The organism is Enterobacter cloacae complex sp. IR5403, assembly GCF_049238705.1.
GTDB classification, from domain to species: Bacteria; Pseudomonadota; Gammaproteobacteria; order Enterobacterales; family Enterobacteriaceae; genus Enterobacter; species Enterobacter hormaechei_C.
This window is the reverse complement of record NZ_JBMKHP010000023.1, coordinates 1-47,750: the sequence shown is the minus strand read 5'-3', so window position 1 is coordinate 47,750 and position 47,750 is coordinate 1. Positions and strand designations below refer to the sequence as shown.

Annotated in this window: 35 protein-coding genes; 13 read left to right on the top strand and 22 right to left on the bottom strand. The window is 54.6% G+C overall.

The features are described from left to right. Positions 1 to 183: 183 nt before the first annotated feature. Positions 184 to 1,833, bottom strand: a complete 1,650-nt coding sequence (gene mqo / locus ACOTW6_RS20860) for a malate dehydrogenase (quinone) (RefSeq protein ID WP_047729304.1) — start codon at positions 1,831 to 1,833, stop codon at positions 184 to 186. Between the two features lie 187 nt (positions 1,834 to 2,020). Between mqo and ACOTW6_RS20855 the strand changes: the two genes are divergently transcribed. Beyond that, positions 2,021 to 3,316, top strand: a complete 1,296-nt coding sequence (locus ACOTW6_RS20855; protein ID WP_213789352.1) for a SulP family inorganic anion transporter — start codon at positions 2,021 to 2,023, stop codon at positions 3,314 to 3,316. On the opposite strand, the gene mgtE is transcribed toward ACOTW6_RS20855, so the two are convergent. From mgtE to ACOTW6_RS20825, 6 genes are all read right to left on the bottom strand, one after another. After that, the gene (gene mgtE, locus ACOTW6_RS20850) at positions 3,279 to 4,715 is read right to left on the bottom strand and encodes a magnesium transporter (protein WP_006811337.1); all 1,437 of its coding nucleotides are present in this window, start codon (positions 4,713 to 4,715) and stop codon (positions 3,279 to 3,281) included. The genes ACOTW6_RS20855 and mgtE overlap by 38 nt on opposite strands. A gap of 140 nt (positions 4,716 to 4,855) precedes the next feature. After that, complete coding sequence (locus ACOTW6_RS20845; protein WP_017383408.1) at positions 4,856 to 6,499, bottom strand: multidrug ABC transporter permease/ATP-binding protein; 1,644 nt, start codon at positions 6,497 to 6,499, stop codon at positions 4,856 to 4,858. A gap of 76 nt (positions 6,500 to 6,575) precedes the next feature. Further along, positions 6,576 to 7,226: a DNA oxidative demethylase AlkB gene (alkB, locus tag ACOTW6_RS20840; protein WP_121478759.1), complete on the bottom strand. Its 651-nt coding sequence runs from the start codon at positions 7,224 to 7,226 to the stop codon at positions 6,576 to 6,578. Continuing rightward, positions 7,226 to 8,284 carry a bifunctional DNA-binding transcriptional regulator/O6-methylguanine-DNA methyltransferase Ada gene (ada, locus tag ACOTW6_RS20835; protein ID WP_121478758.1) on the bottom strand — a complete coding sequence of 353 codons (1,059 nt, stop codon included), beginning with the start codon at positions 8,282 to 8,284 and terminating at the stop codon, positions 7,226 to 7,228. The genes alkB and ada overlap by 1 nt, the downstream gene beginning before the upstream one ends. A 72-nt stretch (positions 8,285 to 8,356) precedes the next feature. Next, positions 8,357 to 9,412, bottom strand: a complete 1,056-nt coding sequence (gene apbE / locus ACOTW6_RS20830) for an FAD:protein FMN transferase ApbE (protein WP_121478757.1) — start codon at positions 9,410 to 9,412, stop codon at positions 8,357 to 8,359. A 113-nt stretch (positions 9,413 to 9,525) separates the two neighbouring features. Continuing rightward, a complete protein-coding gene (locus ACOTW6_RS20825) occupies positions 9,526 to 10,617 on the bottom strand; it encodes a porin OmpC (protein ID WP_121478756.1) in 1,092 nt (363 codons plus the stop codon). A gap of 743 nt (positions 10,618 to 11,360) precedes the next feature. Here ACOTW6_RS20825 and rcsD point away from each other — a divergent pair. After that, on the top strand, positions 11,361 to 14,033 hold the full coding sequence (gene rcsD, locus ACOTW6_RS20820; RefSeq protein WP_121478755.1) for a phosphotransferase RcsD: 2,673 nt from the start codon (positions 11,361 to 11,363) through the stop codon (positions 14,031 to 14,033). Positions 14,034 to 14,049: 16 nt separating this feature from the next. Beyond that, positions 14,050 to 14,700 (top strand): response regulator transcription factor RcsB, encoded by a 651-nt coding sequence (gene rcsB / locus ACOTW6_RS20815; protein WP_003859405.1) that lies wholly within the window; start codon positions 14,050 to 14,052, stop codon positions 14,698 to 14,700. Positions 14,701 to 14,811: 111 nt separating this feature from the next. Here the strand turns inward: rcsB and rcsC are convergent, their stop codons facing one another. Next, positions 14,812 to 17,658 (bottom strand): two-component system sensor histidine kinase RcsC, encoded by a 2,847-nt coding sequence (gene rcsC / locus ACOTW6_RS20810; RefSeq protein ID WP_047053323.1) that lies wholly within the window; start codon positions 17,656 to 17,658, stop codon positions 14,812 to 14,814. A 135-nt stretch (positions 17,659 to 17,793) separates the two neighbouring features. Beyond that, a complete protein-coding gene (gene gyrA, locus ACOTW6_RS20805; protein ID WP_121478754.1) occupies positions 17,794 to 20,430 on the bottom strand; it encodes a DNA topoisomerase (ATP-hydrolyzing) subunit A in 2,637 nt (878 codons plus the stop codon). Between the two features lie 146 nt (positions 20,431 to 20,576). Here gyrA and ubiG point away from each other — a divergent pair, with 146 nt between their 5' ends. The 4 genes from ubiG to yfaE all read left to right on the top strand — a co-directional run bounded on the left by ubiG (position 20,577) and on the right by yfaE (position 25,424). Beyond that, on the top strand, positions 20,577 to 21,305 hold the full coding sequence (gene ubiG / locus ACOTW6_RS20800) for a bifunctional 2-polyprenyl-6-hydroxyphenol methylase/3-demethylubiquinol 3-O-methyltransferase UbiG (protein ID WP_047053322.1): 729 nt from the start codon (positions 20,577 to 20,579) through the stop codon (positions 21,303 to 21,305). 348 nt (positions 21,306 to 21,653) lie between these two features. Then, positions 21,654 to 23,939 (top strand): class 1a ribonucleoside-diphosphate reductase subunit alpha, encoded by a 2,286-nt coding sequence (gene nrdA / locus ACOTW6_RS20795; protein WP_062932745.1) that lies wholly within the window; start codon positions 21,654 to 21,656, stop codon positions 23,937 to 23,939. 100 nt (positions 23,940 to 24,039) lie between these two features. Beyond that, positions 24,040 to 25,170, top strand: coding sequence for a class Ia ribonucleoside-diphosphate reductase subunit beta (gene nrdB / locus ACOTW6_RS20790; protein WP_047053603.1), 1,131 nt, complete (start codon positions 24,040 to 24,042; stop codon positions 25,168 to 25,170). Next, complete coding sequence (gene yfaE / locus ACOTW6_RS20785; protein WP_003859419.1) at positions 25,170 to 25,424, top strand: class I ribonucleotide reductase maintenance protein YfaE; 255 nt, start codon at positions 25,170 to 25,172, stop codon at positions 25,422 to 25,424. The genes nrdB and yfaE overlap by 1 nt, the downstream gene beginning before the upstream one ends. Positions 25,425 to 25,527: 103 nt before the next feature. Here the strand turns inward: yfaE and glpQ are convergent, their stop codons facing one another. Both glpQ and glpT read right to left on the bottom strand, forming a co-directional pair. Further along, on the bottom strand, positions 25,528 to 26,586 hold the full coding sequence (gene glpQ / locus ACOTW6_RS20780; RefSeq protein WP_121478753.1) for a glycerophosphodiester phosphodiesterase: 1,059 nt from the start codon (positions 26,584 to 26,586) through the stop codon (positions 25,528 to 25,530). Positions 26,587 to 26,597: 11 nt separating this feature from the next. Then, the gene (glpT, locus tag ACOTW6_RS20775; RefSeq protein WP_003859423.1) at positions 26,598 to 27,950 is read right to left on the bottom strand and encodes a glycerol-3-phosphate transporter; all 1,353 of its coding nucleotides are present in this window, start codon (positions 27,948 to 27,950) and stop codon (positions 26,598 to 26,600) included. 250 nt (positions 27,951 to 28,200) lie between these two features. Here glpT and glpA point away from each other — a divergent pair, with 250 nt between their 5' ends. The 3 genes from glpA to glpC are packed head-to-tail and all read left to right on the top strand — an operon-like array spanning position 28,201 to position 32,223. Next, positions 28,201 to 29,829 carry an anaerobic glycerol-3-phosphate dehydrogenase subunit A gene (gene glpA / locus ACOTW6_RS20770; RefSeq protein ID WP_048973467.1) on the top strand — a complete coding sequence of 543 codons (1,629 nt, stop codon included), beginning with the start codon at positions 28,201 to 28,203 and terminating at the stop codon, positions 29,827 to 29,829. Continuing rightward, positions 29,819 to 31,036 (top strand): glycerol-3-phosphate dehydrogenase subunit GlpB, encoded by a 1,218-nt coding sequence (glpB, locus tag ACOTW6_RS20765; RefSeq protein ID WP_090278910.1) that lies wholly within the window; start codon positions 29,819 to 29,821, stop codon positions 31,034 to 31,036. Before glpA ends, glpB begins: the two co-directional genes overlap by 11 nt. Further along, positions 31,033 to 32,223: an anaerobic glycerol-3-phosphate dehydrogenase subunit GlpC gene (glpC, locus tag ACOTW6_RS20760; RefSeq protein WP_062932742.1), complete on the top strand. Its 1,191-nt coding sequence runs from the start codon at positions 31,033 to 31,035 to the stop codon at positions 32,221 to 32,223. Before glpB ends, glpC begins: the two co-directional genes overlap by 4 nt. A 31-nt stretch (positions 32,224 to 32,254) precedes the next feature. Here the strand turns inward: glpC and ACOTW6_RS20755 are convergent, their stop codons facing one another. The 5 genes from ACOTW6_RS20755 to ACOTW6_RS20735 form a co-directional block, all read right to left on the bottom strand. Beyond that, entirely contained in the window at positions 32,255 to 33,454 is a 1,200-nt protein-coding gene (locus ACOTW6_RS20755) for a nicotinamide mononucleotide deamidase-related protein YfaY (protein WP_062932741.1), read from the bottom strand. A 94-nt stretch (positions 33,455 to 33,548) separates the two neighbouring features. Beyond that, complete coding sequence (locus ACOTW6_RS20750) at positions 33,549 to 34,091, bottom strand: YfaZ family outer membrane protein (RefSeq protein ID WP_003859436.1); 543 nt, start codon at positions 34,089 to 34,091, stop codon at positions 33,549 to 33,551. A gap of 129 nt (positions 34,092 to 34,220) precedes the next feature. Next, on the bottom strand, positions 34,221 to 35,630 hold the full coding sequence (locus tag ACOTW6_RS20745; RefSeq protein WP_062932740.1) for a sensor histidine kinase: 1,410 nt from the start codon (positions 35,628 to 35,630) through the stop codon (positions 34,221 to 34,223). After that, positions 35,617 to 36,291 carry a transcriptional regulator TctD gene (tctD, locus tag ACOTW6_RS20740; RefSeq protein ID WP_017693014.1) on the bottom strand — a complete coding sequence of 225 codons (675 nt, stop codon included), beginning with the start codon at positions 36,289 to 36,291 and terminating at the stop codon, positions 35,617 to 35,619. Before tctD ends, ACOTW6_RS20745 begins: the two co-directional genes overlap by 14 nt. A 174-nt stretch (positions 36,292 to 36,465) precedes the next feature. Continuing rightward, positions 36,466 to 36,855: a S24 family peptidase gene (locus ACOTW6_RS20735; protein WP_213789345.1), complete on the bottom strand. Its 390-nt coding sequence runs from the start codon at positions 36,853 to 36,855 to the stop codon at positions 36,466 to 36,468. 124 nt (positions 36,856 to 36,979) lie between these two features. Here ACOTW6_RS20735 and ACOTW6_RS20730 point away from each other — a divergent pair, with 124 nt between their 5' ends. Genes ACOTW6_RS20730 through ACOTW6_RS20720 form a run of 3 tightly spaced genes read left to right on the top strand, consistent with a single transcriptional unit; the run spans position 36,980 to position 39,533 of the window. Continuing rightward, positions 36,980 to 37,342, top strand: coding sequence for a GtrA family protein (locus tag ACOTW6_RS20730; RefSeq protein ID WP_213789344.1), 363 nt, complete (start codon positions 36,980 to 36,982; stop codon positions 37,340 to 37,342). Next, positions 37,339 to 38,262: a glycosyltransferase family 2 protein gene (locus tag ACOTW6_RS20725; protein WP_213789343.1), complete on the top strand. Its 924-nt coding sequence runs from the start codon at positions 37,339 to 37,341 to the stop codon at positions 38,260 to 38,262. Before ACOTW6_RS20730 ends, ACOTW6_RS20725 begins: the two co-directional genes overlap by 4 nt. Next, positions 38,259 to 39,533: a DUF6056 family protein gene (locus tag ACOTW6_RS20720; RefSeq protein WP_213789342.1), complete on the top strand. Its 1,275-nt coding sequence runs from the start codon at positions 38,259 to 38,261 to the stop codon at positions 39,531 to 39,533. Before ACOTW6_RS20725 ends, ACOTW6_RS20720 begins: the two co-directional genes overlap by 4 nt. Before the next feature lie 24 nt (positions 39,534 to 39,557). Here the strand turns inward: ACOTW6_RS20720 and ACOTW6_RS20715 are convergent, their stop codons facing one another. From ACOTW6_RS20715 to ACOTW6_RS20690, 6 genes are read right to left on the bottom strand one after another with little or no spacing between them, the layout of a single operon-like run. Beyond that, the gene (locus tag ACOTW6_RS20715) at positions 39,558 to 41,510 is read right to left on the bottom strand and encodes a hypothetical protein (protein WP_213789341.1); all 1,953 of its coding nucleotides are present in this window, start codon (positions 41,508 to 41,510) and stop codon (positions 39,558 to 39,560) included. A gap of 58 nt (positions 41,511 to 41,568) precedes the next feature. After that, positions 41,569 to 44,046, bottom strand: a complete 2,478-nt coding sequence (locus ACOTW6_RS20710; RefSeq protein WP_213789340.1) for a host specificity factor TipJ family phage tail protein — start codon at positions 44,044 to 44,046, stop codon at positions 41,569 to 41,571. Then, positions 44,033 to 44,425 (bottom strand): NlpC/P60 family protein, encoded by a 393-nt coding sequence (locus ACOTW6_RS20705; RefSeq protein WP_213789339.1) that lies wholly within the window; start codon positions 44,423 to 44,425, stop codon positions 44,033 to 44,035. Before ACOTW6_RS20705 ends, ACOTW6_RS20710 begins: the two co-directional genes overlap by 14 nt. 9 nt (positions 44,426 to 44,434) lie before the next feature. Next, positions 44,435 to 44,905: a DUF1833 domain-containing protein gene (locus ACOTW6_RS20700; protein WP_213789338.1), complete on the bottom strand. Its 471-nt coding sequence runs from the start codon at positions 44,903 to 44,905 to the stop codon at positions 44,435 to 44,437. Then, positions 44,905 to 45,408 (bottom strand): hypothetical protein, encoded by a 504-nt coding sequence (locus ACOTW6_RS20695; protein WP_213789337.1) that lies wholly within the window; start codon positions 45,406 to 45,408, stop codon positions 44,905 to 44,907. The genes ACOTW6_RS20700 and ACOTW6_RS20695 overlap by 1 nt, the downstream gene beginning before the upstream one ends. Beyond that, positions 45,408 to 47,657 carry a tape measure protein gene (locus tag ACOTW6_RS20690; RefSeq protein ID WP_421766293.1) on the bottom strand — a complete coding sequence of 750 codons (2,250 nt, stop codon included), beginning with the start codon at positions 47,655 to 47,657 and terminating at the stop codon, positions 45,408 to 45,410. Before ACOTW6_RS20690 ends, ACOTW6_RS20695 begins: the two co-directional genes overlap by 1 nt. Positions 47,658 to 47,750: the final 93 nt, after the last annotated feature.

Genomic DNA, 47,750 nt, shown 5'->3' with positions numbered 1-47,750 from the left:
TAGCAAGGAACATAAAGTGAACGGAATGACCACCAGAGCCGTATGTTCCCCCTCACCCCAGCCCTCTCCCTCAAGGGAGAGGGGGCCGTCTGTGCAGGCATTATTTTATGGGGAACCCTCAGCCCACCGGGAGAGGGAGAAAACACTAAAAACGGTAACAGATGTTACCGTTTTGCGTTTACCTTACAGCGCGATATCCGCTACCGGCTTGCTTTCCGCCTGAGGCTTCAGCTCTGCCTGTGGCGCAGCATCCGCAGCCTGCGGTTTGACGTATTGCAGTTGCAGAACGCGGCTGGTGTATTCCAGCTCTTGTTCCGTGGCTTCAACGTTACCGTTCAGCTTCGTACCGTAAGATGGAATAATGGTTTTCAGCTTCGCCTGCCATTCAGGGCTGGATACTTTGTCCTTAAACACTTTTTCCATCAGGTGCAGCATGATTGGCGCAGCGGTAGACGCACCCGGGGATGCCCCCAGCAGCGCGGCAATGGTGCCATCCTTATCGCTTACCACTTCGGTACCCAGACGCAGCACGCCGCCCTCTTTCGGATCTCGTTTGATGATCTGCACGCGCTGACCCGCCTGCCACAGACGCCAGTCTTCTTTCTTCGCCTGCGGATAGTACTCTTTCAGCGCCTCGAAGCGTTCTTCATCAGAGAGCATCACCTGGCTAATCAGGTATTTCACCAGATCGAAGTTATCCAGCCCCACGTCCATCATTGGCTTGACGTTTGACGTCGTGGTCGCGCTCAGCAGATCCCACAGGGAACCGTTTTTCAGGAATTTGGTGGAGAATGTGGCGAACGGCCCGAACAGCACTACGCGCTTACCGTCCAGCATGCGGGTGTCGATATGCGGAACGGACATCGGTGGTGCGCCCACAGAGGCCTGACCGTACACTTTCGCCAGATGACGGTTAACCACTTCCGGGTTTTCCGACACCAGGAACTGGCCGCCAACCGGGAAGCCCGCGTAGTCGTCTGCTTCCGGAATGCCGGACTCCTGCAACAGTTTCAGCGCCGCGCCGCCCGCACCGATAAACACGAACTTCGCCTTAATCACATGCTCGGCTTCGTTGTTTTTCAGATCGGCAACGGTCACGCTCCAGCTGTTATCCGCGTTGCGCTTGAAACCACGCACTTCGGAGCTGAGTTGCAGGTTAAAGTTCTCTTTTTTCTTCAGAGAGGCCACCAGCTGACGGGTGATTTCACCGTAGTTAACGTCAGTACCAATTTCAGTGCGGGTCGCCGCTACTTTCTGGTTCGGATCGCGGCCTTCCATGACCAGCGGCGCCCACTCTTTGATTTGAGCGTGATCTTCAGAGTATTTCATCCCGCGGAACAGCGTGCTCTGTTGCAGGGCAGCATAGCGCGCGCGCAGGAAGTTGACGTTTTGATCGCCCCACACAAAGCTCATATGCGGTACGGTGTTGATGAAGGAGTGCGGATTGTGCAACACACCGCTGTTCACCTGGTGAGACCAGAACTGACGTGAGATCTGGAACGCTTCGTTGATCTCTACCGCCTTCTCGATACTAATGGAACCGTCCTTTTTCTGCGGCGTATAGTTCAGTTCCATGAGTGCCGAGTGCCCCGTCCCGGCGTTGTTCCAGCCGTTAGAGCTTTCCTGTGCCACGCCATCAAGGCGCTCGACCATGGTCATGGACCAGTTCGGCTCTAATTCCTGAAGATATGTTCCCAGCGTGGCGCTCATGATGCCGCCACCAATTAAAAGGACATCCGTTTCCTGCTCTTTTGGTGCGTCAGCCTTCGCCGCCAGCGAGACGGCGTTCAGCCCCACGGCCAGAGAAAAGAGCACGGCAGTCATTTTTTTCATCATTTATGCCTTAGTTGAATAGTGCTTGATGCGTGGAAATTACAGGTGAAACACGCTGCGGTGGCACGGTAGCAACTTTTAAATATTGTTTAAAGGTTACGAAATTATTGTAATTGTGAAATTTAATGATGGATTGTTTGTAGGGTTTTGGCAGACAGGCTGGCACCCGACGATTTTCCTGGCTATGATGCTGCACTTTGTGATCGCGCGCACGGAAGCCTGCCCCTACCAGCGAATTGTTATGTCATTACCCCACTCGTCTGTACCTCAAGAAGGCCATGTCGCCACTGTTTTACGTTCGCCTCACCGTCTGATGCGCGAAACCCTGGCCGGTGTGATTACCGCGCTGGCGCTGATCCCGGAAGTGATTTCGTTTTCCGTGGTCGCGGGCGTGGATCCGAAAGTGAGCCTTATCGCCTCCGTGGTGCTCTGTTTCGCCCTTTCCCTGCTCGGCGGGCGTCCGGCCATGGTGACGGCGGCGGCAGGTTCCGTCGCGCTGGTGATTGGCCCGATGGTCCATCAACACGGCGTGCAGTACATTCTGCCCGCGGTGGTAATGGCAGGTATGATTCAGATCCTGTTCGGCGCGCTGGGTATGGCGCGGCTGATGCGCTTTATTCCCCAGTCGGTGATGACCGGGTTTGTTAACGCCCTTGGCATTTTGATTTTCTTTGCCCAGGTGCCCCATTTCTGGAGCCGAAGCCCGCTGATTGTAGGCCTGTTCGTGCTGACGCTGCTGATTGTGCTGTGGGTGCCACGCTATATCAAAAGCGTGCCCTCCCCGCTGATTGCCATTGTGCTACTGACTTTGTTCACCGTCACCAGCGGGCAAATCCTGCCGACGGTAGGGGATGAAGGCTCCATGGGCGGCGGTTTGCCGGGCTTTACGCAACTGCTGGTGCCGCTCAACCTGGAAACCCTGAGCATTATCTGGCCGTGCGCGCTTAGTATCGCTTTCGTTGGCCTGCTGGAATCCTTGCTGACGGCAAAACTGGTGGACGAACTGACTGCTACCCCCTCGAGTAAGCGTCGCGAGAGCATCGGTCTGGGCGTGGGGAATATTATGGCCGGGTTCTACGGCGGCATTGCGGGCTGCGCGATGATTGGGCAGACCATCGTTAACGTGGAGATGGGGAAAGGCAGAAGCCGTATCTCCACCCTTGCGGCGGGTATCGTACTGCTGGTGCTGGTTACGGCGCTCAGCGAGGTGATGGCCAAAATCCCGATGGCGGTACTGGCGGGTATTATGGCCATTGTGGCCGTCAAGACCTTTAGCTGGCATAGCGTTCAGCCCGGAACGCTGAAAAACGCGCCGGTGGCTGAAACCGTCGTGATGCTGGTGACGGTTGTGGCAACGGTTTCCACCGGCAACCTGGCGGTTGGCGTGCTGGGCGGGATTGTGATGATGTTCATCCTCCCTGCCCGACTTAAGCAAAAAGCGCTGGCTACAGAAGAAAAATCGTCGCCAGTCCAAGAAAAATAAAGAAACCGCCGGTATCGGTAATGGCGGTGATCATCACGCTCGACCCCACCGCGGGGTCGCGCCCCAGCCGGGTCATGGTCAACGGGATAATCACGCCCATCATCGCCGCCACCAGCAGGTTCAGCACCATCGCCAGCATCATGACCCCGCCCAGCGCCATATCATCGTACAGCCACCAGGTAATGCCGCCCATGATGCCGCCCCAGACCAGGCCGTTAATCAGCGCGACGCCCATCTCCCTGAAAATCAGCCACGAAAAATTACCCGGCTGAATGTTTTCCAGCGCCAGGGCGCGAACGATCATGGTGATAGTCTGATTGCCGGTGTTCCCGCCGATCCCCGCCACAATCGGCATCAGCGACGCCAGGGCCACCAGCTGGGAAATGGTATGTTCGAAGCCGTCAATAACGCGGGACGCCACGAACGCGGTGCAGAGATTGATGGCGAGCCACGCCCAGCGGGTTTTGACGGCCTTGCCGACGGAGGCATGAACGTCATCTTCGGCACTGATCCCGCCAAGGGCACGCAGGTCGTTATCGGTCTCTTCATAGACCACGTCAACGATCTCATCGATGGTCAGACGCCCCATCAGCTTGCCCACCGAATCCACCACCGCCGCGCTCACCAGGTCATCACGTTCGAAGGTACGCGCCGCTTTTTCGGCATCGTCTTCCGGCGAGAAGACCATCGGCTCGGTTTCCATGACCTCACTCACCCGCTGCTGGGTGCTGTTCAGCAGGATCGTTTTCAGCTCCAGCTCCCCGAGCAGGGTTTTATCCCGCGAGGTGACGAACAGTTTATCGGTGTTGTCCGGCATGCTGCCCAGGCGACGAAGATAGCGCTGCACCGTACCCAGGGTGACGTCCGGACGCACGGTGATGACGCCAAACTCCATGATCGCGCCGACGCTGTTTTTCTCGTAGTGCATCACCTGACGCACGCGCGCCCGCTCTTCAGCAGGCAGGGAAGCCAGCAGGCGTCCGGTCAGGTTGCGCGGAAGATGCTGAACGAGGTAAATCTGCTCATCGATATCCAGCGTTTGCAGGGCGTCAAGGATGTCCCGGTCGCTCATCTCATCGATAAGGTCATCCCAGACGTTTTCCGAGGCTTCAAGCAATACCTGACCGCGCTCGTGATCCTGCACCAGCCGCCACAGGGCGTGGCGCTCTTCGGAAGGCAATGCCTCCAGGGTGTCCGCCAGATCCGGGGGCGGTAAATGTGCAACCAGCGCACCTACCTCAGCAATATCGTCGGCCAGCGTGCCGACATCATATTGCTCAGCCAGGGTTAGCTTACCCAATAACGTTGACGTAACCGCTTTATCGGTCGTCAGGAGCCAGATGAGCCGCGCACGCTCCTGGTCACGCTGCCTGGCGCTGTTTTTCTTTAATACCGACATCAATCATAAATCCATTAAATGAGTTGGCGTTAAGCATAGCGCGGGGATATGTAAATAAGAATAAACGGTGGGTCGGGATGGAGAAAAAAACGGCATATATGAAAAATTAGTGTGCCGGGCGCCACCCGGCACAATTGCAATCAGGCCGTACGCGCCACCGCGTCCCGTGACGCCGCATCGCGCTCATCGCCGGTCAGCTCGCTCAGCTTGCCGTCGCGCATCTCCAGCAGACGGTCGGCGTGAATGAAGTAGTGATCGTCATGGCTGATGGCAAAAATGGTTTTTCCCATCGCCTGCATCAGCGGCAGCAGGACCTGATAAAACTCGCGACGGAAGTGCGGGTCCTGATCGGCGGCCCACTCATCCAGCAGGATGATGTCGCGCTCTTCGGCCAGCGCCAGCAGTAGCGCCACGCGCTTCTTCTGCCCTTTCGACAGTTTGAGATTCAGGATTTTGCCATCCTGTAGCTCCAGCTTGTGCGACATTTGCAGGTGCGCAAGCCATTTCTCCACCAGCGCCGGATCCGCCTGCTGCCCTTCCGGGCCCAGCAGCCGGTCGAACAGCCAGACGTCGGTAAATACCGCCGAGAAGAGCTTGCGGTAGTCCTCCGGTTTCTCCGCGCTCAGGGCTTTACCATCCAGCAAAATTTCACCCGCCTGCGGCTGGTAGAGGCCCGTCAGCAGCATCGCCAGCGTGGATTTGCCGCTGCCGTTGCCACCGATCAGGAACAGCAGTTCGCCGCGGTGAATGGTCAGGTTGATCGGCCCCACGGAGAAGGCGTTATCCTGATAGCGGAAGGTAACGTTACGCAGCTCCAGCGTTTGCCAGTTCGGGAAGGCCTGCGGGCGCGGGAACTCAGCCTTAAACGGCGCAAGGTCGAACTTCTTCAGCTTGTTGAAGGCCACCTGTGCGCTCAGCAGCGTTGGCAGTGCGCCAACGGCCGACAGCAGCGGCGTGCGTAAAAACAGCAGCGTCAGGGAGTACGTTGCCGCCACGTTGGTATCCGCCCACCCCAGGCTGTTCGCCATCCAGAATACCAGGCCAATCGCGCCCAGCATCATGATGTTGGACCAGTTCACGGCGCTCAGGTGGAACGTATCGGCTCGAATAATGTGATGACGATATTCGTGCGCATCCGGGATATAGAGGTGGTTGAAGATATGCTCGGCGCGCTCGCGGTTCAGCGTCAGCTCTTTGCGCCCTTCCAGCACCGTCTGATAATCGTTATAGAGCTTGTCTTCCGTTTCGCGCAGCACCGCCATGTGCTTATAGACGCGTGATACCAGCAGGAACCCGCCCCAGATGGTAATAACAATCCACAGCGCCGTTACCGCCAACATTTTGCTGGAGAGCCAGGCGAGATAGGCTGCCGAGCCAAATGTCAGGATGATACCCTGCACCAGCTCCGGCAGGCGCACAAAGGCGATGGTAATGGCGCGCACATCGCTGGTCAGCCCCGCCAGCAGAGAGGCACTTCCCAGCTGCTCGATGCGTTCCACCTGAGTATCAAGAATACGTTTGATGAACTCACTGCGCAGACGGAAAACGAAATGGTGGCCGAGCGCGGTCAGCGCCAGCTGTGACCCGAGCGTGACTGCCATCAGCAGCAGCAGTAAACCCAGAAATTCCGGCAGGACGGAGAGTGACGTGTCGACCATTTCGATCAAACGCACGTTAATGAAGGCAATCAGGCCGATCCCCAGCGCCGCGCTGGCAAGGCTTAACGCCATCACCGCGATAAAAGGCCAGCGATACTGCCGCCAGACAAGAAGAAGTAGTTGCATGCAGAGCAATCCGGACAAGAAAAATCAGCCAGCAGTGTAAACTGCCTTTCACACACATCAAGAATAATTCTTATTTTTATTCTCGGTATGCCGCCTGACGGAACGTGAGGTTGTAGCGAAACGCCCCCGCCACCGGGTGATCGCCAGGTTTAAGCGGCTGAATACCGTGGTAAAAAAGCCGTGATTCACCTCCCCAGACCACCACATCGCCATGCTCCAGCATCAGCCGTTTGAGCGGGTCGTTGCGCCGCAGGCCGCCAAACTGAAAGACAGCGGGCAGCCCAAGGGATACCGAGACGATCGGCGCGCGCAGGTCCGGCTCGTCCTTATCCTGATGCAAGGAGAGCTTTGCCCCAACGGCATAGCGGTTGATAAGACAGGCATCGGGTCGAAAATCAGGATAGCCGGCCGCCACGGCGGCAGCATGACACAGCGCCTGAAACGCCTCCGGCATCGGCGGCCACGGCTGATCCGTCAGCGGATCGTTCGCGGCATATACATAGCCCCGCTCATTCGTCGCCCATCCCAGTTCGCCGCAGTTGGTCATCGCCACGGACATGGTATACCCGCCCGGCGTAACCATATGGCGAAACGGCGAACGGGCGGTGACGGCATCAATACCGTCGAACAGCGCCGCCGCGCGGGAAAGCGCGAATCGTCTCAGGATCGTCGCCCCCGGCGCGAGCGGCTCCTGCCAGGGTTCAGCATCAGCAAAAAGATCGAGCATTATCCCTCCGGGTTGTTCGCCTCACGTTTTAATAATAGTACCTTACGCGCTGCCCCCCAGCGATAGCCCGAGAGCGCACCGTCGTTACGCACCACGCGGTGACAGGGGATCACAATCGCCAGTTTGTTGGCTCCGCAGGCCCCCGCCACGGCACGTACGGCATTGGGTTTGCCAATGGCCTTTGCGACCTGCTGATAGCTTGCCGTCTCACCGCAGGGGATAGCCCGCAGCGCCTGCCAGACCTGCTGCTGGAAGGCGGTACCCCGGATATCCAGCGGCAACGTCAGCGGCGTCGCGCGGCTGTCGACAGAGGCAATCACCTGACGAACACGCCCGGCAAACGCGCCTTCCATCGGTTCACGGACGGCAAGCGGAAACAGTGACAGCAGCTCAGCCGTCAGCCCGGCGTCGTCATCACCCAGCAGTATTGCGCAGATCCCGCGCTCGCTTTCCGCCACCAGACAGCGGCCCAGCGAGCAGTCACTGATGGCATAGCGGACCGCAGCCTCTCCGTTGCGGTACTGTTTTGCCGTCATGCCCAGCGCGCCGTTAGCTTTACGGTAGTAGCTGCTGCCGTCCGGGAAGCCCGCGGCCAGTACGGCGTCGGTGATTTTACCGCCCTGTGCAAGCAGGCTGCGCAGGCGTTGTTCACGCGCGGCCTGCTGCCATGCTTTCGGCGTCATGCCGGTGACGGATTTAAACAAGCGGTGGAAATGGAACGGACTCATGCCAACCTGCTGCGCCAGTGCCTCCAGGTTCAGCGCGGCATCCTGTTCAAGCAGTCGACAGGCCAGCGCAATGCTGGCCTTTTTCTGCGCCATAGGGTCGACCTGGTCCGGCCTACAGCGCTTACAGGGGCGGAAACCCGCCTGCGCGGCCTGGTGAGCATCAGGATAAAAGCAGACATTTTTACGCAGCGCGTGGCGGGCGCGGCAGGACGGACGACAATAAATGCCGGTCGTCTGCACGGCAAAGACAAACTGGTTATCCGCACGCGGATCGCGGGCCAGAACGGCCTGCCAGCGATCCTCATCGGTAAGATAGGTTGTGTTTTTCATCATCGGCTCCTCTTACAAGCATACGCTCAGCTTGCCTGAGCGCCACCGAACAAAAACCCGCAACCTTGCTTTTTAATTTTTTTCACTCACCAGGAAGCTGTTGAACTGCGGCGAACTCCAGGTTTTAAACCCGTCAGCCTCTTTGGTGATCATATAGACGGCCAGCCCTTCCTGACGCACCACCTCTTTGGCCTTCTCCGTGCCGAGCACCATCAATCCGGTATCCCAGGCATCCGCTTCCAGCGCGGTTGGGGCTATCACCGTCACGGACACCAGGTTGTGAGTAATCGGGCGTCCGGTTTGCGGATCAATCACGTGCGAGATACGTTTGCCATCCAGCTCGTAATAGTTGCGGTAGCTTCCGGAGGTGCTGATACCGTGCCCGTTGATGTCGACAATCGCCTGCACCGCATTCTGCTGATCGGTTGGTTTTTGGATGGCCACTCGCCACGGCCTGCCGCTGGCGTTCATGCCCCGGCTGACGAGCGCGCCCCCTACGGAAACCAGATAACGGGGAATGCCTTCCTGCGCCATCAGGGCCGCGAGATGATCCGCAGCATACCCCTCGCCTACCGTGGAGAGATCGACAAACAGGTCGGGAATATCTTTTTGCAGGTATTGCTGACCGTACTGGGAGATCACCGCCAGATGCTGTAACCCTGTACGGGCGCGGGCGTCGTCGATGGCGGCTTGATCGGGTGTAGTCACCGGCTGCTTGTTGGGGCCAAATCCCCACAGGTTCACCAGCGGCCCCACGGTCACATCCATTGCGCCGTTGGTTTTGTAGCCCACGCGCATGGCTTCCGTGACGATATCGGCCATCGCTTCGCTCACCGGCCACAGCGAGGTGCTGCTGGAGCGATTGAAACGCATCAGCGCTGAGTCATTTTTATAGGTAGAGAGTAGCTGATCGTCGGCATCCATCTGCGCCTGAATTTTACCGCGTAGTTCTTCAGCGCGGGACTTATCAATATCCATCACGCTGACGCGCCAGAAGGTCCCCATGGTTTTCCCTTCCAGCACCGTCGCGGCGGGTGCGTCGATTTTTGCGGGCTGTGTGGAAGAGTCACACGCGGTCAGGAGTAAAAAAGTCGCCAGAACGCTGGCGCGTAAAAAAGTCATATCCATTGGTTATTATCCTCATGCCAGGGCGGCAAGAGTACACTAAAACAGCGTATTTGAAGACCCTAAAAAAGCACGAAAAAAGGGGCCTGATGGCCCCTTTGTTGCAGTATGAGCAATTAGAACTGGTAAACCAGACCCAGCGCGACGATATCGTCGGTACCGATACCTGTCTGACGGGTGAAGTCGTTTTCATCCAGCAGGTTGATTTTGTAATCAACGTAGGTGGACATGTTTTTGTTGAAGTAGTAAGTCGCGCCAACATCAACATACTTCAGGATATCCTGATCGCCATAGTTTTCGATGTCTTTACCTTTAGATTGCAGGTAAGCCACGGATGGACGCAGGCCGAAGTCGAACTGATACTGAGCAACCACTTCGAAGTTCTGTGCTTTGTTAGCCCAGCCCTGATCGCCAACGCGGGTCGCGTTGTAAGTCTGAGTATACTGTGCAGCCAGATAGATGTTGTTCGCGTCGTATTTCAGACCACCGGTGTAGGTCTCTGCGCGATCGCCGTCACCGAAGTAGCCTGGCGCATTCTGGTCAGCAGTACGTTTAGAGCTGGTGACCGCCGTACCGAGTGCGAAGCCTTCGCCCAGATCGTAGGTCAGAGATCCGCCGTAGCCATCACCGTTCTGACGCAGCGCGTCACGACCGTTGTTGGTCTGGCCTTCGCCGCTTGGGCTGCCGTTTTTACCCTGGTACTGCAACGCGAAGTTCAGACCATCAACCAGACCGAAGAAGTCCTGGTTACGGTAGGTCGCGAAGCCGTTACCACGCTGCTGCATGAAGTTGTCAGAACCGTAGGTGTCGCCGCCGAATTCCGGCAGAACGTCAGTCCAGGAAGTCACATCGTAAACAACGCCGTAGTTACGACCGTAGTCGAATGAACCTGCATCAGCGAATTTCAGACCTGCGAACGCCACACGCGTCCATGAGTTGTTTTCGTTCTCACCAGAGTTACCCTGGATCTGGTATTCCCACTGGCCGTAACCGGTCAGCTGGTCGTTAACCTGAGTTTCGCCTTTGAAGCCCAGACGCATGTAGGTCTGGTCGCCGTCTGCGCTGTCGTCATCAGAGAAATAGTGCAGACCATCCACTTTACCGTACAGATCTAATTTGTTGCCGTCTTTGTTATAAATTTCAGCCGCATTTGCTGCGCCTGCCACCAGCAGAGCTGGTACCAGGAGGGACAGTACTTTAACTTTCATTTTATTAACCCTCTGTTATATGCCTTATTATTTACCACTGCTTACTGGTCAACCCTCTTAACCAGTCGGCAAGTTCATTCTCCTCAAAAATGCAGAATAATCCAACAGGAATATGATACGAAAACTTTGAAGATGTTTCACTTTACCATCAAGATGTTTCAATTTGTAAATTTAGAGGAACTTTTACAGAGCATAAATAGTTTAAAAATATAGCACGGATAATCAAAACAAAAATATATTCTATTTAATTCATACAATTAGATCAAAAAACAGTACAGCACTGAATGACAAAAAAATTCCCTTCAACACCACTAAAATAATCCTCGCTATCATCATTAACTTTATTTATTACCGTCATTCAGTTCTGAATGTCTGTTTATCCCTAATTGAACCGGATGCTTCGCATTCGGTTTTTTTTTACCTTTCTTTACGTCAGCCGACATTTAATGTGCTACCGCTCAGTAATGATAACGACTATTAACTAAATCCCGCATCCGGCTTGCACTGAATTGTTTTTATGATACCGAAATTAATTTCTTGTTTATTCGTGCTATTTTTCTGCCGGTGCGACGGCGTATTTATACATTTCACGGGGTTTTGTACACCTTTCATCCGGGGACGTTGAAGCCGGTTACCCGAATAAAAAGTCAAGGTCATACCGATAACGACGCTGGAAATTCAGTTATTACCCTTTATACTGCCCTATCCCATTACCGCGCGGCCATTACGGGTTAAACACATCGATGAGTCAGACTGAAACTACCGCCCCGAGCAAATTCTCCCTTCTACCGGGCAGCATCACCCGTTTCTTTCTTCTGTTGATCGTTGTGCTGTTAGTCACAATGGGAGTAATGATCCAGAGCGCCGTTAACACCTGGCTTAAAGATAAAAGCTATCAAATCGTCGATATCACCCATGCGGTGCACAAGCGCATTGATACGTGGCGCTACGCGACCTGGCAAATCTACGACAATATCGCTGCCGCGCCTGCCACCTCATCAGGCGAAGGGTTGCAGGAAACGCGCCTTAAGCAGGATGTGTATTACCTGGAAAAACCGCAGCGCAAGACGGAAGCCCTGATTTTCGGCTCGCACGACAGCGCAACGCTTGAGATGACGCAGCGGATCTCCTCCTATCTGGACACCCTGTGGGGCGCAGAGACCGTACCGTGGTCCATGTATTACCTGAACGGTCAGGACAACAGCATGATCCTGATCTCGACCCTGCCGCTTAAGGATCTCTCGTCCGGCTTTAAAGAGACCACCGTTGGCAGTATTGTCGATTCCCGTCGGGCAGAAATGCTGCAACAGGCCAACGCGCTGGACGAGCGCGAAAGTTTCTCGTCATTACGCCGTCTTGCCTGGCAGAATGGCCACTACTTTACGCTGCGAACCACCTTTAACCAGCCGGGCCATCTGGCGACCGTGGTTGCCTTCGACCTGCCGATTAACGATCTGATCCCACCGGATATGCCGCTGGACAGCTTCCGTCTGGAGCCAGACAACAGCACCCAAAATATGCGCACGCCGTCGGATAAAGAAGGCGCGGACAGCGTAGCGATCTCCTTTAATGGCTCAAAGATTGAGATTGCCTCATCGCTCAACTCAACCGGTATGCGTCTGGTGTGGCAGGTGCCTTTTGGCACCCTGATGCTTGATACCCTGCAAAACATTCTGCTGCCGCTGCTGCTGAATATCGGCCTGCTGGCGCTGGCGCTGTTTGGTTACAGCACCTTCCGTTTCCAGTCGGGCCGCCAGAGCGACTCGACGTCGGTATCAGCCGGGACCAGCAACGAGCTGCGCATTCTTCGCGCCCTGAATGAAGAGATTATTTCCGTGTTGCCGCTTGGGGTGCTCGTTCACGATCAGGAGGCAAACCGCACGGTAATGAGCAATAAAATTGCCGATCACCTTCTGCCGCATCTTAACCTGCAAAATATTACGGCCATGGCGGACCAGCATCAGGGCGTCATCCAGGCCACCATTAATAATGAACTGTATGAGATCCGTCAGTTCCGCAGTCAGGTCGCCTCGCGCACGCAAATCTTCATCATTCGCGATCAGGATCGCGAAGTGCTGGTGAATAAAAAGCTCAAGCAGGCGCAAAGGCTGTACGAGAAAAACCAGCATGGCCGGGCCGCGTTTATGCAAAATATTGGCGATGCCTTTAAACAGCCGTTGAAGTCACTCGCCACGCAGATTGCTGATCTGAGCACGCCGGAAAGCCGACAGCTAAGCAGCCAGGCCGATTCACTGGTTCGTCTGGTGGACGAAATCCAGCTTGCGAACATGCTGGAGAATGACATCTGGAAAGGCACCCCTACGCTCTTCTCTATCCAGGATCTGATTGATGAGGTGGTGCCGGAAGTCCTGCCGGTGATCAAGCGCAAAGGACTCCAGCTGCTGATCAACAACCATTTACCGGCCAACGACGAACGTCACGGCGATCGCGATGCCCTGCGTCGCATCCTGATGATGTTGATTCAGTATGCCGTCACCACGACGCAGATCGGCAAGATCACCCTTGAAGTCAGCACCGATGAGTCCACCGACGATCGACTGACGTTCCGTATTCTGGATACGGGCGAAGGCGTCACCGTGAGCGAAATTGATAACCTGCACTTCCCGTTCCTGAACGATACCCAGCGCGACCACTACGGTAAGGCGAATGCCCTCACCTTCTGGCTCTGCGATCAGCTGGCGCGTAAGCTGGGCGGTCATCTGAACATCAAGGCGCGCGAATCCCTCGGCACCCGCTACTCTTTACACGTAAAAATGGCGGCGAATCCCCAGGAAGAGGATGAAGAGCGTCTGCTGGATGATGTGGTGGTGATGGTGGATGTGACCTCCAGTGAGATCCGAAATATCGTCGTTCGTCAGCTGGAAAACTGGGGGGCGTCCTGCATTACCCCGGACGAAAGGCTCGCGAGTCAAGAATTTGATCTATTTTTAACTGATAATCCGTCTAATCTTACTGCCTCAGGCTTGCTTTTAAGCGATGATGAGCCAGGCGTGCGGATAATCGGCCCTGGGCAGCTGCGCGTCAACTTTAATATGAGCAATGCAATGCAGGAAGCTGTATTACAACTGATTGAAGAGAATCTGGCGCAGGAAGAGATCCTGGAGTCACCGTTAGGCGGCGATGAAAATGCCGAACTCCATGCCAGCGGATATTATTCGCTCTTCGTTGATACAGTACCAGATGATGTTAAGCGGTTGTATACTGAGTCCGCTGCGCAGGATTTTGCAGCGCTGGCACAGACAGCACACCGGCTTAAAGGGGTGTTTGCCATGCTTAATCTGGTTCCCGGCAAGCAGTTATGTGAAACGCTGGAACATCTAATTCGTGAGAAAGATGCCTCTGGCATTGAAAAATACATCAGCGACATTGACGCTTACGTCAAGAGCTTGCTGTAGCAAGGTAGCCTTATACATGAACAATATGAACGTAATTATTGCCGATGACCATCCGATTGTACTGTTCGGTATTCGCAAATCACTTGAACAGATCGAGTGGGTGAATGTAGTCGGTGAATTTGAAGATTCCACAGCCCTTATTAACAACCTGCCTAAACTTGATGCGCACGTGCTCATTACCGATCTCTCCATGCCTGGAGATAAATACGGTGATGGGATCACGCTCATCAAATACATTAAACGCCACTTCCCGGACATTTCGATCATTGTTCTGACCATGAACAATAACCCGGCGATCCTGAGCGCCGTTCTGGATCTCGATATTGAAGGGATTGTGCTGAAACAAGGCGCACCTACCGATCTGCCAAAAGCGCTGGCGGCGCTACAGAAAGGGAAGAAATTCACTCCTGAGAGCGTCTCACGCCTGCTTGAAAAAATCAGCGCGGGTGGTTATGGCGACAAGCGTCTCTCGCCTAAAGAGAGTGAAGTTCTGCGTCTGTTCGCTGAAGGTTTCCTGGTTACTGAAATCGCCAAGAAGCTGAACCGCAGTATTAAAACCATCAGTAGCCAGAAAAAATCCGCGATGATGAAGCTAGGTGTGGATAACGATATCGCCCTGCTGAACTATCTCTCTTCCGTGACGCTGAGCGCAACGGACAAAGATTGATCTTCGCTGTCTACGCCGGGTGGCGCTTGCGCTTACCCGGCCTACAGACCCCGTAGGCCCGCGCAAGCGCCGCGCCGTCGGGCACATAAAAAAGGCCCTTTCGGGCCTTTTTTATTGTCTCGCTTTTCGTACCCGCTCCGCATACACGGACAGCGTCTGCTTCAGTACATCCAGCGTGACCGGCTTCGACAGGCAGCTGTCCATTCCCGACTCCAGACAGCGTTGCTTTTCCTCCGCCAGCGCGTTGGCTGTGACCCCCACCACCGGCAGCGTCAGCCCCAGCTGTCGAATACGCTGCGTCAGACGGTAGCCGTCCATGTTAGGCATGTTCACATCGCTGAGCACAATATCAATATGGTTCTTACTTAAGACATTCAGGGCATCCACGCCATCATTGGCCGTTTTACACTGATAGCCCAGAGAGCCAAGCTGATCTGCGAGCAGACGACGGTTAATCGGATGATCGTCAACGACCAGAATCATCATATCGTCGTTCACCGACGCCAGCTCATCAGGGGAAGCCAGCACGGTGGCGCCGTCGCTGTCCTCAAGCTGCACGCTGTAAATACGCGCCAGCAAGCCCAGCAGCTCGTGCGGTGTCGCCACGCTGTGCACCCATACCCCAGGCGAACGCTCAAGCGGGATACCGATATGACGGCGGCAGAACATCACCACGCCGCGCCCCGCCCACGCCTGCTCCGGCTCAACGTCGGTAATCAGCATGTCATCCGCGTCCGGCGTCTGGCCTTCGTAGCGTGAAACCCGCACGCCGCTGCTGGTCAGCATCGAGGTCAGGAAATCATGTAAGGAGGCGTTGTGCACCGCCAGCCAGCAGTGCTTATCGCTCAGCCCGTCGACCGTGGTTTTCGCCGGATAGTGCGCCGAATAGAGCGGAATACGAATGGTGAACTGGCTGCCCATTCCTGGCTCAGTATCGACGGAGATATCCCCGTCCATCATGCTGATAAGCTTCTCGCAAATCGCCAGACCTAGCCCGGTCCCCTGGAAATTACGCTGGACGCCGGTTCCCACCTGGAAGAATGGATCGAACAGGCGAACGACCTCTTTCGCCGGAATGCCAACCCCCGTGTCGCGCACGCGAATGGTCAGGTACTCCCCTGCCCGGCAGACGTGCAGCACAATACAGCCGATATCGGTGAATTTGATGGCGTTGCTCAGCAGGTTTGAGATGACCTGTTGCAGACGCATCGGATCGCCATGCAGCGTCAGCGGCACATCCGGCTCGATAAAGCAGTACAGCCCAAGCTGTTTACGCACCACCAGCGGCAGGTAGTTGGCGCAGATATGGTTCATCACCTCGCGCGGGGAGAACTCGCGCGGCTCTATTTTCAACTGCTCGGATTCAATTTTAGAGAAGTCGAGAATATCGCTGATGATTTTCAGCAGCAGGCTGGACGAGTTGTTCATGGCCGTCACCAGCCGGTCGACCCCTTTCGGCAGCTCTTTGGTCTGGAGCAGGTCGAGGTTACCGATAATACCGTACAGCGGCGTACGCAGCTCATGACTGACGGTCGCGAGGAACATCGATTTCGACTGACTGGCCTGCTCCGCCGCCTGCGCCATATCCTGCAATGACTCTTCCATTTTCACGCGCGCAGAGACGTCCACCAGCACGCAAATGGCCACGTTTTCATTGCGGTAGCGCGAATGGACGAAGCTGATTTGCAGGTTGGTGTGGGTGCTGGTCAGCACATCCACAAAGTTAACCTGTTGCCCACAGATGATCTGCGTTAACCGCTGGCGGTCTTCATGCGTGAGCATGTTCAGGTAGTTATGGGCAAGCTCGTTACTGAGGATATTTGTCCCGTCCTGAGTACGCAGGATGCAGATCCCCACCGGCGCCGAGGCGACAATTTTACGGTTAAACTGCTCATGCTCTTCCAGACGCTGAGCATCCGCTTCCGCCGGAATAAAGATCCGCCGCTCATACATTCTCGCCAGCATAAACAGCGCGACGCCTACCGCGATGTTCAGCAAAATGGCGTTAAGGATCAGGATGCGAATGCGCTCCAGCACCTTGTCCACCGGCAGCGAGTAGACAATGCTCAGCGACGATGGCGGTAAACTTTTCTTCAGCACCAGCTCGCGGAACCCGGAGGTATAGCCAAACCATGACCGCTCCTGCATCCAGCTGGGTTCCACCTTCAGACGGTTTTCAGGCCCGGTAAGGGAGATGAGCGGATGGCCGTTTTCATCCAGAATGGTCACGCCCATCGGCAGACTGCCCGGCGTGAAGAAGTTTTCCATGCGGATGGTTTGTTCAATCCCCAGCAGCGCTTGCAGGCGGTTTCCGAGGTAAACCGGAGTCAGGGCATAGAAATAGCCGACGCCCATGCGCGGCCCCTGGCTTATCCAGAAGATGTTGTTCCCGCGCTCTTCCTGAGGCGCATTGCGGTATTTCACTATGCGCTCATGCAGGCTTTTCAGCGCGTCTTCGCGTTCGACGGGCATATCCCGCAGGCCGAAATCCGCCATGCAGAGATTTTCGTTGCTAATCAGGTAGACGCGGTTCAGATCGTAAGCGGCCGAGAAGTTATCGCGCCAGTAGCGCATAAACCATGACAGGGACTCCAGTGAACCACGCCAGGCTTTGCCCATGGCGGAACAATCGGAGTCCGGGAAGAGCGGTTCGAAATCAGGTACTTCGGTTTTTTCATCCCGACCGCGGATGGCAAGAATGCCGTTCTCCGCCGTGAGTCGATTCTCCGCAATATACTTAAGCTCTTTCATCACGTCAGAGGTGCGCTGGATATAGCGCTGGGCCTGATCCGAGCTTAAGTTAAACTCCTGGCGGATCTCCGCTTCTTTCTGGTGTAACGCGTTAACGATGTAAAACACCGAGAGCAGTGCCACCAGCAACCATAGCAGTAGCGCAAGCGCCCGAAACAGATAGCGAGAGACTTTTAACGTGGTACGAAAGGAGACGAGGTATTTCAAAGGGGCGAGGCTCCGCCGTCGGGGTCAAAAAGAATGTGGTTAAGGTAGCGGTAAACGCGGCTTGTCGCAACGTTCACTTGTCTGCTTGCGCAAAACAAAAGGGCCGGAAACCGGCCCTTTATGCGTCAGGAGACGTTACTCGTCAGCGTCATCCGCTGCTTCATCATCGGTGTCCGCTTCCGGGGCGATTTCATCATCCCCTTCCGCGACGCTGCCGTCGATAGAGTCGAGCTCTTCGTCATCCACCGGCTCAGCAACGCGTTGCAGACCGACGACGTTTTCATCTTCCGCAGTGCGGATGAGGATAACGCCCTGGGTGTTACGACCCACCACGCTGATCTCAGACACGCGGGTACGCACCAGCGTACCGGCATCGGTGATCATCATGATCTGGTCCGCGTCGTCCACCTGCACCGCGCCAACAACGGAACCGTTGCGCTCGGTTACTTTGATGGAGATAACGCCCTGCGTGCCGCGAGACTTGGTCGGGTATTCGCTTTCCGCCGTACGTTTACCGTAGCCGTTCTGGGTGACGGTCAGGATTGCGCCTTCGCCACGCGGAACGATCAGGGAAACAACGGAGTCTTCACCCGCCAGCTTGATACCACGCACGCCGGTCGCCGTACGACCCATTGCGCGCACGGCGTTCTCTTTAAAGCGCACCACTTTACCGGCGGCAGAGAACAGCATGACTTCATCAGAACCGGAGGTCAGATCCACGCCGATCAGCTCATCGCCTTCGTTCAGGTTCACCGCGATGATCCCGGCAGAACGTGGACGGCTGAACTCGGTCAGCGCGGTTTTCTTCACGGTACCGCTCGCGGTCGCCATAAAGACGTTCACGCCCTCTTCGTACTCGCGTACCGGCAGAATAGCGGTGATACGTTCGTTCGCTTCCAGCGGCAGCAGGTTGACGATTGGTCGACCCCGCGCGCCACGGCTCGCTTCCGGCAGCTGATAGACTTTCATCCAGTACAGACGGCCCCGGCTGGAGAAGCAGAGGATCGTGTCGTGGGTGTTGGCCACCAGCAGACGGTCAATGAAGTCTTCTTCTTTAATACGTGCCGCAGATTTGCCTTTACCGCCACGACGCTGTGCTTCGTAGTCGGTCAACGGCTGATACTTCACGTAGCCCTGGTGAGACAGCGTCACTACCACGTCTTCGCGGTTGATCAGATCTTCAATGTTGATATCAGAGCTGTTGGCCGTGATTTCGGTGCGACGCTCGTCGCCGAACTGATCGCGAACCAGCTCCAGCTCTTCACGGATCACTTCCATCAGGCGCTCTGCGCTACCCAGGATATGCAGCAGCTCGGCAATCTGCTCCAGCAGCTCTTTGTACTCGTCGAGCAGTTTTTCATGCTCAAGGCCGGTCAGTTTCTGCAAACGCAGATCCAGAATCGCCTGGGCCTGCTGTTCAGTCAGGCAGTACTGACCGTCACGCACGCCGAATTCCGGTTCCAGCCACTCAGGACGCGCAGCGTCATCACCGGCACGTTCCAGCATTGCCGCCACGTTGCCCAGATCCCATGGACGCGCAACCAGCGACGCCTTCGCTTCTGCCGGCGTCGGCGCACGGCGGATCAGCTCGATGATCGGGTCGATGTTCGCCAGCGCAACGGCCAGTGCTTCAAGGATATGGGCACGGTCGCGCGCTTTGCGCAGTTCGAAGATGGTACGGCGAGTCACCACTTCACGGCGGTGACGCACGAACGCGCTCAGGATCTCTTTCAGGTTCATGATCTTCGGCTGGCCATGGTGCAGCGCAACCATGTTGATACCGAAGGAGACCTGAAGCTGAGTCTGGGAGTAAAGGTTGTTCAACACAACTTCACCCACCGCGTCGCGCTTGATTTCAATCACGATGCGCATACCGTCTTTATCAGACTCGTCACGCAGCGCGCTGATGCCTTCAACGCGTTTTTCTTTTACCAGCTCGGCGATTTTTTCAATCAGTCGCGCTTTGTTCACCTGATACGGGATCTCGTGAACAATGATGGTTTCACGGCCGGTTTTAGCGTCCGCTTCCACTTCGGCGCGGGCACGGATGTAAATCTTGCCGCGACCGGTGCGGTACGCTTCTTCAATACCGCGACGGCCATTGATGATTGCCGCCGTCGGGAAGTCCGGGCCCGGGATGTGTTCCATCAGCCCTTCAATGCTGATGTCTTCATCGTCAATGTAGGCCAGGCAGCCGTTGATCACTTCCGTGATATTGTGCGGTGGAATGTTGGTTGCCATACCGACGGCGATACCGGACGAACCGTTCACCAGCAGGTTTGGGATCTTCGTTGGCATAACGTCAGGAATTTTTTCCGTGCCGTCGTAGTTATCAACGAAATCAACCGTCTCTTTTTCCAGGTCAGCCATCAGCTCATGGGCAATCTTCGCCAGACGGATTTCCGTATAACGCATTGCCGCGGCGGAGTCGCCGTCGATAGAACCAAAGTTACCCTGACCATCTACCAGCATGTAACGCAGCGAGAAGGGCTGCGCCATACGGACAATGGTGTCGTACACCGCGGAATCACCATGGGGATGGTATTTACCGATTACGTCACCAACGACACGGGCAGATTTTTTGTAGGCTTTATTCCAGTCATTGCCCAATACGTTCATGGCGTATAGTACGCGACGGTGTACCGGCTTCAGGCCATCGCGGACGTCCGGCAGCGCACGGCCAACAATGACCGACATCGCATAGTCCAGATAGGAGCTTTTCAGCTCTTCCTCGATGTTAACCGGTGTAATTTCTCTCGCAAGGTCGCTCATCTAACCGCTATCCCTCTACTGTATCCCGGATTCAAAGGTCGCAAATTATAACACAGCCGCAGTGATACAGGTAAACCTATACGCTTTATTCACAGGGATTGCCTGATATACTCATTTGTCTTGCTAAATAAGGAGTAAAAGCGCCCATGAATGCCGAAAAATCCCCGGTGGCTCACAACGTTGACCACGAAGAGATTGCCAAATTTGAAGCGGTGGCGTCCCGCTGGTGGGATCTCGAAGGTGAGTTCAAACCTCTGCATCGTATTAACCCGCTGCGTCTGGGCTATATCGCGGAGCGTTCCGGCGGTCTGTTCGGTAAGAAAGTGCTCGACGTCGGCTGCGGCGGCGGCATCCTGGCGGAAAGTATGGCGCGTGAAGGGGCCACCGTCACCGGTCTGGACATGGGCTTCGAACCTCTACAGGTTGCCCGTCTTCATGCGCTGGAGTCCGGCATACAGGTAGAATACGTTCAGGAAACCGTGGAAGAGCACGCGGCAAAACATGCGCACCAGTATGACGTGGTGACCTGCATGGAGATGCTGGAGCACGTTCCCGATCCGCAGTCGGTGGTCAGCGCCTGTGCAAAACTGGTGAAACCGGGTGGACAGGTCTTCTTCTCGACCATCAACCGCAACGGCAAAGCCTGGCTGATGGCCGTGGTAGGTGCGGAATACGTGCTGCGCATGGTGCCGAAAGGGACGCACGACGTGAAGAAGTTCATCAAGCCTGCCGAACTGCTGGGCTGGGTTGACCAGACATGGCTTAAGGAGCAGCACATGACGGGTCTGCACTACAATCCGCTGACGGATAAATTCAAACTGGCCCCGGGCGTGGATGTTAACTATATGTTGCACACAACCGCCAAAAACGACTAACGTCATCCGTTATTCTTATAATGATTGCGCGACATCATGTTGCGCAATTCTGACCTCCCGTTGAAGAAATCAGCACTCGATCAAATTTTGAATTTTTTTTCTTAATTATTGACATCTCTTCCAGGCCTTACGGCACGAGGACTTAGGCTTTTTTACCCTTTCACAACCTCAATTTAACGTCAAAATCAACCCTTGTACTGAAAAGAATCCTTACTAGAATACTCACCATATAGCGTTCTTCTTATCGCAAAACCCCTATATGTAGTATTTATCCACAGAGTTAGTCACAAGACGGGTCTGTGGATAAGCGGGGGATATTTTTTATTTCACGGACAGGTAAAAACCCACATGAATCAGAGTCTGCTGGTGACAAAGCGCGACGGTACCACCGAGCGTATCAATCTGGACAAAATCCATCGAGTTCTCGACTGGGCAGCAGAAGGACTGAACAACGTATCTATCTCCCAGGTTGAACTGCGTTCTCACATTCAGTTCTACGACGGCATCAAAACGTCTGATATCCACGAAACCATTATCAAAGCAGCGGCAGATCTGATCTCCCGCGACGCACCGGATTATCAGTACCTCGCTGCGCGTCTGGCGATTTTCCACCTGCGTAAAAAAGCCTACGGCCAGTTCGAGCCGCCGAAGCTTTACGATCACGTAGTGAAAATGGTCGAGCTGGGCAAATACGACACGCATCTGCTGGAAGACTATACGGAAGAAGAGTTCGAGCAGATGAACGGGTTTATCGATCACTGGCGCGACATGAACTTCTCCTACGCGGCGGTGAAGCAGCTCGAAGGCAAATACCTGGTTCAGAACCGTGTGACGGGCGAAATTTACGAGAGCGCCCAGTTCCTCTATATTCTGGTGGCCGCCTGCCTGTTCTCTAATTATCCGCGTGAAACCCGTCTGGACTACGTGAAGCGTTTCTACGATGCGGTCTCTACGTTCAAGATTTCTCTGCCTACGCCAATCATGTCTGGCGTGCGTACCCCTACCCGTCAGTTCAGTTCCTGCGTACTGATCGAGTGTGGTGACAGCCTGGATTCCATCAACGCGACCTCCAGCGCCATCGTGAAATACGTCTCCCAGCGTGCCGGTATCGGCATCAACGCCGGCCGTATCCGTGCGCTGGGCAGCCCGATCCGCGGCGGTGAAGCGTTCCACACCGGCTGTATTCCGTTCTACAAGCACTTCCAGACGGCTGTAAAATCCTGCTCTCAGGGCGGCGTGCGCGGTGGCGCTGCGACCCTGTTCTACCCAATGTGGCACCTGGAAGTTGAAAGCCTGCTGGTTCTGAAGAACAACCGCGGCGTGGAAGGCAACCGCGTGCGTCACATGGACTACGGCGTGCAGATCAACAAGCTGATGTACACCCGTCTGCTGAAAGGGGAAGACATCACCCTGTTCAGCCCATCCGACGTCCCGGGTCTGTACGACGCGTTCTTCGCCGATCAGGATGAGTTCGAGCGTCTGTACACCAAATATGAAAAAGACGACAGCATCCGTAAGCAGCGCGTGAAGGCGGTAGACCTGTTCTCCCTGATGATGCAGGAACGTGCCTCTACTGGCCGTATCTACATTCAGAACGTTGACCACTGCAACACCCACAGCCCGTTCGATCCGGTGGTTGCCCCAGTGCGCCAGTCCAACCTGTGCCTGGAGATCGCCCTGCCGACCAAACCGCTGGAAGACGTGAACGACGAAAACGGCGAAATCGCGCTGTGTACGCTCTCTGCGTTCAACCTGGGTGCGATTAAGAGCCTGGACGAGCTGGAAGAGCTGGCGGTGCTGGCGGTTCGTGCGCTCGACGCCCTGCTGGATTACCAGGATTACCCAATCCCGGCCGCTAAACGCGGGGCGATGGGTCGTCGTACCCTAGGTATCGGCGTGATCAACTTCGCCTACTGGCTGGCGAAAAACGGCAAGCGTTACTCCGACGGCAGCGCCAACAATCTGACGCACCAGACGTTCGAAGCGATCCAGTATTACCTGATGAAAGCCTCTAACGAGCTGGCGAAAGAGCAAGGCGCGTGCCCGTGGTTCAACGAAACCACCTACGCAAAAGGCATTCTGCCGATCGACACCTACAAGAAAGACCTGGATGCGATCGTCAGCGAGCCGCTGCACCTCGACTGGGAAGGCCTGCGCGAGTCCATTAAAACGCACGGCCTGCGTAACTCCACGCTCTCTGCCCTGATGCCGTCCGAGACCTCTTCGCAGATCTCCAACGCCACCAACGGTATTGAGCCACCGCGCGGCCACGTCAGCATCAAAGCGTCGAAAGACGGCGTGCTGCGTCAGGTGGTGCCGGATTACGAAACGCTGGGTGACAACTACGAGCTGCTGTGGGAAATGCCAAACAACGACGGCTACCTGCAACTGGTGGGTATCATGCAGAAGTTTATCGACCAGTCGATTTCTGCCAATACCAACTACGACCCGACGCGCTTCCCGTCAGGCAAGGTTCCGATGCAGCAACTGCTGAAAGACCTGCTCACCGCTTACAAATTTGGCGTGAAAACGCTGTACTATCACAACACCCGTGATGGAGCGGAAGACGCTCAGGACGACCTGGCGCCGTCAATTCAGGACGATGGCTGCGAAAGCGGCGCATGTAAGATCTAAGCACTTCGCCGGGTGGCGCTACGCTTACCCGGCCTACGGTTTTGTAGGCCCGGCAAACCCAGTGCCGCCGGGCAATAAAATCTCAACAGGACTCACCGCAATGGCATATACCACTTTTTCACAGACGAAAAACGACCAGCTCAAAGAGCCGATGTTCTTCGGCCAGCCGGTCAACGTGGCACGCTACGATCAGCAAAAATATGACATCTTCGAAAAGCTGATTGAAAAGCAACTCTCCTTCTTCTGGCGTCCGGAAGAAGTTGACGTTTCACGCGACCGTATCGATTTCCAGGCACTGCCGGAACACGAAAAGCACATCTTCCTCAGCAACCTGAAGTACCAGACGCTGCTGGACTCCATTCAGGGCCGTAGTCCGAACGTGGCGCTGCTGCCGCTGATCTCGATTCCTGAGCTGGAAACCTGGGTAGAAACCTGGGCGTTCTCCGAGACGATCCACTCCCGCTCTTACACCCACATCATCCGCAACATCGTAAACGATCCGGCGGTGGTGTTTGACGATATCGTCACCAACGAACAGATCCAGAAGCGTGCCGAAGGCATTGCGCACTACTACGACGAGCTGATCGAGATGACCAGCTACTGGCATCTGCTGGGCGAAGGCACGCACAACGTGAACGGTAAAACCGTCACCGTAAACCTGCGGACCCTGAAAAAACAGCTGTACCTGTGCCTGATGAGCGTCAACGCGCTGGAAGCAATCCGCTTCTACGTAAGCTTCGCCTGCTCCTTCGCTTTTGCCGAGCGCAAGCTGATGGAAGGTAACGCCAAAATTATCCGTCTGATCGCCCGTGACGAAGCCCTGCACCTGACCGGCACCCAGCATATGCTGAACCTGCTGCGCAGCGGTGCGGACGACCCGGAGATGGCTGCGATTGCCGAAGAGTGCAAACAGGAGTGCTACGACCTGTTCGTACAGGCCGCCCAGCAGGAGAAAGAGTGGGCAGACTACCTGTTCCGCGACGGCTCCATGATTGGCCTGAACAAAGACATTCTGTGCCAGTACGTGGAGTACATCACTAACATCCGCATGCAGGCTGTGGGTCTCGATCTGCCATTCCAGACGCGCTCTAACCCGATTCCGTGGATCAACACCTGGCTGGTGTCCGATAACGTGCAGGTTGCGCCGCAGGAAGTGGAAGTGAGTTCTTATCTGGTCGGTCAGATTGATTCTGAAGTCAACACCGACGACCTGAGCGACTTCCAGCTCTGATGAGCCGCGTAACGCTGAGCCTTTCTGGTACAGAAGTGCTGTGCCAGGAAGAGCACCCTTCTCTGCTGGTGGCGCTTGAAGCGCATCAGGTTGAAGTAGAGTACCAGTGTCGTGAAGGCTACTGCGGCTCCTGCCGCTGCCGTCTGGTCGCAGGCCAGGTAGACTGGCTGACCGAACCGCTGGCCTTTATCAGCGAAGGGGAAATTTTGCCCTGCTGCTGCCGGGCAAAAGGCGATATCGAGATCGAGATGTGATTGCCCTTGTTCCCTCTCCCTGTGGGAGAGGGTTAGGGTGAGGGCATCAGGCCGCAGAGCCTGATTGTCGGGTGGCGGCTTCGCCTTACCCAACCTACCAAACCTATTTCCGGTGAATGAATTCGACCGCTTTATCCGGGAAATCCGTAAACAACCCGTCCACATCCGCCTGGTTATACAGCACGTCGTAAAGCTGATTCACGTCCGTCGCATACTCCGGCAGCTGGTCTGCACGAACGGTATACGGATGCACCTGCATCTTGCTCGCATGCGCCTCTTTCACCATCGCCGTCAGCTTCACGTGACCCGGCGTTGAGCCTTCCGCCACCAGCATGTGGTAATCCGGCCCGATGCCGTCGGCGTACTGCGCAATCTGCTTCATCGCGCCCGGCTTAAACATCCAGTCGTAGCTGTAGTTCACCCACTTCCCGTCCGGCTGTTTTTCCTGGGTTTCATTCCAGTCGGTATACGCAATCAGCTGCACCAGATTGAGATCCATCCCCATCTTCGGCTCCAGCTCGGTTTTAATGCGCTTCAGTTCCGCGGCATCGAAACATTGCAGGAAAACCTTATCCTGCTTGCTGATGTAGCCGTACTTTTTCAGTACCTCCAGCGTCTTCGCGGCAATGTCCTTCCCTTCCTGATGGTGGAACCACGGCGCTTTGATTTCCGGGTAGATACCGATATTTTTTCCTGTCGAGTGGTTCAGCCCCTGAACAAACTCGATCTCCTCTTCGAAGGTGTGAATACGGAAGTCAGACTTGCCCATCGGGAAACGTCCCGGATAGACCTGTACCTTCTTACCGTTTTCAATCTCGAAGCCCTCGGTAAACTTCAGCGAGCGGATCTCCGCCAGCGTGAAGTCGATGGCGTAGTAGCGGCCATCTTTACGGGCGCGATCCGGGAAACGCTCCGCCACATCCGTGACGCGGTCAAGATAGTGGTCATGCAGAACGACCAGCTGGTCGTCCTTCGTCATCACCAGATCCTGCTCCAGAGAATCCGCGCCCTGGGCATAGGCCATCGCTTTTGCTGGCAGCGTATGCTCCGGCAGATAACCGCTGGCGCCACGGTGGGCGATCACGATTTTATCCGCCGCCAGCGCGGAGCCTGTCATCAGACCCGCCAGCAGCAGGCCTGTCGCTAACTGAGTTAATTTCATCGCAATGCTCCTTATTGACGACGCGCCAGCACTTCGGCGTGGTGACGTTTTTCACCAATCATCACAACAACCAGCAGCAGAACAGCCAGCACGCTGCCGCCAATCATCACCATAAAGCCGCCGTCCCAGCCGAAGAAGTCGACGGTGTAACCGACGATGGCGCTTGCCGCCACTGAACCGCCGAGGTAGCCAAACAGACCGGTAAAGCCTGCCGCCGTGCCTGCCGCTTTCTTCGGCGCCAGCTCCAGCGCGTGCAGGCCAATCAGCATAACCGGACCATAAATCAGGAAGCCGATGACGATCATACAGGCCATATCCACACCCGGATTACCCGGCGGGTTTAGCCAGTAAACGACCGTCGCGATGGTGACCAGCGTCATAAAGAACACGCCCGTCGCCCCACGATTGCCCTTAAACACTTTGTCCGACATCCAGCCGCAGATCAGCGTGCCGGGAATGCCCGCGTATTCATACAGGAAATAGGCCCAGGAGGATTTATCCAGCGCGAAGTGCTTCACCTCTTTCAGGTAGGTTGGCGACCAGTCGAGGATGCCGTAGCGCAGCAGGTAGACAAATACGTTCGCCACCGCGATGTACCACAGCAGCTTGTTTGGCAGCACGTACTTCATGAAGATCTGCTTTGCCGTCAGCTCTTCTTCGTGCTTCTCGCTGTAATCATCCGGGTAGTCGTTTTTGTACTCTTCGATCGGCGGCAGGCCGCAGGACTGTGGGGTGTCGCGCATCAGGGCAAAGGCGATGATCGCCACCAGAATGGCGCCAAAGGCTGGCATATAGAGCGCGGCGTGCCAGTCGTTGAACCAGGCCATCCCCAGCAGGAACAGCAGCGGAGGAAGCCCGCCGCCGACGTTATGCGCGCAGTTCCAGACCGATACAATGCCGCCACGCTCTTTCTGTGACCACCAGTGAACCATGGTGCGTCCGCATGGCGGCCATCCCATCCCCTGGAACCAGCCGCAGAGGAACAGCAGCACGAACATAATGGCAATGCTGGAGGTCGCCCACGGCACAAAGCCCATGAACAGCATCACCGCTGCCGCGAGGATCAGACCAGCGGGCAGGAACACGCGCGGATTCGAACGATCCGACACCGACCCCATAATGAACTTCGAAAAACCGTACGCGATGGAGATCCCTGAAAGCGCAAATCCCAGATCGCCGCGAGAGAAGCCCTGTTCCACCAGGTACGGCATGGCGAGCGCAAAGTTTTTACGTACCAGATAGTACGCCGCATACCCGAAGAAGATCCCGAGGAAGATTTGCCAACGCAGACGGCGGTAGAGAGGATCAATCTCTGCCTCTGGCAGTCGCGCCCGATGTGGCGCAGGTTTAAAGATACTGAGCATAACAGCCTCCGTGGCCTTTCAAAAAATGACCGGGCATCTCGCGCCCGGCTACAGAGGCGGCGATGTTAAGAAATCACGGTGAATGTTACTGTGAATCAACGCACAGATTGTTACAGAAATATGACAGAATGCGCAAAAAAGCGCATGAAATCACGTTTCACTTTCGAATTTCGCGCGTTTATGTTCGAAATCAAACAAGCCACACGATCAATGTGGCTAAATGCTAAAAAACGAACATAGAGGAAAGGCAATGACAATTCACGATCCACGCTTCAGCGATGTGATTATCATTGGCGGTGGCGCGACGGGTGCCGGCATCGCACGCGACTGCGCCCTGCGGGGATTGAGCGTCACGCTTCTGGAACGCCACGATATCGCCACCGGCGCGACGGGACGTAATCACGGTCTGTTGCACAGCGGCGCCCGCTATGCGGTCACTGACGCTGAGTCAGCGCGCGAGTGTATCGCTGAAAACCAGATCCTCAGGCGCATCGCCCGCCACTGCGTTGAACCGACCAACGGTCTTTTTATCACCCTTCCAGAAGATGACCTCGGCTTTCAGCAAACCTTTATCACCGCCTGCACGGCGGCAGGCATTCAGGCCGAGGCGATCGATCCTGCGCAGGCGCGCCGTCTTGAACCCTCGGTAAACCCGGCGTTACTGGGCGCGGTAAAAGTACCGGACGGAACCGTTGATCCTTTCCGCCTGACCGCCGCCAATATGCTCGACGCGCGGGAACATGGCGCCCAGATCCTGACCGGGCATCACGTCACCGGGCTTATTCGTGAAGGTAATACCGTGCGCGGAGTGCGCATGTTTGATGCGCAGTACAACGAACACCGCGAGCTGTATGCCGCCGTCGTGGTCAACGCGGCGGGGATCTGGGGCCAGCGCATCGCGGAATACGCGGACCTGTCGGTGCGCATGTTCCCGGCGAAAGGCTCGCTGCTGATCCTCGACCACCGCATCAATAACCATGTCATCAACCGCTGCCGTAAACCGTCTGACGCCGATATCCTCGTGCCGGGGGACACCATTTCGTTAATCGGCACGACCTCAATGCATGTGGACTACAGCGAAATTGATTACAACCGCGTCACCGCTGAAGAGGTGGATATCCTGCTGCGCGAAGGGGAAAAGCTGGCCCCGGTGATGGCGCAGACGCGTATTCTGCGTGCCTACGCGGGCGTGCGTCCCCTCGTCGCCAGCGATAACGATCCGAGCGGGCGTAACGTCAGCCGCGGCATCGTGCTGCTCGATCACGCCGAACGCGACGGCATGGACGGGTTTATCACCATTACCGGCGGCAAGCTGATGACCTATCGGCTGATGGCCCAGTGGGCCACCGATGCCATCTGCCGTAAGCTCGGCAACACCGCACCGTGCGTGACGGCGGAACAGGCTCTGCCCGGCTCGCAGCAATCGACAGAAAAAACGCTGCACAAAATCATTTCACTCCCTGCCCCGCTTCGCGGTTCAGCGATTTACCGCCACGGCGACCGCACCCCAACCTGGCTCGGTGAAGGGCGACTCAGCCGCAGCCTGGTGTGCGAATGCGAAGCCGTGACCGCAGGCGAGGTGCAGTATGCCGTGGAAAACCTGACGGTGAACAACCTGCTCGATTTACGCCGCCGCACGCGCGTCGGGATGGGCACCTGTCAGGGGGAACTGTGCGCCTGCCGTGCCGCCGGGCTGCTGCAACGTTTTCACGCCACCACCTCAACCCAGTCGCTTGCCCAGCTCAGCGATTTTTTAAACGAGCGCTGGAAGGGCATTCAGCCCGTCGCCTGGGGCGATGCCCTGCGCGAAAGCGAGTTTACCCGCTGGGTCTATCAGGGGCTTTGCGGTCTGGAGAAGGAGCACAACCATGAAATTTGATACCGTGATTGTCGGCGGCGGGCTGGCGGGCCTGCTGTGCGGCCTCAAACTGACGCAGCGGGGTCTGCGCTGCGCCATTGTCACTCGCGGTCAGAGTGCCCTGCACTTCTCCTCCGGCTCGCTGGATTTACTGGGCGCACTATCGTTCGCCGATCTGCCGCCTGAACATCCCTACCGCCTGACGGGCGCAGAGAATATGGCCCGCTTTGCCTGCGAAACAGAACACCTGCTCACCGTCTGCGACGCACGCATGCAGGGTGACGCCGAGCAAAATCATCAGCGCGTCACGCCGCTCGGCACCCTGCGCGCCGCCTGGCTTAGCCCGGAAGAAGTGCCTGTCGCCCCCATCGCTGCCGAGCGCGTGCGGGTGGTGGGGATCAGCGGTTTCCTCGATTTCCAGCCGCATCTGGCCGCCGCGTCTCTCAGACAGCAGGGTGTTCAGGTGGATACGGCGGAGATTGATCTCCCCGAACTCGACGTGCTGCGCGAAAACCCCAGCGAGTTTCGTGCGGTGAACATTGCCCGCCTGCTGGATAATGAAAGTTACTGGCCGCAGCTGTACGCGGCGCTTCAACCGCTCGGCGAGACCTGCGACGCCCTGTTTATGCCCGCCTGTTTTGGCTTAACGGACAACCGGCTCTGGCGCTGGCTCTCGGCGCGCCTGCCCTGTACGCTCGGTTTACTGCCGACGCTCCCCCCTTCCGTGCCCGGCATTCGTCTGCACACCCAGCTTCAGCGTCAGTTTGTTGCCCAGGGTGGCGTCTGGATGGCAGGCGACGAGGTGAAAAAAATCACCCTGGCTGAGGGCGCGGTAAGCGAAATCTGGACCCGCAACCACGGCGACATCCCGCTTCGCGCACGCTTTACGGTGCTGGCAAGCGGCAGTTTCTTCAGTAATGGTCTGCTGAGCAGCCGGGATGGCGTGCGTGAGGCGATCCTCGGCCTGGACGTCCGGCAAAGCACTTCCCGCGCGGACTGGTATCAAAGCGATTTCTTCACCCCGCAGCCCTGGCAGCAGTTCGGCGTGATCGTCGACAGCCAGCTGCGCCCGCGGCTGGGCGGGGAACCGGTTGACAATCTTTACGCCATCGGCTCGGTTCTGGGCGGGTACGATCCCGTGGCGCAGGGCTGCGGTGGCGGCGTCTGCGCCGTCACCGCGCTGTATGTCGCGGAGCAGATTATCCAGCGCAGGGAGGGAGCACAATGAACGACACCCGATTTGAAAGCTGTATCAAATGCACGGTCTGCACCACGGTTTGCCCGGTCAGCGGCGTGGATCCGCGCTATCCCGGCCCGAAACAGGCCGGTCCCGACGGGGAGCGTCTGCGCCTGAAGGATGGCGCGCTCTACGACGAGGCGCTGAAATACTGTATCAACTGTAAACGCTGCGAAGTTGCCTGCCCGTCGGACGTAAGAATAGGCGATATCATCCAGCGCGCCCGCGCCCGCTACAGTACGCAAAAACCGACGCTGCGTGACGCGATACTGAGCCACACCGATCTGATGGGCAGCCTCTCGACGCCTTTCGCGCCGGTCGTTAATGCCGCCACCGCCCTGAAACCGGTGCGCAGGCTGCTGGATGCGACGCTCAAAATCGACCATCACCGCAGCCTGCCGAAATATTCTCACGGCACCTTCCGCCGCTGGTATAAATCCGTGGCGGCAGAACAGGCGCAGTTCTCTGAGCAGGTCGCCTTCTTCCACGGCTGCTACGTGAACTACAACCATCCGCAGCTGGGAAAAGACCTGCTGAAAGTGCTGAACGCCATGGGAACGGGCGTTCAGCTGCTGAGCAAAGAAAAGTGCTGCGGCGTTCCGCTGATTGCCAACGGCTTCATCGACAAAGCGCGCAAGCAGGCGAGCCGCAACGTCACCGCTTTACGTGAGGCGATCGTCGACAAAGGGATACCGGTACTGGCGACGTCGTCAACCTGTACCTTCACGCTGCGCGATGAATATCCGCATCTGCTGGATGTGGATAACACCGGCCTGCGCGAGCACATTGAGCTGGCGACCCGTTTTCTCTGGCGCAAACTGGACAGCGGTCAGACGTTACCGCTGGGCAAATTGCCGCTGAAAGTGGTGTATCACACGCCATGTCATATGGAGAAGATGGGCTGGTCGATCTATACGCTTGAGCTGCTGCGGCTGATCCCGGGGCTGGAGCTGACGGTGCTGGACTCACGCTGCTGCGGCATCGCTGGCACCTACGGCTTCAAGCGTGAAAACTACCCAACCTCACAGGCCATTGGCGCGCCGCTGTTCCGGCAGATTGAAGAGAGCGGCGCAGATATCGTGGTGACGGACTGCGAAACCTGCAAGTGGCAGATCGAGATGTCCACCAGCAAACGCTGTGAACATCCCATTACCTTGCTGGCAAAAGCGCTGGCGTAACCGTTGCCGGGGACTCTGCCCCGGCACACTCTCACTCTACGAACAGCGATTCCACGACGTTGATCCAGCCGTGCTCGCTGGCGACCTCTTTCCCGTTCAGCCAGCGGCGCAGCATGTTCAGCGCCATCATCGCGCACACCTCCTGACGCACGGCCAGGCTGTGGCGGGTAATGCTCATCCTGACCCGCAGGGCGTGCGTCCCTTCCGGCGTTGCCAGGGCGAAGTTGAGGTGCTCCTCATCCAGCCCGCCCACAAACAGCGCCAGCCCGGCGAAATGCTTCACTCTGCGCTCGGATGCCCAGCGCGCGGTCTGCGCCAGCGTCTCCTGCTGGAACGGCACCACTTCACTGGCCAGCAGCGGCGCACCCGCCCGGGTAAGCTGAAGCGCCAGAAGCCCACCGGTAAACTGCTCGCTTAACGTCACGCTCAGCTGGCGGGACTGCAAATGCGCTGCGATCTGCGCCGGCAGCCCTTCCGTTCCTTCGAAAATCAGGCTTTCCCCGGCGACGCGCCGCACTTCCGGCCACAGTGCCAGCATGGCGGATTTCTCTGACGCCGGTCCGGTCAGCTTCAGTTCAATAATCGGCATGGAGGAGCGATAGCCCATCGACACCCCGGGAGGCAGTTGCAGGTGATCGAGGCTCTGGGCAAGATCGCTTTCCGAGCGACCAAAGGTGGTCAGACGCAGGCACAGCGGCGGTTCAGGCAGCGTAAAGCGCGCGCGCAGGCGCGGCAGGATCTGCTGCTCGACCATCACTTTAAATTCCGACGGCACGCCCGGGGTGAAGAACATCAGGCAGCGGTTCAGCTGAACGGCAAACCCGCAGGCGGTGCCGACCGGGTTATCAATCAGTTCCGCGCTGGCGGGAATTTCAGCCTGCTTGCGGTTGCTGGGGGCCATCACGCGGCCACGCCCGGAGAAAAAGCGCTCCATCTGCGCCAGCCACGCCTCGTGCAGGACCAGGCCTTCGCCTTTGGCCGTGGCAGCGGCCAGCGCGCTGAGATCGTCGCTGGTGGGTCCCAGCCCGCCGTTCACAATCAGCACGTCGCAGCGTTCGCTGCGCTCGCGAAGAACGTTGACCAGTGACTCAAGATTGTCACCTACGGTGTTGCGGCGCGTTAACGGTAATCCTTGCTCAAAGAAGAGATCGGCGAGCCAGGCGGCATTGGTATCAATGATTTGCCCATGCAGCACTTCGTCGCCAGTGGATAACATTTCCACGTTTATCATTGTGTTCTCCCATTTCAATGGTCAAAACACTATAGCGCAATCGAAGACCGGGGGAAGAGAGAAACTGGCGCGACTGAACGCCGCGCCGAGAGGATTAGAAACCGGCGCTAACGCCAACGTACGGGCCGTCTGCCAGGGCGTTGTCGCGGTTGCCGTCTTTACCGGCCAGGTTCAGATAGCGATAACCCGCTTCGATGGTGATCGGACGCATGATGGTCCAGCGCGCGCCAGCGTTAGCTTCCTGATAGCTGTCGATACCGCTGGAAAGGGAATCCGGAGAGTAGTAGTACTCACCGAACAGGCCAAAGCTGTCGCCAATTTTCCACTGCAAGCCGCCGCCCACTGCCGCCGCATAGCCTTCGTCGCCGTCGTTCGGGTTGGTGTAAATGCCTTTACCGCCGACGGTCGCCAGGAAGGGACCCAACGGCACGTTGAAGCCGAGACCCAGACTTGCCGCATCACCATCGTCGTCGTTATGCGTCCAGCCGCCGGTCATTGCCAGGCCTGCGCTATCCGTGCCAAGACCAAAGCCCAGATGGGTATAATCTTGTCCCGCCGAGCCGTTGAAGGAGATTGCGTTTGCCGCTGCTGAAACAAACATCAGGCCGCTTAAGCCCATTAATGCCACTTTTTTCATTGTCGTGATCCCGCACAATTTATTCAGAGATGTCCAAAAACCGCGAGATTTTAACCTGACTGCCTGTGTGATCAATGGACTCCGCGTGCGGCGGGCAATTAGTTTGTAACGATTTGATAATATCGGCATTTATACCAGCATCAGAAAGCGCATTTTCACGCTCAGCCCACCCAGATTTTCACTGGGCATCAGCTGAAGATGGCTGCGGTGCAGGCGGGCAATATCGTTGGCCAGCGCCAGGCCAATGCCGGACCCGGCGGCATCGCCCACGTTATCCAGCCGATGAAACGGCAGCATGGCCTGGGAGATCTGGTCTTCAGCGATGCCCGGTCCGCTGTCCTCCACGCTCAGCTCAACGGCATCGTTAGCCGTGCGCAGGTACACCGTCACGACGCCCTGCTCCGGCGTGTATTTGATCGCGTTCTCCAGCAGGTTGGCGCAAAGTTCGCCCAGCAGCACGTCATCCCCCTCAATCATTACCGGCTGCTGTACGCCGTCATAACCGAGATCGATACCCTTGCTGCGCGCCTGCGCCAGCCGGGAAAAGCAGCAGTTTTGCACCACCTGCACCAGATCGACAGGGGCAAACTGTCGCTCCCCCTGCTCTTTTCGCTTCACCGCCGAAAGCTGCAACAGCCTTTCCGTCAGCACGATGGTGTTATCCAGCGTGACGTTCATCGCCCGTAAGCTCTCCTGCCACAGCGCCGGATCGTTACGCGTCAGGGCAACCGATACCTGGGTTTTAAGCACCGCCAGCGGCGTTTTGAGCTGGTGTGAGGCGTCGGCATTAAAGCGCGCCTGCCGCGAAAGTACGCCGCGCAACCTGTCGATATAGCGGTTAAATGCCACAATCAGCAGCCGCGTTTCCGACCAGGGCAGCAGCTCCGGCAGCGGGGCCAGCAGCCCGGGCTCACGGCGCACCATCAGCGAAGAGAGCTGCCGCATCGGGCGCAGCACGCGACGCAGCAGCCAGGCGGTCAGGACCAGCGTCAGCAGCACCAGCAGCCCCTGCGACACGAGCGAGGAAAACAGCAGCTGAGTGGCCAGATAGCGCCGCGACTGCAACGTTTCGGCGACATAGATTTCCGCCATGCCGAACACACTGTCCTCGTTAACCGGCTGGAGCAGCTTCGCCACGCGGATCGCCTGCCCGCGATACTCGGTATGATAAAACCACGCCAGCGCCGGATAGTGGGAGGTGCGCGACGTGGAGGGAGGCATATTCGGCAGATCGTCATAGCCGGAGATCGTCCGCCCGTCAGGGTCCACGACCTTGTAATAGAGGCGATCGTTCATGTTCAGCTCGAAGCTGTCGAGCACGACCCAGGGCACGTTCACCTGGAGCTTGCCGTTGTGCACCACCAGCCGCTCTGACACCGTGCGCGCCGAGGATAACAGCGTGCGGTCATAGGCCTGCGTCGCCGCCTGTAGCGCGCTAACGTAGCTGTTAAAGGCTGACAGCCCCCATAACAGTAGCAGCGGCAAACCCAGAAAAAGCAAAAGTTGCAGGTAAAGCGACTGCGGCTTAACCCACCTCATCGCCGCACTCCAGCACGTAGCCCAGCCCCCGGAGGGTGGTGATCCGCACGCCGCTGCCGGTCAGCTTCTTACGCAGGCGGTGAATGTAGAGATCGATGCTCTCGGGGCTGACGTCGTCGTTCAGGCTGAACACCTGGTCGAAAAGCTGTTGCCGGGAGACGGGACGGGTCCGGCGGTGCATCAGCACCTTCAGCAAAGAGAGTTCCCGCGGCGTAAGGGAGAGGGGTTCATCGCGCAGCAGAAAAAAGCCTTCATCATCGTACTCCAGCTCTCCCAGCCGCTGGCGCTCCTGGGTTCGTCCTTCGCTGCGGCGCAGCAGCGCGCGCAGACGGGCATCAAGTTCCTCCAGCTCGAACGGTTTCGGCAGGTAGTCATCCGCCCCGGCATTCAGCCCCTTCACCCTGTCAGCCACGTTGCTGCGGGCGGTAAGAAACAGCACCGGCAGCGTCTGTCCGCGCTTTCTCAGCCGATGCACCACCTCCAGCCCGTCGAAGCCGGGCATACCGATATCAAGGATCGCGACGGCATAGTTTTCCCCCTGCAAAAGGTGATCGGCCGCCCGCCCATCGTTGACGCAATCCACGGCAAATCCGTTTTGTACCAGCGCTTTTTCCAGCCAGTGAGCCAGCTCACGATTATCTTCCGCGAGTAAGAGACGCATTCTGTAGTTAACTCCATGTTTTTACTGATTACGTTATGATGTTGCTTCGTTTTATGTCCGGTATGTTGTCCGGTTTTATAAAAGCAACTCAATTCATCACATGGAAAGAATGCCGACTTGTTACATGTTTGCAACATAGCGAGATGGGATATGCGGTCAGCTTAACACAAAACCTCACATCACCGGGCAGTCATCAAACTCACCAGAACGCGCATCGTTGATGATGTACGTGATTACCCCGAATATTGGTAGCGCTCCGCTGATGCCCTCGTCGTTGCCAGGTAGCCTCTCCTTTCTCCCGTTCGCTACGTTCTCAAGATGCGGCTGAGGGTATGTGCGGTACCTCTTTACTTTAAACTCACCGTTGCAGTCACAGATAAGCAGCGAGCCGTCACACGGGTTAAGTGAAGAGTCGATGACCAACAGCGCATCCTTCATGATGCCGCAGCGGTAGATAGTCTCACCGGCCCGCATGTAGTACGTAGCAGCTGGCTTCTGGATAAGCGCCTCATCAAGCGACAGGCGCGCTTCAACATAATCAGCAGCTGGACTAGGGAATCCCATAGCTCACCTCCGACAGTTACTGTATATACATACAGTACTCCGGCAATTGAAATTGATCAAGTGCTGATCAGATTGGTCTTAGGTGGTAAACTCCGCTAAATTCTAAAACAACCAAACTACTCATATGCTTAAGCTATTCTCAAAATATTTGACAGTAGGCGTGTTGAACACCGCCATTCACTGGTTCGTCTTCGCTGTTGGCGTCTACATGTTCTCTGTTAATCAGGCGGCAGCGAACTTTCTTGCTTTCGCTACCGCTGTGACATTCTCATTCTTCGCAAATGCGGCGTTTACTTTCAAATCAAAGCCAAAGGTGAAGGGGTATTTTCTGTTTGTCACTTTCATGGGGATCATGAGCATCCTGGTAGGGAAATTATCTGACTATTATCAGATCGCACCGATCATTACTCTTGTTGAGTTCTCGCTGATAAGCCTGGTGTGCGGTTTCTTTTATTCGAAACACATTGTATTTAGGGAAGAAAAATGAAGATTTCTCTGGTTGTTCCCGTCTTCAATGAAGAGGAAGCGATACCAATTTTTTACAAAACCGTCAGAGAGTTTGAAGACCTTCAGCCATACGAAGTAGAAATAGTATTCATCAACGACGGAAGTAATGATGCGACCGAGGCGATCATAAATTCAATTGCTATTTCAGACCCGCTCGTTAAGCCACTATCCTTCACTCGCAATTTCGGCAAAGAGCCTGCGCTATTCGCCGGGCTTGACCATGCTACCGGTGATGCGATTATCCCAATTGACGTAGACCTGCAAGACCCTATCGAGGTAATACCTCATCTTATCAATAAATGGCAGGCCGGTGCCGACATGGTTCTGGCTAAGCGCACAGACCGTTCCACTGATGGCAGGCTTAAGCGTAAGACGGCTGAATGGTTCTATAAGCTGCATAACAAAATCAGCAGTCCGCAAATTGAGGAAAACGTTGGCGATTTCCGCCTGATGTCTCGCGAAGTGGTAGAGAATATTAAGCTCATGCCAGAGCGTAATCTCTTTATGAAGGGTGTATTGAGTTGGGTAGGCGGAAGGGCTGATGTCGTTGAGTATGCCCGTGCAGAACGCGTTGCCGGTAATACAAAATTTAATGGCTGGAAGCTATGGAACCTGGCCCTTGAGGGTATCACGAGCTTCTCCACCTTTCCTCTTCGCATGTGGACCTATATTGGCCTCGCAGTAGCAGGAATGGCTTTCCTGTACGGTGCATGGATGATTATCAACACGCTTGCCTTTGGTAACCCAGTTCGTGGCTATCCGTCATTGCTTGTTTCTGTTCTGTTCCTTGGCGGCATACAGTTGATTGGGATTGGCGTGCTTGGGGAGTATGTAGGCAGGATATACACTGAAGTCAAAAACAGACCGCGTTATGTTTTAAAGAAGGGCAATGACAAATGAAAGCCATTGTGAGGTCTGTGATTTCTATACAGGCCATTACTATTGCATGTATCTATATTCTTACATTTATGTACTCACCACTAAACGGGGAGGATTATGGGCTCACAAAACGGTTTACCACTGAGAGGATTTCGGAACGCTTGTCATGGGCTCTGGAAAGGTCAGCTCATCAGATAGATTCATGGAATGCGAGACTTGGTGAGCAGCTATCAATTATCACACTCAGTCTACCTGATTATACTTTCCTTCTGGTAGCAGTGATTTCAATAGCTATGCTCTGCTATGTGATTTCGACTTTATTGTTCGATGATGAAAATAAATCATCCTCTTTAGTGATTGGCGTTATCTTTGTTTTCCTGCTGTGGCCGGGATTTGAGTTGTTTACATGGCGGACTGTTATAACTGGTTATACAGTACCCATGCTCCTGACGCTTGCTGTAATTCGTAAGTTCATGACGAATTCCAGGCGTGCCATGCTGAAAGATAGCAAAGTTCAAGTGGCATTGTATTGCTTCGTTGGATTTCTTTCCGGTCTCTCATTCGAAAATGTGCCAGTAGCAACCATCTTTTTCTTGTTTGCGATACTGTTCATGAACAAGCAGCTTAAAACGCGACTGGCACTTGTTCCTGTGTCTGTGCTGGCGGGGTGGGTATTGCTCGTTACTGCGCCATCGACAACATTCAGAAGAATTAAATACCATGAGTGGTACCACAAAGACATTCCATTTTTTGATGGCATTCAAGCGCGGGCGATCGATGTCGTGTCTGTATTTGCTCAGACATCTACTATTGTGTTCATTGCAGCAATACTGGCTCTTGCTTACCTCTACCATAAAAAACTTGTCTTAAAAGAGCATGATCTGTTACTAATTTCTTCTGTTTTAGTCGTAGGGTCTATGGTTGCCTCGCCATATACAGAGGCCAGATCTTTTATGTTCGCCTGGTGCGTCATGATCGCCTTTGTGGTTGCCGCTGTAAAAGCATTACTTGATGCCGACTGGAGATTTAACTTTGCTATTTTAGCAGTAGGCTTCATGGCACTTTATGTAAGCAAGGAACTATATCATCAAACACGAGAGTTTTATGAACCAATGCACTCGCGTGAGTCTTTTATTGAAGAAAGGCTTAAGAGCCGCGAATGTGCCAGTGGAATAAAGGTAGGTTTAGTGAAAGGATTTGATGATTACCGTTACGTAAATAACAGGGATGAATGGTACTACTATAATTTACCACTTGTTTCTGAATACTACGGATGCAAAATAATTAAATAAATAAGGGGGCGACTGCCCCTTATTTTACGCTTTTTTCCAGCCACCTGATCCGTCAGACCATAGTCGTACTGAATCACCGGCAGCTAGAACTATTGATTCCCCCAGGAAAAGGTTGCCACCTGAACCGCCCGAGTTTTCAAGCGTCATGCCATTAACAGAAAGGATCCTGACATACCTATCCTTAATGTAAGCCCCTCCATTCTGGATATTAATCGTGATCACACTCCCTGTCCCGTTAACCTGTACCGTATCTGCCACGCTCGGTATACCAACCACCCCTGAAGAAATGGTAGCCCTTGCCGCACCCATTGGGTCCCACCTGGTAACCTGACCTCTAACCCTGACATCAGAAGAGGCGGTAAAGATATCCTCAAGCAATGCGGCTGTTTTACATACCGCGCCATCAATAGTTACGTTATAAGAATCAGCATCAACATAAACTGCATAACGCTGACCCTCGCCACTACCTATTGTTACCGCGCTCAGCGAGATATTTTTGCTGTCACCAGGGAATGGATAGCCACCATTACCTTTGTGAATAATCAGAGCAGCCTGTAATGCGCCATCAACTTGACCTTTAAAGTTATCATTAAGGATAACTCCCGCGAAAGCCATATCTTCGCATGAGTTAATTTCAAGTCCATGCCATTCATTAGACTCAGATAATATTCCAGAGCCTGTACATTTACGGCAATCACCAAAATCAGCACCAACACCTTTGTTCTGGAATGCGATTATGCTGGCAAAAGTAATACAATCTGCATTAAAAAGAAATCCTTGATGGTCCTTCGTGGTTCCGTTTTTGTAAGCATGACAGTTTGTCAGGCTAGTGTAATGACTCTGTATCGCAAATCCGTTAAGCCCATTTTCCCTTGCAAAGCAATGATCAAGTTTAGCCATGTCATACACAGGAGTATCTGCGGTGGAAATGAAGTTTAAGGCAAAGCCATTCCCCCTATTCTTCCGTGAATTTACTTTGCTTATTTCCAGTGGTCTGATAGATCGCGTTGAACCAGATGCGTTTATCCCGTCACCACAGTTAATCAACTCAAGCTCTTCAAGAACTTCATTGGCGGCATTATATAGGCTGATTGCATGCCCAGTTTCAGCACCATTTACCACACCATTTTTAACTTTGTTTGGCAGCCTGTTATCACTGTAAACAGAGTTATTTATCTCAATGTTATGTCCGCAGGCATTAATCGAAGAAAAGTCGTTAAGCAGGCAATCACTAACTCCATTCATAACGACGTTTGATGCTGAGCCAGTGCAGTTTGCGCTGTTGCCGTCGATGGTCATCTTGCCTGTAATACGCGCACCGGATGCCATGTTAATCAACGTCGATGATGCACCAGCCTTACGCTTAATGATACCTGGCCCACGCCATTCGCATGTGCAATTTAGCGTAACAACCTCATACGTAACGCCAGACTGAAAAAGCAGCGCGCGTCCAAGTGATGCGGCGTAATCGTTAGCTTGCTGCACAATTTGCTGATCTGTTAATCCTGAAGCCCTGAAACTCTCAACAGGCACGACAGAATTTATGACGTTAACGCTTGGTACTAACGTATAGCCATTCGCCGATGCTAACTGGCTGCGTAACACAGAATCCCCGACGCTAAGCCAGGCATTTATGCCAAAGCCACCGGTTGTTTCCGGTGTAGAACCAGCAGGGACAACTTTAGGATAAGCCCCATCCCAGCGATAATACTCACCAGAATCGTTATCTTTCAGGATCTGGTTAGACTGAGTCAGAGTTGCTCCATCCTGAAATGACTCTACAGGGATCCAGCCGTAAGCAGCAATCGCATCCTGAACAAGCTTCGTAAGCCCACTGATTGTGTAATGGGCTCCACCGAAACGATCCAGATATGTTTTTTCATCAGAAGTGACGAACTGGTCGATTTTCCCTGCGTTAAACTTCAAATCGCGTGGTGATTCGCTTGGGACTGGAAAATTGGTAGGTTGCGTAGCCATATTCATTCCATAAAAAAACCCGGCGCGCTGGCCAGGTCTGGTTGGTCGGGGACGGTTCTTATTGGTAGATGGCGTCGCTGTATTCCGCGACGGTAAGAGATACCGTGTTATCTGTGTTCGGTTTGATGCTGTTGACAGTCCATAGTTGACTGTCCAGTTCCTCCACTGTCGCAATGAGGTAGCGCGAAGGGAGTTGCACTTCATCCCCATCCCAGAAATTTAATTCGATATCTGGAATGGAAGCGATAAATCCATAACTGGTATCAGGTCGAGGCGATGCAGGGTAACGGTAAGTAGGATTACCCAAACTATCGGTCACCAACACAAACATCTCTCCTGAGAAAGCAATCGGCTCGCTGGTATCGAAAGAATTGCCAGTTCGCCCCTTCAGGTATCCCTGTTGCTGGTTGGTGTCGTAAATGTCTGGCATCTGGATGACGCTACCGACCTGAATAATGCCGTCCTCAAACACTTTGGCATTCATCTTCACGCGCGAGTAAATCAGACGCTTGGTTTCCCGCAGCGCGCGCTCCCGTGCTTGATACTCATTACGGAAGCCGACGATATCAAGCTTGTTCGGGTTTTCCCCTTCCTGTTCTACGATGGAACCATTCAGGACGCGGTAGTTGACATACGTCTTGTTGTTCGTTGTGGGATGAACATAGGAAACCTGCACACCGTCATAACCGCCTGGAAGCGTGGCCTCGTACGTGATTTTGTACTCGTCCGTCTTCATATTGGCCCGATTGAATACGGCAGCCGGGTAATCAACCTTTTGGTCTCGAGTGAACGTGAGCACCCCGTCATCCCAATAGGCGACAACGCTGGCAGCATTGCAGATAGCCTGGACGCGATCTCCTAGAGAGTCATTCTCATCGTCAAACGTGTAGTCGAAGTATCCAAGACGCTCATCAGGCAGGCTTTCAGCGATAGAATACAGGCCATAGAGGTCAATGCTGCTTACCGGCTGCTCACCCATAATCAGCCATGTATGCGCCACAGCATCAGCGAATGAGCGAGATGCTCTAAGCGTGTAGTCCACCGCCTGAGTATCAAGGTCGTAACTGATAACCTTGCGGGTGACCAGCGCGTTATATTTACGCTCACGGCTACCCAAGGCGTTCTCAGTTGCCCTGACCTTGACTCGCACTAAGGTGTCTGTTGGATGTACTACATTCGTACGGATGTTGATGCTGTGAATCTCTTCCACCTTCAGGATGGAAGCATCTGAGGAGTTGTCAGTACGCTGGAAACTTAATGCGTACTTCCCGAAACCGCCTGTTGGGGAGATTTTGTCCGTCCGGTAGAAGACCTGGCTTGTAGAGTCGTGAGGCGTTGTCTGTCGGTAAGTAAGCGTCTGTTCAGTGCCAGGTATCTGGTTATATTCGTCATCGATTTTCCAAAGTACCAACTTCCAGTTAGTCTCAGTATTCCCGCCAAGGCTCGACTGCGTGTGAACCCACAACTGCGAAGATTCGACAGGAGAAAAGAACGGTCCGACAACCAATGCTTCATTGTCATTCAGAATGAATTTGGTGGTGTTGATTGTGGCGTTAGAAGGGATGTCAGCCGGACCAAGCAGGTCATCCATGGTGAAGGTGTACCAGATGACCGGATTGGTAACTGCACCGTCATTCGTCTCAACTGCTGAAATCAACGTCCCAGAGAATGTCGCATCCTTGGTTACCGAACCGGATGTCGTGTTGTAAGTAACGTTGATAGTAAACGTCACTGCATGTGGAAGAACGAGGTCCATGAAGTAATCAAATTCGTCCTGCTTGACGATTTTCATGGCTATCTGACCTCCAGAGTATGAACCACTAACAACAGTCGATGCTGTTGCTGTTTCAATAGGGAAGTCATCAGCTTCGTTCTGCCCGGGAACTTCTTGCCCATCAACATCATCGAAACTGTAACCTTCCACTATCTGTGGTATCACCTCGCCTGGCTTATAGAACTGGTATTCAGCCCCAGCCATGCTACCTAAACTTGATTCTGAATAGCGCACAGATTCATAGTCATACTCGCCAATTCCTACGCACATCCACTCTGTTACGTACTTGAGCCCGCCATCCTTAACTGTCTGCGAGATATACTCAAATACTGATTCCTGAATTAGGTCTGGAAACGATCTGACTTGCCCGTAAATGTCTGGCTTGGCTTTATAGACGCGAGCCGTGTTCGTTTGTGCAGTTAGTGAGTTATTTGGTGAATCAATGGTACTGCCGCCTGTATTTGTTACAGATGGCTTTGGAGCAAGGAATGAGAACACCTGCCCTACGGCTTTGAAGATTGGGCTCAGTATGTCGCCGACAACGCCTTTCGGTTGGTCAAATATCTGAACCGTATCTAACTCGCTCAGCTCGAAGTTAAGCTCGTCATCGTCATTAAGCCTTACACCGTTCCGAAAGATAACTACATCACTGTGAAGCCTGCTGTCGTTAGCTATCAGGAAGTCATAAAAAAAGGTGCCATTTGGCACCTTGTATCGTTCTTTTGGCGTTCCAGGGAACAGACTTAACTCAATCAGAGCCATATTCGAAGAACTCCACTTTGGTAAATGCCCTCTTAATCACGAGCAAAGAATCCATCCTTACGCTGCCGTTCTCACCGCGCGAGTGTAGAACCTGACGATTCAGTACAAGGCCAACATGAGCAGGCTGTGAGCCGCGATAACCGACGAAAATACCACCTTCAACCGGTTTATCGACCTTGCGCCAGAAAACGACATCACCTTGATAGCAGGTAAAGAAATCTGCACCTGATTCGTAGTCAGCGGTCTGATGCAGTTCAATTCCAAGAACATGACGGTAATAGAGAACGCACAATCCCCAACAATCCACCTTCTGAAACGTGCAGGCTCGGTTCGACCACGGGACACCGATAACCCGTTTGATAAATTCGTCCTTTGTCATGCTGGCGCCTTATAGATATTGAAGTCCGGTGTACTCCTCAGGATCGTAAAGCCGCCCAATGTTGTTGTTCAGAGGGTTAGTTACCGAGAGACTTACGGATGCGGCGTCTGCTTCTATATCCACAGTCTTGACGTACAGCTCCCATGACTTAATAGGTGCAGACACATCACCACTATCAAATATTTGTCGAGTGGCTTTAATGGCTGTCAGCCTGTTTGCGCCTCGCCACTTAGTCATAAGTGCTTTGATGTTCGAGGAAAGCCGACCAAGCTTCACAGTTGCGTCAATAACAGGCGTACCGCTCTGCTGGCTCTCTTCTATTTCAAAGCGCGCGGGCGTGTATGTCTGGCCGCCGAGCGTCTTCGGGAAGAATTGCTTATCAACAAGAAGAATGTACCCGAATGATGGGTGATAGAACGTCAGCGTGTCGTAAAGACCACGCATTGGACGTTGTTGCTTATATTGACGATATGATGGCATCAGGGAACTCTCGGAAGGCTTTCGGGGTCTCGGTTATCCGGATATCCGGTAACTACAATATCCAGCCAGCTATTCCATGGAGGAGGAAGCTCAACAATGATGTCGTCAAACTCGTCGTCTTCGTTATAAAGATGATTTGCAATTACATTACCGGTCCATGTAATCGCTCCGCCATCTATACTGGTCTGCACTGGCAATCCGTCCTCAGTGAAATGAAGCTCCTGCATTTGCAGGCCACTGCCTCCAAGATTCACTCTCATACGGAACCAGTTAATTCCCTTATTAAGATACTTTGGGCTTCTTAACCACTGCTGAAAAGCCCTGTCCTGGTCGGGTGTGAATCTCCATGTAAGAGACCATGTAACTTTTAAATCATCAGTAACACTCTGGAAAATTGCTGGACCTACTGCTGGCTGATCAGTCTGATAACCAGTGTCAAACTTCATATTCTTGCCAGCTTTGATAGCAAGAGGAAGCCAGTCAGGGTAATCAATAATTGCCATTAATTCTGACCTCTCGGCGTTCGCTTGACGTTGTGGTTGGCAGTGATGGCCTGACTTGCAGGGCCTCCGTTATTCATGTCGGCAACAAATGCCTCAAGCGTCCAGCTTCCGTCACTGTTTTGCGTGGCCTGAGCATCGACTGATGCAGATGAATAGTTGTAGATATTGAGAACAGGCGCACCAGTACCACCTCCTGCAACATCTCCGGCAGGGACTACCTTTCCACTCGTCGTAGGCATCATGTACTGCTTGCCGCCACTTGTCTGGAACATTTCCGGCTCACCGCTTTCGTTAACCCGGTACATGCTTCCTGCTGAGGTGGTGCCGCCATATCGACGTGCGCCAGCCAAAGCGAGACCTTGTGCAAGGCCAACAGTAGAGGTAATCCCTGCCATTGCAGGAGCGGAGTTAGCACCGAAGGATGCCAGGCTTGCGAGTGCAGCGGCGGGAGCATAAGCGGCAGCCATTGCCGCACCGGTCGTGGCTGCCAGCGCGGTTGATGCAGACGCCGCCGTTTGCCCGATAACCATATTTTTGATTGCCTGCACACCCATCTGAACCAAGGCACCAACCGCCTGGTCGAGAATTGTCGATGCAAGATTTCTAACGGCATCTGAAGCAGACTGTGTTCCTGTTATCAGTCCCGTTATGGCGTTAGTGGTTCTCTGGCCTACGGCATCAATCGTGCTCATCAGGAAATCGTTGAGCTGTGACTGCGCACGATACTGCTGCTCTATTGCTGCAAGTCGTTGCTGCTCATATTGCGTCTGTGAAGCGGCAATGAGCGCGTCTGCCTGCTGGCTTGAAATGACTCTCGCCTGCTCATACTGCCGAATTAAAGCAATCTTCTGCGCGTTTTCATTGGCTAACTGTTGAACAGGGTCAACATCGCCAGCCGCCTGCTGCTGTGGTGATACAGCCTGCTGAGAAGCGATATTTGCAAGCGCCTGCTGATGCTGAACAGCTAACTGCTCAGACTGCGAGTTGTACTGCTCCTGAGATATCAGATTGCCTTGTAACTGGCGATCTAATTGATTTGCTGCATCCTGATACGCCTTATTTTCATTTCTGGTTGGATCTGCTGCGATTGCTGCGTTCAGGTCTTGCTGCTTTTGTTGGGCATCAAATGCAGCGCCCGCGGCAGATTGCATTGCGTCTTTCTGAGCTTGTGTAGCACTTGCTGATAACCGGCTAACCTGCTCATTGATGTAAACCTCTCTGTTTAACCCCTGCATAGCCATTTCTGAATTTATGGCTGTTTGTTGCAGTTGCTGTATCTGCTTAGCTATATCATCTGTGGCTTTTGCTGCTTTTTTTGACGCCGCTGTAGTTGCCTTGCTTTCCCCAGAATTGCCTATAACTGGAACATTTAAAGGCTTATTGTTTGCAGCCGACTTGGAAGCCTTAGCCACAGCATCCATATCGCCCACTAAGGTCGCAGCCTGCTCACTTACACTTGCCAATACCTCGTTCTGCTCTGACCAGCCATCAATTCCAAGCCATGACCACGTTCTTGCTCGGCGAGAGAACATTTCAGCTGTGCTTGTAAGATCTGATATTTGCTGTGCAGCGCTAGCAGACTGCCCCATCAATTGTTGGAGTGCGCTATTAAGTGAATCAATAACGCGAACCATTGTATTGCTGGCCCCTGTCGCATCATTTATGTTTTTCACAAGCGACTGGAAAGTAATTTCTAATGAAGATGTGGCTTGCTGCATGGAGCGAGGAAGCTTTTCAAATTCAGATGCTACGGCATCGGTTTGGCTCATTATGGAATTTAATGCATCCTGAGCGGTAAGCTTTCCGTCCAGCATTAATTGCCGAAGCTGACCCATTGAAATACCAAGACCTTTTGCCATTCTCCGGCCAAGTTCTGGCATTTGCTCGATAATGGAGTTGAACTCTTCAGCCCTTACCTGTCCTGATGCGATTGACTGCCCAAACTGTCGCAAGGCGTTAGCCATTTCTTCAGATGAAGAACCGCCAATCTTGCCAATCTGCTGCAAAGTTCTTGTTAACGAAAGAATCTGTTCATTTGTAGCTCCCGCATCTTTTAGTGATGCCGTCATTGTTTCCCATAGTTTCGTGGTATCACGAAGACTTGCCCCTGTCTGGGACGCAATTCCAGCAAGCGACTGGAAAGTGGCGGTCGCTTGCCCTGAAGAGCTAGAAAGACGAGCAATCCTGGCCTGCAACTGTGTCATGTCGTCCGCAACGGTAATGAATGCCTCACCCTGACCTGCCCCCACGATTAGATACAACACTCAGTTAGTAACGTCGGAATCTTCATTCTCAGAATGACCCTTTCTCCAGCCCGCTGCAAATTCAGACGGTGTCTGATA

Bases quoted from the DNA above. Each gene is read 5' to 3' on its own strand.
- ACOTW6_RS20695 (WP_213789337.1), bottom strand. From the start codon at position 45,408: ATGGCAATTATTGATTACCCTGACTGGCTTCCTCTTGCTATCAAAGCT.
- nrdA (WP_062932745.1), top strand. From the start codon at position 21,654: ATGAATCAGAGTCTGCTGGTGACAAAGCGCGACGGTACCACCGAGCGT.
- ACOTW6_RS20745 (WP_062932740.1), bottom strand. From the start codon at position 35,630: ATGAGGTGGGTTAAGCCGCAGTCGCTTTACCTGCAACTTTTGCTTTTT.
- ACOTW6_RS20825 (WP_121478756.1), bottom strand. From the start codon at position 10,617: ATGAAAGTTAAAGTACTGTCCCTCCTGGTACCAGCTCTGCTGGTGGCA.
- mgtE (WP_006811337.1), bottom strand. From the start codon at position 4,715: ATGTCGGTATTAAAGAAAAACAGCGCCAGGCAGCGTGACCAGGAGCGT.
- yfaE (WP_003859419.1), top strand. From the start codon at position 25,170: ATGAGCCGCGTAACGCTGAGCCTTTCTGGTACAGAAGTGCTGTGCCAG.
- ubiG (WP_047053322.1), top strand. From the start codon at position 20,577: ATGAATGCCGAAAAATCCCCGGTGGCTCACAACGTTGACCACGAAGAG.
- rcsD (WP_121478755.1), top strand. From the start codon at position 11,361: ATGAGTCAGACTGAAACTACCGCCCCGAGCAAATTCTCCCTTCTACCG.
- glpT (WP_003859423.1), bottom strand. From the start codon at position 27,950: ATGCTCAGTATCTTTAAACCTGCGCCACATCGGGCGCGACTGCCAGAG.
- ACOTW6_RS20735 (WP_213789345.1), bottom strand. From the start codon at position 36,855: ATGGGATTCCCTAGTCCAGCTGCTGATTATGTTGAAGCGCGCCTGTCG.
- ACOTW6_RS20750 (WP_003859436.1), bottom strand. From the start codon at position 34,091: ATGAAAAAAGTGGCATTAATGGGCTTAAGCGGCCTGATGTTTGTTTCA.
- nrdB (WP_047053603.1), top strand. From the start codon at position 24,040: ATGGCATATACCACTTTTTCACAGACGAAAAACGACCAGCTCAAAGAG.
- ACOTW6_RS20720 (WP_213789342.1), top strand. From the start codon at position 38,259: ATGAAAGCCATTGTGAGGTCTGTGATTTCTATACAGGCCATTACTATT.
- ACOTW6_RS20730 (WP_213789344.1), top strand. From the start codon at position 36,980: ATGCTTAAGCTATTCTCAAAATATTTGACAGTAGGCGTGTTGAACACC.
- glpA (WP_048973467.1), top strand. From the start codon at position 28,201: ATGACAATTCACGATCCACGCTTCAGCGATGTGATTATCATTGGCGGT.
- ACOTW6_RS20700 (WP_213789338.1), bottom strand. From the start codon at position 44,905: ATGCCATCATATCGTCAATATAAGCAACAACGTCCAATGCGTGGTCTT.
- gyrA (WP_121478754.1), bottom strand. From the start codon at position 20,430: ATGAGCGACCTTGCGAGAGAAATTACACCGGTTAACATCGAGGAAGAG.
- alkB (WP_121478759.1), bottom strand. From the start codon at position 7,226: ATGCTCGATCTTTTTGCTGATGCTGAACCCTGGCAGGAGCCGCTCGCG.
- apbE (WP_121478757.1), bottom strand. From the start codon at position 9,412: ATGGATATGACTTTTTTACGCGCCAGCGTTCTGGCGACTTTTTTACTC.
- ACOTW6_RS20855 (WP_213789352.1), top strand. From the start codon at position 2,021: ATGCTGCACTTTGTGATCGCGCGCACGGAAGCCTGCCCCTACCAGCGA.
- ACOTW6_RS20715 (WP_213789341.1), bottom strand. From the start codon at position 41,510: ATGGCTACGCAACCTACCAATTTTCCAGTCCCAAGCGAATCACCACGC.
- ACOTW6_RS20845 (WP_017383408.1), bottom strand. From the start codon at position 6,499: ATGCAACTACTTCTTCTTGTCTGGCGGCAGTATCGCTGGCCTTTTATC.
- ada (WP_121478758.1), bottom strand. From the start codon at position 8,284: ATGAAAAACACAACCTATCTTACCGATGAGGATCGCTGGCAGGCCGTT.
- ACOTW6_RS20710 (WP_213789340.1), bottom strand. From the start codon at position 44,046: ATGGCTCTGATTGAGTTAAGTCTGTTCCCTGGAACGCCAAAAGAACGA.
- glpQ (WP_121478753.1), bottom strand. From the start codon at position 26,586: ATGAAATTAACTCAGTTAGCGACAGGCCTGCTGCTGGCGGGTCTGATG.
- glpC (WP_062932742.1), top strand. From the start codon at position 31,033: ATGAACGACACCCGATTTGAAAGCTGTATCAAATGCACGGTCTGCACC.
- ACOTW6_RS20725 (WP_213789343.1), top strand. From the start codon at position 37,339: ATGAAGATTTCTCTGGTTGTTCCCGTCTTCAATGAAGAGGAAGCGATA.
- rcsB (WP_003859405.1), top strand. From the start codon at position 14,050: ATGAACAATATGAACGTAATTATTGCCGATGACCATCCGATTGTACTG.
- mqo (WP_047729304.1), bottom strand. From the start codon at position 1,833: ATGAAAAAAATGACTGCCGTGCTCTTTTCTCTGGCCGTGGGGCTGAAC.
- glpB (WP_090278910.1), top strand. From the start codon at position 29,819: ATGAAATTTGATACCGTGATTGTCGGCGGCGGGCTGGCGGGCCTGCTG.
- ACOTW6_RS20755 (WP_062932741.1), bottom strand. From the start codon at position 33,454: ATGATAAACGTGGAAATGTTATCCACTGGCGACGAAGTGCTGCATGGG.
- tctD (WP_017693014.1), bottom strand. From the start codon at position 36,291: ATGCGTCTCTTACTCGCGGAAGATAATCGTGAGCTGGCTCACTGGCTG.
- ACOTW6_RS20705 (WP_213789339.1), bottom strand. From the start codon at position 44,425: ATGACAAAGGACGAATTTATCAAACGGGTTATCGGTGTCCCGTGGTCG.